Origin of the sequence: Novosphingobium sp. KCTC 2891, assembly GCF_025938155.1 — a bacterium.
GTDB lineage: Bacteria > Pseudomonadota > Alphaproteobacteria > Sphingomonadales > Sphingomonadaceae > Novosphingobium.
Map to the genome: position 1 here is coordinate 1 of NZ_JAPCZG010000003.1, position 56,383 is coordinate 56,383.

Here is a 56,383-nt window from a genome sequence, read left to right on the forward strand (position 1 = left end):
CCCGGTAGCTCGTCAGGCTCATAACCTGAAGGTCGCAGGTTCAAATCCTGCCCCCGCAACCATTCCAGTCAAACGACTTCGCTACACAAGAGCACAGCTCCACGCTCCAGCGTGTCCACAGCAAGTCCACAACGCGGCCAACATGTAGGCCGCGTAAACCTCTCCCCAAATCCCATACCCCACCTGCACCACGCGAAACGTCACCACGTGTCTATCCACGGCTGACGCTTCCCTTCCCGAACCACACGCGCAGGCAGCGCCTCCAACCCCATCTCCAACCAACCGCGCTTCCCCGCAACCTTCGGCGCGGCGGAGGCCCGGTTGCCGTTGACAAAAATGACATCGCTGTCATCGGTGTAGTCGTTATCGGGGAGAGGCAGGATGAAGCGCAAGGGCGGGGCGTTGATCAGGAAGAGAACGGGGGCGAGCGCGTGTGCCTTCCTGCTGGCGGCATCAACGGTCGTCGGGACGGCGGCATTTTCCGCCTCTGTGGCACAGGCCGCTGCCGAGCAGCGGCGAGAGAAGGCGCGGCTGTTCGTGCTGTCGGACATCGGCAATGAGCCCGATGACCAGATGTCGCTCGTGCGCCTGCTGGTCTATTCCAACGAAATCGACATCGAGGGCTTCGGCGCGACGACGTCCGTGTGGCAGAAGGACAAGGTCCGGCCGGACATCGCGCGCGAGGTGATCGCCGCCTATGGCGCGGTGCGGCCGAACCTTCAGCGCCATGCTGCCGGTTGGCCCACCGCCGAAGCGCTGTCTGCGCGGGTGAGCGAAGGCCTGACCGGCTATGGGCTGGGGGCGTTCGAGCGCGCTTCTCCCGCCGCACCTTCGGCTGCCGCGCGCGCGCTGGTGGCAGCGGCCGATCGCTCCGATCCGCGGCCGCTGTGGATCGCATTGTGGGGCGGTGCGAACACGCTTGCCGAAGCGCTACGCCTGGCAGAGACAACTAAGTCGGCAGGGCAATTTGCGGCGTTCGTCGGGAAGTTGCGGGTCTATTCAATTTCCGATCAGGATGACGCCGGGCCATGGATCCGGCGGCGCTATCCGGCGCTGTTCATGATCGTCACCCCCAGCACGCCCGATGGATCGGATTATGCGCGGGCGACGTGGACCGGGATTTCGGGCGACCGCTTTTACCGCAATGGCGCGGGAGCGGACTTCAGCACCGTGTCGAACGAATGGCTGGACGCCAACATCCGCTCGAAGGGGCCGCTCGGTGCGCACTATCCGCGCTACATGTTCATCATGGAGGGGGACACGCCGAGCTTCCTCGGACTGATCCCCAATGGGCTCCAACCGGGCGAGCATCCCGAATGGGGCGGGTGGGGCGGCCGGTACCTGCTGCGTCAGCCCTATGGCGAGGCGCGGCCGGTGTGGACGCAGGGGGGCGACAGCTTCCCGCGCGTGACCAGCGCTGACACGGTGGGCGGAACCACGAGCGACCAGGCGACCATCTGGCGCTGGCGCGAGGCGTTCCAGAACGATTTCGCGGCGCGTATGGACTGGACGATCAAGCCCGCAGCCGAGGCGAACCATGCGCCGGTTGTGGTCGTCGACGGAACAGGCGGTACCGCACCGCTGCGGATTGCCGCCCGCGTGGGCGAGCCCGTGCAGATCGATGCGTCGCGCTCCCGCGATCCCGACGGCAACGCCTTGTCGTTCCGGTGGATCGCTTATCCCGAGGCGGGCTTCACCGGCGGTTACTTCGCGCCGCCGAGCCTGACGGTGGAGGGGGATGGCACGCCCCGTGTCCGGGTGAGCGCGGCTGCGACCTGCACGCCCAACTGGCTTGCCATGGGGGACTGTCCCGCGAGCGCGGAGGCGCACCTTGTGCTTGCGGTGACCGACAACGGGAAGCCCGCCCTGACCCGCTACCGACGGATCATCGTGACGGTATCGGGGCCGGCGAAACGCTGAGCCGGCCCCGCTGTTTCATCAGGCCAGAGCGCCGGCCGGGATGACCACGGTGTTGAGCGAATCCGGTTCGAGCGTGAGCGTGAGGACCTTGCCGGCCACGCCGTAGCGAACCGTGGAAGGCTGGGCGATCGGGTTGCTGGCGACCAGCACCAGCGACCCGTCCGGATTGCGGAACGCGAGTTGGTCGGTGAAGCCGAGGAAGCTGTCGGCGGGAATCATGCGCGCACCGGGGCGGACGAACTGCGCGACATGGCGGACCAGCCAGTAATCCTCGGTCAGGCGGAAGGTGCCCGCCTTGGTATCGACCGAGACGAGGCAGTTCTGCGGCCAGCCCCATCCACTCATCCCGCCTTCGGGCATGACCATGTTCCAATAGGTCCACGCGCAGGCGCCGTGCTCGAAATAGCGCTTGAGCGTGCTCCAGCCATATCGTGCATAGCGCCAGTCGTTGGTGCCGATGCCGCATTCCTGCTCCGACCCCCACAGGGTGAGGTCGGGGAAACGCTCGCGCAGCGCGGGAAGGGCACCCTTGCCCGCCCACTGCACGCCGATGCCCTTGACCACCGCGGCTGCGGCGGGATCGGCCATGACTTTCGAGAAGAGATCCGCGTTACCGCGTTCGAGCGTGCCGAAGAACACGGGCACGCCGAGCTTGTCCATCTCGCGGCCGAGATAGGGCAGGAACTGCGCCAGACCTTCGGGCGTCCAGGTGCAACTGGGGAAGGGCTGCGCGGAATTGAACTCGTTCTGCGGCATCACGGTGGAAATGGAGATGCCGACCTTGCGATATTCTTCGACATAGCGGCCGAAGTACCGGGCGTAGGCCGCCAGGTAACGATCTTCGAGGATGAACGAATCGGTGCCTTCCTTGCCGAGCTGGTCGGGGCGGATGCCGTTGGATGGCTGGCCGGGCCATGCCGGCGCCTGCGCATAGTGGCCGCCCTTCTTCATCCAGCTGGGCGGCGACCACGGCGAGGCCCAGACCTTCAGGTCGGGGCGGAACGTCTGTGCGGCCTTGATGAAGGGAATGAGCGTCTCGCGGTCGTTGGCGACGGAGAAATGCTTGAGGTCGAAGTCGCCGGGCGTTTCATCGTAGCTGTACCAGCCGCGCGCGATGTCGTTGGCGCCGATCGGGGTGCGGCACTGGCTGAATGCGCAGCCGTCGTCACCGAACAGTGCGCCGATCGCCGCGGCGCGGGTGGCTGCAGGCAGGTGCTGGAGCGCTTCCCAACCCTTTTCTCCGAAGGCGCCGCCAAAGCCGGCCATCGTCTGTCGGGGCTGGTCGAGCTGGATCTGGACATCCTCTGCAAAGATGTCGGTACCGCGGGGCCCGAGGGAGGGAAGCGCGCGGGGCTGCCAGGGGCGGCCGGCAGACGTGGCGACCCATGTCGGGGTGACGGCGCTGCGGCCCGCTGTGGCGGGAACCGGGGATGCCGTCCCCTGCGCGAGGGCGGGGCGCACGCTGGTCGCAGCGACGCCTGCGCCGATCAGGCCAAGCGCATGGCGCCGGTTGACGCCCGTGCGACCGGGGGCGGAGTTCTCCATGGTTCTCTCCCTTGAATACTGGAATCAGGCTTTGGATATTTCAGGCGGCGGGCGGGGCGACCGAATCGCGCTCGACGAGCCGGAAATCGAGCGTGCGCAGCTGGGGCCGGGCATTGTCCGGCCGGATCAGCATGGTCGCGGCGGCGTGCGCCATTTCCTCGATCGGTTGGTAGATCGTGGTGAGATAGGGCCAGACCGACTTTGCCACCCAGCTATCGTCGAAGCCGCAGATCGAAACGTCGCGGGGCACCGCCAAGCCGGCGCGTGAAATCGCGACGATGGCGCCCGCTGCCGAATCGTCGTTGCAGGCGAAGATCGCGGTCGGCCGCTCGTCCGCGGTGACAAGCGCCGTGCCAGCCGCGATACCACCCTCGAAGCTGAACCCGCCGGTGGCTTCGCCGACAAGCTGGCCGCCCAGTTCCTGGATCCGTTCGACGAACCCTTCGCGGCGCAAGTGCGCGGCGCCGTGCGCGGCGGGGCCGGTGATGACGCCGAAGCGGCGGTGGCCGAGCGACCAGAAATGATCTGCGACCAGCGCCGCCGCGGCCTTGTCGTCGATGCGTACGCCGGGCGCGCGATCCTGCACGATGTCGGGCGCGATCCGGCTATAGGGCACGCCGTTCGCTTCGAGCAGGTCGAGCACCAGCAGGTTGTCGGTGATGGGCGGGGTGAGCACGAAGCCGTCGCATCGTCCGTCGCGCAGGATCGCGCCAAGCTGCGCCTCGAGGTCCGAATCGCTGGCTGTGGTGACGATGTTGTCGATGCGCAGGTGGTACTGATTTTCGACGCAGGCGCGATAGACGCCTGACTGGACCTTGATCGTGTAGTTCGGGCTGGGGTTGTCGAACAGCACGCCGATCATGAAGGCGCGCGATCCGGCAAGCGTGCGCGCGGCCATGTCGGGCACGTAGTCGAGCTCCGCGATCGCGGCCTCGACCTTGGCGCGCAGCTTGGCGGAGACATGCGGCTCGCGGTTGACCACGCGAGACACGCTTTTCAGCGAGACTCCAGCGTGATGCGCGACATCCTGCATGGTGGCGTTCCCACTCGAACGCGGGCGCGAAATCGTATTCATGATCGAACCAGACGACCTTTCCCGTAACGGTTGCACCGGCTGAAACTGCGGCAGCAACCCCCTTTTTTCCATGACCCGGCGCAACGTGGCCCGCAACCCCCGGGGCTATTCATCCTGTTAGTATGACAGCGCAGTCTTGACAGCGCTGACATATCAAGTCAATTGCAAGTCAGGAAGCGGGCGCAAAGCTCGCCGAGCGGAGAGGACGAGGTCTTTCCCGGCATCGCGCCGGCAAGACCATCAAGGCGACCGCGGGCCCAGCGCCCACCGGCCCTTCGGGTAACGCACCCTTTCCCTTGGCATGTTTCGTGTTCCGTTTTTGGCCGCGGCGATCCGTGGTCGTCGTGTCGCACAGGGGGGTTCCGGTGCGGCTGCCGCCGGTCCGAAAGGGGCGGCACGTTCGAGGGAGGAACAACACATGAAGCTTATCCGGACCGCCTGCCTGGTCTCCGCTTTCGCGCTTGCCGCGCCTGCTTATGCGCAGGAAACCGCCGACCAGTCTGCTGAAGCGGCACCCGCCGGCGATATCGTCGTCACCGCGACCCGCCAGTCGACTCTGCTGTCGAAGACGCCGATCACTCTGTCCGCCATCAGCGGCGACGGCCTGAAGAGCGCCGGCATCACCGATGCGCGCGCGCTGACCACGGCTGTGCCGAACCTCTCGCTCACCGACAGCGGCGACGCCCCGCGCATCTCGATCCGCGGCGTGACCAGCACCGACACCACCGAAAAGGGCGATCCCTCGGCGGCGTTCCTGCTCGACGGCATCTACATTGCGCGTCCCGCCGATGCGCTGGGCAGCTTCTATGACGTCGAGCGCGTCGAAGTGCTGCGCGGTCCGCAGGGCACGCTTTATGGCCGCAACACCACGGCCGGCGTGATCAACGTTCTGGCCAACCGTCCGGTCGATGCCTTCCACGCGCAGGTCGATGCCACCTATGGCAACCTCGACACGGTCGATGTCTCTGGCATGGTCAACGTTGGTCTCGGCAATGGCCTGGGCATCCGCGCCGCCGCCAACTACCAGCGCCAGGACCCGTACTACACCGTTTCGGGCACCTCTTCGCGCGTTAACCCCTATCGCGATGCGATCTCGGGCCGCCTGTCGTTCGGTGGTGACATCGGCGATCTGAAGTTCGTGATCCGCGGCGACTATTCGCAGACGCGCGGCACCGGCGTGAACGGCAACCTCGTCACGCTCGACCGCTTCTTCGATCCGGCCTCGGTCACGCCGACGCACAATCCGGTTTACGTCAACCGCGACAGCGACGCCCAGCGCGAGCTGACCGTGGCGCCGACCTTCCGCAACTGGCGCGACAACAAGTCCTACGGGATCATGGGCGATTTCACCTATGATTTCGGCCCGGTCCAGCTGACCTACCTCGGTTCGTACCGCAAGACCGACCGCGACGACACGCGCAACCTGCTGCTGTTCGGCGGTCTCAACAACTCGGCGTTCTTCTTCGGCACCTTCAAGCAGGACAGCCACGAACTGCGCCTTGCCTTTGGCCAGGGTTCGCGCCTCCACGGCCAGGTCGGCGGCTATTACTTCCACGAGAATTCGTCGCTGGAATACAACCTCGGCAACCCGCTGTCGGGCCTCGTTTCGCCGGGCGCCATCGGCTTTGCCTTCCCGCAGGGGCCGACCGTGTCGCGCTCGAAGGCGGCATTCGGCCAGGTGACGTTCGACGTGACCCCCGACTTCCACCTGACCGGTGGCATCCGCTACACCCACGACTTCAAGTCGCGTAACGGTGCCACCGTGCTCGACTTCGCCGACGTCGCTTCGTCGTTCTGCGGCGCGCTGCGCTGCACGGTGAACGAAAACATCGCGCAGAAGACCTGGAACAAGACCATCTGGAAGGTCGGCTTCGACTATGACGCGCCGGGCCTCGGCCTGATCTATGCCAACGTCTCGACCGGCTACAAGGCAGGCGGCTTCAACGATGGCTGCGTCAGCGGTGCGGGTCTGGGCTGTGCGCTCACGCCGGAAGCGCTCTATTACAATCCGGAAAACCTGACTTCGTACGAAGCCGGCGTGAAGTTCCGCTTCTCGCCTGCCTTCCGCCTCAACGCGTCGGTGTTCCACTATAACTACGACAAGCTGCAGGTCAGCCAGGCCGTGAGCAAGCCGATCCCGGCAACGCTCATCAGCAACGCCGCCAAGGCCAAGGTCGATGGCGTCGAGCTGGAAGCCACGTTGCAGCCGAGCGACAACGACAAGTTCGAGCTGGGCTACACCTTCACCAATGCGCGCTATGCCGACTTCACGCCCAACCCGGTTGATTATCCGACCTTCAACTTCAACGGCGCGCTGCTCGACCACGCTCCCAAGCATGTCGCCACGGCGGCGTGGACCCACACCTTCCCGCTCGGCGATGCCGGCAAGGTCGATGTGGGCGTGCGCAGCCGCCTGAGCTCGGAATACTTCATTCTCGACCTCAACAACCTGTCGCAGTTCCGTCAGCCGGCCTTCACCAAGACCGACGCGACGATCACCTACACCGCCCCGAACGACCGCTACTACGTCCAGGGCTTCGTCAAGAACATCGAGGACAACATCACGATCGCCCACGCGGCATCGGGTATTGGCGCCGGTGTCTTCATCGAAGCACCGCGGACCTACGGCGTCCGCGCCGGGGTGAAGTTCTAAACCGCATCCTCCCTGAACTGGGCCGCGATCTCACCGATCGCGGCCCATTTTTCAGGGCATTTCCCAGTTTGTGAAGTTCCCGTCGGACCAAGGAGCCTGCATGACTCTCTCCCGGATTCTCGCCCTCGGCGTTGCTGTCGGCGCTCTCGCCCAGAGCGGTGCCGCTCTCGCCCAGCAAGCTCCCGCGATCGACATGGCCGCCGCCGAAGCGCGCGCCGCCGCGACCGTGAAGCAGATGACCGCCGATGAGAAGGTCGTGCTGACCCACGGGATCATGCCGCTGCCGGGCTTCCCCGGTGCCACCCCGCCGGCCGACGCCATTCCGGGGGCCGGCTATGTGCCCGGTATCGCCCGCCTCGGCGTTCCGGCGCTCAAGGAAACAGACGCCAGCCTCGGCGTCTCGTGGGTCATGGGCCTGCGCAAGGACGGCGCGACGGCGTTGCCTTCGGGCCTTGCCCAGGCAGCGACCTGGAACCCCGACGTGCTGTATCGCGGCGGCGCCACGATCGGTTCCGAAGCCCGCGCCAAGGGCTTCAACGTCCTGCTTGCGGGCGGCGTCAACCTGATGCGCGATCCGCGCAACGGCCGCACGTTTGAATATCTCGCCGAAGACCCGCTGCTGTCGGGCGTTCTGGTCGGCGCGGCGATCCGCGGCGTGCAGTCCAACCACATCATTTCCACGATCAAGCACTTCGCGCTGAACGGCCAGGAAACCGGCCGCAAGTATGTCGACGTCAAGATCGGCGAACCCGCCGCACGCGAAAGCGATCTGCTGGCGTTCCAGATCGGCATTGAGCAGGGCCAGCCCGCTTCGGTGATGTGCGCCTACAACCGCGTCCACGGCAAGCAGGCGTGCGACAGCGACTGGCTGCTGAACAAGGTGCTCAAGCAGTCGTGGGGCTGGAAGGGCTTCGTCATGTCCGACTGGGGTGCGGTGCCTTCGGTCGAAGCCGCGCTCAACGGGCTGGACCAGCAGTCGGGCGAGCAGCTCGATCCGGCCGTGTTCTTCGGCGACAAGCTGAAGGACAAGGCCGCGTCGGACCCGGCCTATGCCGCGCGTCTCGACGACATGAACAAGCGCATCCTGACTGCCATCTATGCCGCCGGGATCGACAAGAACCCGGCCACGCCGGGCGGCGCAATCGACGTGCAGAAGGGCGCGCTCGTGGCCGAGGAAGCGGCGAAGCAGGGCATCGTCCTGCTTCGCAACAAGGGCAATGCCCTGCCGATGGCCAAGACCGCAAAGTCCATCGCCGTGATCGGCGGCTTTGCCGATACCGGCGTGCTGTCGGGCGCCGGCTCCAGCCAGGTCCACGGCGAGGGCGGCCCTGCCGCCACGCGCTCGCTCGGCGGTGACGGTCCGTTCGCCGCGCTCATGTCGCAGCAGTATCACCGCTCGGTTCCGCTCAAGGCAATCAAGGCGCTGGCGCCGAACGCCACCGTCACGTTCCGTGATGGCCGCTACATCACGGATGCGGTGGAAAAGGCCAGGCAGGCCGACGTGGCGATCGTGTTCGCCAATGAATGGCGCATGGAAGGGGCCGACCAGCCCGATCTTTCGCTGCCCGACGGGCAGGACGCGCTGATCGCGGCGGTGGCTGCGGCCAATCCCAACACCATCGTCGTGCTCCAGACGGGCGGCCCGGTGATGATGCCCTGGCTCGACAAGACCGCGGCTGTGATCGAAGCGTGGTATCCGGGCGCGCGGGGCGGCGAAGCCATCGCTTCGGTGCTGTTCGGCGATACCAACCCCGGCGGCCGCCTGCCGGTGACGTTCCCCGCAAGCCTCGACCAGCTGCCGCGTCCCAAGCTGGATGGCAGCGACTGGGTGGAGCCGAACTTCGCCGGCGATGCCGCGCCGGGCAAGGACCAGCTCCATGCCGATTATGACATCGAGGGATCGGACGTCGGCTACCGCTGGTTCGCGCGCAAGGGCCAGAAGGCGCTGTTCCCGTTCGGCTATGGCCTCAGCTACACCAGCTTCGCCAGCAGCGGGCTGAAGGTTGCCGGCCTGAAGGCGAGCTTCTCGGTCAGCAACACCGGCAAGGTTGCCGGCGACGATGTGGCGCAGGTCTACCTCGTCAGCCGCAATGGCGAGACGCGCCAGCGCCTCGTCGGCTTCCAGCGTGTCAGCCTTGCGGCCGGCGCTTCGCAGAAGGTGTCGGTCACGATCGACCCGCGCCTGCTCGCAGACTGGAAGGATGGCAGCTGGACCATGCCCGCCGGCGACTACGCCTTCGCGCTGGGCCGCAACGCCGAGGACCTGGGCCCGCAGGTCAAGGTGCGCATGGCGGCGAAGACCTGGAAGTAACCCGGGCGATCAGCTTGAAACAAGGCCGGCGGGGCAACCTGCCGGCCTTTTTCGTTTCCAGCGATGGTGGTCAAGGCCACGGATTTCCTGGCATCTCCGGGGCATACCCCGCGACCGGCGACTGAATGTGGACCGGACGACCACAATTGGCCGGATGACCGCCAAACACCTGGGATTTTGGGGGGTCTGGCCAGCCACTGGCGAACATCGGCGGGCCGGAAAATGGAGCGGGTGAAGGGAATCGAACCCTCGTATTCAGCTTGGGAAGCTGCTGCTCTACCATTGAGCTACACCCGCGAACCGGCTGGGAAAGGCGTACTTTCCTCAAAGGGCCGCGTAGGCGGTTGGCAGTCCAGCAAGGACCGCTCCGCAGACGCGCGGCGATTGCCATATCCGCGGCCCCTTGGTCAACATATGTTCGTCGCATTCCCTGTATTTGACCGGGCGTGGCTTGTGGCGCTCAGCGATGGCCTGCCGCGCGGCGCTCGGTGAAGTCCAGTTCCGCGCGGCGCGGGTCTTCGACGTGGCGGGTGCCGTCCGATGCGATCAGCTGCACGGTGGTGTCTTGGGCGGTCGCGGCCGGCCACGGCGTGTCTGCCGTATCGGGACGGCCCGTCCTGGCGAAATTCACCCAGGCGCGGTGCGCGGCGTCTGCCACGCGGGCATCGGCGGGCGAGGGCAGGGCATCGCGGCGCTCGTCCTCGGTATCGAACACATAGGGAATTTCGCTGGCATGGGGCGCGCCGCCCATTGCTGCGCCCGCCTGCGATCCGTTGTGCGCGAAGCGATAGAGCCATGCCGCTTGCCCGCGCCGTGCCAGGCCGCGCGCCACGGCGCGCGCGGGTTCGATGAACAGGACATCGGCGGTGGTCATGGTGCCCACCTGCATCCCGCTGGCGCTGCCGCCGGCATCGTAAAGCCGCCGCGCTTCGTCGGCATCCGGGCCGAAAGCGGCGAAGATGGCGGCCTTGTCGGTCACCATCGGGAAGCCATCGGCGGAATTGGCGCCGACCATGACCGGTACGCGCGCGTAAAGTCCCGCGGCGACGGCATCCACCGACTGGCCGAGGATCGTCCGGCCGTCGGTCATGGGACCGGAGTATCCGGGCTTGCTCATGGTCGACATCGAAAGGTCGCCGGTGATCTTGTCTGCCGGCAGCGCGCGCAGTTGCGCGGCATCAAGGCCGGGGGCGAAAGTCTCGCCTGCCTGCGCCGCGCGGGCGAGGTCGGGCATGGGCAGGATACGATCTCGGCCGCCCCCGGATTCGATGATCGCGCCTGAAAACAGGCCGCGCGCGAGCGGCGATTGCAGCAGCATATGCACCGAGACGCCGCCCGCGCTTTCCCCGAACACGGTCACGCGTGCCGGATCACCGCCAAACGCGGCGATGTTGGCCTTCACCCACTTCAGCGCGGCGATCTGGTCGAGGAAGCCGAAGTTCCCGCCCACGCCTTCGGCCGCGAGCGCGGGGTGCGCGAAGAAGCCGAAGCGGCCGAGCCGGTAGTTGAGGCTCACCAGCACCACGCCGTCGCGCGCGAAGTTGCGGCCATCATAGACGGCGGGCGAGGAGCCGCCATTGACGAAGCCGCCGCCGTGGATCCACACCATTACGGGCAAACCGGCCCCAGCCTTCGCATTCGCCGGCTTCCACACGTTGAGATAGAGGCAATCCTCCGAAGGGGTGGTGCGGATCGGCGCCGAATCCGGCGGGAAGGGCGCCTGCGCGCAATCTTGACCATATGCGGCGGCATCGCGCGGCGCGGTCCAGGGCGCGACCGGCTGCGGCGCGCGCCAGCGATTGTCCGCCACCGGCGGCGCGGCATAGGGAATGCCCTTGAAGGCGGCCACGCCGTTTGCAGTGATGCCGCGCACCGGGCCGGAGGCGGTCGGCACCGTTTGCGCCGCTGCCGGCATGGCCATGACGGCCAGTGTTGCGGCCATTCCCGCCAGAAGCCCGCTCCGCATCCCTCTTGCCATGCCTTGCTCTCCCAATTTTGTCAGCGCTGTCACGCTAATGCGGCTGGGCGCGCGCGGCTAGGCTGTAAAAGCCCATCCTGCTGAAATCGGGATGGAAACGCGGCGCGGCGACACTAGGCCGGTGCAAGGCCCAGCCACCGCGCGAGCGGGGCGATGCGTGACAGCACCAGCCGTTCGAGCAAGGCCACCACGACCAGCGAAATCGCCAGCATCGGCAGGAACACCGCCAGGGCCACCACAATCACCACCACGCCGCCGATCCGAGCGGGAACGGCGGGGATTGCGGGCGCGCCCAGCACGTCGTCGGGTTTGCGGCGGCGCCACATCACGAAGCCGCTGACCGCCAGAACGATCAGCATGATCGCGGTGGCGAGGCCGATCAGCTGGTTCGCAAGCCCGAACAGCGCGCCTTCATGCCAGGCGACGCCGTAGCCGACCAGCCGGTCGATCGGGTGCTTGTCGGCAAAGGTCTCTCGCGCGGTTTCGCGGCCCGTGCGCGCATCGAAGCGCAGCGTCACCGCGCGTGGGCGGTCCTGCGTGTCCGAGCGAACGGTCCAGTCCGTGCGGGGCGGCGCGCCGAAGGCCTGCGGTGCGCCGGGCGGCACCACGGCAACGGGGAAGGGTAGGTGGCGCGCCTTGGCCTCGGCCACGATTTCGCTGAACGAAGGACCGGCAGGGCCATGGTGCGCGTGCGGAGTGTGCGCCATCATCGCGGTCGATGCGCTGATGTCCGCGGCCATCATCGCCGCGTGGTCGTGTCCGGCGTGCTCGGCGTGCTCGTCCGGCGTGGCAGCGGGCGCCTTGCCGCCGATGGTCCATTCCTGCCGGCCTTTCACCAGCCCCAGTTCGCCGCGCACCGTCTTGAACGCCGACCCCCAGACATCGGCCCAGGGCAGCCCGGTCAGCAGCAGCACCAGCGCCAGTCCAGAGACCCAGAACCCGGTCACCGCGTGGAGATCACGCCAGAACACACGGTTCCCGCGTGACAGGCGCGGCCAGACGACCCCCGCCATCCCGGTGCCGCGCGGCCACCACAGGTATAGCCCGCTGGCGATCAGCACGATCGCCCAGCTTGCGGCCAGTTCGACCAGCCAGCTGCCCTTGCGGCCCAGCAGCAACTGGCCGTGAACATCGTGCGCGATCTGCGCGATGCGCGTCTCGCTGCCCAGCGAATCCAGCACGCGCCCTTGCGGCGAGACGAACACATCGCGCATCCCCATGCCGCTGGGCAGGCCCAGATGGACCAGTGCCGCATCGCCCTCGCGCGCGGGCAGGCGATAGGAATGGAGCCGCGCGCCGGGGAATGCGGCCAGCGCGGCGGCCACCTGCACTTCGGGAGAAACGCTGCCCCGGTCGGGCATTCCGGTGAAGGCGCGCTCCTCGAACGCGTCGATCTGCGGCTTGAACAGGTAGACCGCGCCCGTGGCCGCCAGAACCACGATCAGCGGGATCACGAGCAGGCCGGCATAGAAATGCCAGCGCCAGATCGTGCGGTAGAGCGAGGCTCTCTGCGTGCTTACGGTCACGGTCTGCACTCCTGCCGTCAGAACCGGGCGCGCACGCCGGCGTAAACCGCCTGCCGCTCGACCGGGTAGTAGATCGCCGATGCGGCGCTGGCCTGGATCACGGCGGCGATGTCGCCGATCGCTTTCTTGCCCGTCAGGTTGCGCACATCGAGGAACAGGTCCAGCCCATCGCGGACGCTCGCGCCCGCGCTCACCCCCAGCAGTGCGTAGCCAGGCGTGCGAACGGTGTTGCGATAATCGGCAAAGCCGCCCTGCGGCACCCATTCAAGGCTGGGCGCGACGTGCAGCGCCTCGCTGCCGAAGCGCACTTCGCTGCGCAGCACGTGGCGCGGCACCACCGGCAGGCGGTTGTCGCCATAGTGCGCGTCTGCGCGGAAGCGGAAGTCCGAATATTGCCACACCTGCCGCAGGCGCAGCCAGTCTACCGGCTCCCACGTCAGCCCGGCCTCGATCCCCTGGTGCAGGGTGCGACCGGCGTTGAACGTGCTCGCCGGGATAGACGCATCGATGGTGTATTGCAGCATCTCGCCCTTCAGCGTGGCGCGATAGGCGGTCACGTCCCACTGCACCCGGCCAAGGTGGCCGCGCGTGCCGATCTCCGCCGTCCACGCACGCTGTTCGCGCACAGGCACGAACGCGGCCTGCTGAGCCAGTTCGACGAAGGTCGGGAATTCCACCGAGCGGTTGAAACTGGCGTAGACCTCGACTCCGGTCGCCGGCTGCCACAGCACGCCGATCTTGGGCGAGAACGCGTCGAACGATGCCCGTCCCTTGACCACGCTGGGCTGCACCCGGTCCTGCTCGCGCCAGCCATCGGCATAGATGCCGCCTGCGATCAGGCTGAGCCCGGCCAGCGGTGTCACGCGCACTTCGCCATAGGCATTGGCGGTGCGCGCCCGCTGCGTGGCGGAAAAGATCTGCGCGCCGCGATGGCCATCCTTGTTGACGAACTGCCGCGCCTTGATCGTGCCCCAGCGCACTTCGCCGCCGAGCGTGGCGGAGAGGATGCCATGGCTCCATTCGGCGCGCGCAAAGGCGCCCTTGTCCTCGCTCTTCTGGTCCACCACGACATAGATCGGGTGGAACAACTGCTTGCTGTTGTAGAACGCGCCCACGTCCAGCTTGGTGTCGCCAAGGTCGATCGAGGTGCGGTTCTGGAGCCGCAGCGAGGTGATGTCGCGCGCCTGATCGCCAAAGGTGTTGCCGGTCTCGGGCTTGGTCAGCGCCGTGGCCAGGTTCAGCGCGCCTGGCAGCTTCTGGTGGATGTCGTTGAAGCTGGCGTAGAACCGGGTGGAGACGGCGCCGGACAGCTTGAGGCCCACATTGCCGTGGAAGCGCACCGAATGGCGGCTGGCATGATCGCGGTCGCCGTCATGGCTATCGGCGGAAAGCGCGGCCCAGGCATTGGCGCGTTCGTCGCCGAAACCGCCGGAAACCAGCCCGCGCACCATGTTGAACGAGCCGCCGTCGATCCGCGCATAGACGCCCTTCGCGTGATCGCCGCTTGGCGTCACGCCGTTGATCGCGCCGCCCAGCGTGCCCGATCCGAAGCGCAGGGCATTGCCGCCGCGATAGACTTCGAGATGGTCGAAGAAGATCGGCTCCAGTTCCTGGAAATCGCCGTTGTCGTCCGACAGGTTGATCGGCACCCCGTCCTGAAGCAGCGTCAGCCCGCGCATATGGAAGCTGCGTGACAGGCCCGAGCCGCGGATGGAAATGCGCACTTCCTGCCCGAAGCGCGGCTGGGTGTAGACGCCGGGCGAGAAGGCCAGCGTGTCGCGCAGCGAAACGACCGTTCGGTCGGCGTAGTCCTCGTAGGAAACCACATCGGCGCCGCCGGGGGTCTTTGCGACCTGCTCCTCTGCGGCGGAGGTTGCGGCCGTGCCGACGACGATGATCGTCGCGCGGCCTTCGGCGTCATCGCCGGGCGCGGTCTGGGCAAGGGCGGCGATGGGATTTGCGGCGGCGGGCAGGGCGCAGGCGAGCGCCAGCGCGATACGGGAAATCTGCATGAAATTCGTGTCCTGTGCATCGATGGACCGGGCCGCGCGAAGCGCCCGGAAACGTCACGATCGGTGCGGCACCCGGCACGCGCGGACGGCGCGCGGGGTGTCGCTCAGGACAGGGCTGGCGGGCCGCAGGGCGGCGGCAGGACGCGGGATGCCCGCGCAAGGCGCGGCAGGACGATCGGGCCGAAGCCCAGCGCGACGATGAAGGCGAGCGCCAGCGCCAGCAGCACCGGATCCGCACCGGCAAGCGCAGCGAAGCCCAGACCGGCGAAGGCGCAGTTCTCATGCGCCTTGGTCGCGGTTTCCTTGGCACCGCCCTGCGGTACGGTCACCTGGCGGGGGCCGTGATCGCCGGTCGCGTCGGCGCAGATCAGGATGGTGAAGCTCTTGGTTGCGGTTTGGCCGGGCATGTAGCCCGCCGGGACCAGCGCCTTGATGGCAAGCGACAGCGCGACCAGCAGCATGGCCAGCGTGCGGTGACGCATCAGGATGTCGCGAACAGCCCCCATCGGAGCCGGCCCATAAGTCCGCGCGCGGCCCCTGTCACCCCCGCTTCTTGAGCAGGGCCATGCGCAGGCACGAACAGACCACCTCGCCGCGCTGGTTGGTCAGTTCGTGCCGGAAGGTGACGATGCCCGCATCGGGGCGCGATTTCGATGCGCGCAGTTCCACCACTTCGCTCGACGCGCGCATGGTGTCGCCGATGAACACGGGCGCGGGCATCACCAGCTTGTCATAGCCGAGGTTCGCCACCAGCGTGCCCAGCGTGGTGTCTCCCACCGAAAGCCCGACCATCAGCGCGAACGTGAAAGTGCCGTTGACGAGGATCTGGCCGAATTCGCTCGCCTTCGCCGCCTCGGCGTCGATGTGCAGCGGCTGGGGGTTGTGAGTCATGGTCGAGAACAGCAGGTTGTCGGTCTCGGTCACCGTGCGCCGGATTTCGTGTTCCAGCCGGTCGCCGACCTGCCACTCGTCGAAGAAACGCCCCGCCATCAGTCTTTCTCCACCCGCGCCAGCAGCGCCTCGACCTGCACTTGCGCCCCAGCCGCTACGGTCAGTTCGGCCACGGTGCCATCGAACGGCGCGGTCAGCGCGTGTTCCATCTTCATGGCTTCCAGCACCATGAGCTTCTGCCCCTTGGTGACGGCTTGCCCCGCCGCGACATCGACCGAAATGACGCGCCCCGGCATCGGCGCGCGGATGGCCCCGTCCGAAGCGATGCCGCCCGCGCCGCCTTCGGTGCGCTCCAGCCGGACCAGGAACCGTTCCCCGTTCTCGTCCAATGCCACCGCATCCTCGATGGGCCAGGCATCGGCCAGGGGCGTCGCGAGTTCGGCGGTGAAGGCGCGGCCGAACTGGTCGACCATGCGCACCTCGCGCCGGGGCGGTGCGCCCAGCCGCAGGCCGGACCGGCTGGTCCACGGCGTATCGCCAGGCGTTCCCGCCAGCCGCGCCGCAGCAAAGGACAGCGCCTCGGGCGAAGGTTCGGGCCGCGCGGTCAGGCTTTCGAGATTGCGCTCGATCAGCCCGGTATCGACCACGCCCGCCTCGAACGCGGCGTGACCCAGCAGCCGCCAGAGGAAGCCGCTGTTCGTGACCAGTGGCCCGACCACACCGTCCGCCAGCGTATCGCGCAGGCCCGCGATGGCGTGCGAGCGGGTATCGCGATAGACGATCAGCTTGGCGATCATCGGGTCATAGAACGGCGAGATCTGCGCGCCTTCGTCCACGCCGGTGTCGATCCGCGCCTGCTTGGGCGAGAAGCGGAACGTGTCGATGCGGCCGATGCTGGGCAGGAACCCACGCGTGGGATCCTCGGCATAGAGCCGCGCCTCGATCGCGTGGCCCGAGAGGTGGATGTCCTTCTGTCGCAGGGGCAGCGGCTCGCCGCTGGCGACACGGATCTGCCATTCGACGAGATCGACGCCGGTGACCATCTCGGTCACCGGGTGCTCCACCTGAAGCCGCGTGTTCATTTCCATGAACCAGACCCGGTCGGCGCGCAGCCCATCGGAGCCATCGGCGATGAACTCGATCGTGCCTGCGCCCTCGTAGTGCACGGCCTTGGCCGCGCGGACGGCGGCGGCGCACACGGCCTCGCGGGTGGCCTTGTCCATGCCCGGCGCGGGGGCTTCCTCGATCACCTTCTGGTGGCGGCGCTGGAGCGAGCAGTCGCGCTCGAACAGGTGGACCACCTCGCCGTGGGCGTCGCCAAAGACCTGCACTTCGATGTGACGGGGCGAGAGGATGTACTTCTCGATCAGTACGCGGTCGTCGCCGAAGCTGGACGCCGCCTCGCGCCGGCACGAGGCCAGCCCTTCGGCAAAGTCCTCGCTGCGGTCAACGCGGCGCATTCCCTTGCCGCCGCCGCCGGCCACGGCCTTGATCAGTACGGGATAGCCGATGGCGTCTGCCTCTGTTTGCAGTCGTTCGGGCGACTGGTCCTCGCCCAGATAGCCCGGCGTGACCGGCACGCCCGCCGCGATCATTCGCGCCTTGGCGGCGTCCTTCAGCCCCATGGCCCTGATCGAGGCCGGCTTGGGCCCTACCCACACGAGGCCGGCATCCAGCACGGACTGCGCGAAATCGGCGTTTTCGGAGAGGAAGCCATAGCCCGGGTGAATGGCCTGCGCGCCGGTCGCCAGCGCGGCGGCGATGATCCGCTCTCCCACGAGATAGCTTTCCCGTGCGGGCGCGGGGCCGATGTGGACGGCTTCGTCCGCCTGCCGCACGTGCATCGCGTGGGCGTCGGCGTCGGAATAGACCGCCACCGTGCGGATGCCGAGCCGGCGCGCGGTGCGGATGACGCGGCAGGCGATTTCGCCGCGATTGGCGATGAGCAGGGACTGGATCATTGTCACATCCGGAACACCCCGAAGCGGGGCGCCTCCTCGATCGGGGCTTCCAGGCAGGCCTCGAGCGCCAGCCCCACCACGTCGCGGGTCTGGACGGGATCGATCACCCCGTCGTCCCAGCCGCGCGCGGTGGCGTGGTAGGGATTGCCTTCGTCCTCGTATTTCTGGCGGATCGGCGCCTTGAACGCCTCGGCTTCTTCCGGCGTCCATCTGGCCGCGTCGCGGTGGACGGTGGCGAGCACGCTGGCCGCCTGTTCGCCGCCCATTACCGAAATGCGCGCGTTGGGCCAGGTGAACAGGAAGCGCGGGGAATAGGCGCGGCCGCACATTCCGTAATTGCCCGCGCCGAAGCTGCCGCCGATCAGCACGGTGATCTTGGGCACTTGCGCTGTGGCGACGGCGGTGACCAGCTTGGCGCCGTGCTTGGCGATGCCTTCCGCTTCATATTTGCCGCCGACCATGAAGCCGGAGATGTTCTGGAGGAACAGCAGCGGGATGCGGCGCTGGCACGCCAGTTCGATGAAATGCGCGCCCTTCTGCGCGCTTTCGGAAAAGAGCACGCCGTTGTTGGCGAGGATGGCCACCGGCATTCCCCAGATATGCGCGAAGCCGCAGACGAGGGTGGCGCCGTAGAGCGCCTTGAATTCGTGGAATTCGCTGCCGTCGACGATCCGCGCGATCACTTCGTGCACGTCATAGGGCGCGCGCACGTCGTCGGGGATGATACCGTAGAGGTCCTCGGCATCGTATTTCGGCGGCACCGGGGTTTTGCGCGCCACGCCTGCATTGCCCGCCGGGCCGATATGGCTGACGATGTCGCGCACCAGCGTCAGCGCGTGCTCATCGTTGTCGGCCAGATGATCGACCACGCCCGACTTGCGCGCGTGAAGATCGCCGCCGCCAAGGTCCTCGGCGCTGATTTCCTCGCCCGTCGCCGCTTTCACCAGCGGCGGACCGGCGAGGAAGATCGTGCCCTGTCCGCGCACGATCACGGTCTCGTCGCTCATCGCGGGAACATAGGCGCCGCCGGCGGTGCAACTGCCCATCACGCTGGCGATCTGCGGGATGCCGCGCGCGCTCATCTGCGCCTGGTTGAAGAAGAACCGGCCGAAGTGATCGCGGTCGGGGAATACCTCGGCCTGGTTGGGCAGGTTCGCGCCGCCGCTGTCGACCAGGTAGATGCACGGCAGCCGGTTTTCCTGCGCCACTTCCTGCGCGCGCAGGTGCTTCTTCACCGTCATCGGGAAATAGGTGCCGCCCTTCACCGTGGCGTCGTTGGCGAAGATCATGCACTGCCGGCCCGATACGCGGCCGATGCCGGTGATGATCCCGGCGCCGGGCACTTCATCGCCGTACATCCCGTTCGCGGCGAGTTGCCCCAATTCGAGGAAGGGCGAGCCGGGATCGAGCAGGCGCTCCACCCGATCGCGCGGCAGCAGCTTGCCGCGGGCAACATGGCGTTCGCGGCTGCGCGCATCGCCGCCCAGCGCGGCCTCTTCCACGCGGGCGCGCAAGTCCTGCGCCAGCGCGCGGTTGTGGCGGTTGCGCGCCTCCGCTTCCGGGCTGGACAGGTCGAGAGTGGTGGGCAGGACCGGCGCGCTCATCAATTGGCCCCGATCAGTTCGCGCCCGATCAGCATTCGGCGGATCTCGTTCGTTCCCGCGCCGATGTCGAGCAGCTTGGCATCGCGCAGAAAGCGTTCGACCGGCCAGTCCTTCGTATAGCCCGCGCCGCCCAGCGCCTGCACGGCTTCGCCCGCCACGCGGAAGGCGCTTTCGCTGGCAAGCAGGATCGCGCCTGCTGCGTCGAAACGCGTGGTCTGGCCCGCGTCGCACGCCCGCGCCACGGTGTAGACATAGGCCCGCGCCGATTGCAGCGCGACATACATGTCTGCCACCTTGGCCTGCATCAGTTGGAAGGTGCCGATCGGCTTGCCGAACTGGCGCCGCTCGCGCACGTAGGGGATCACGGTGTCGAGGCAGGCCTGCATGATGCCGATCTGCATTCCGGCCAGCACCACGCGTTCGTAATCCAGCCCGCTCATCAGCACGCCAACCCCGCCGTTGACCGGGCCCATCACGTTCTCGTCGGGCACGAAGCAGTCATCGAACACCAGTTCGGCGGTGGGCGAGCCGCGCAGGCCCATCTTGTCGATCTTCTGGCCGATGGAGAAGCCGGCGAAGCCCTTTTCGATCAGGAAGGCGGTGATGCCCCGGCTGCCCGCGTCGGGCACGGTGCGGGCATAGACCACCAGCGTATCGGCTTCCGACCCGTTGGTGATCCAGAACTTGGTGCCGTTGAGCCGCCAGCCGCCGTCCACCTTGTCGGCGCGCAGCTTCATCGAGACCACGTCCGATCCGGCGCCGGCTTCCGACATGGCCAGGCTGCCGACGTGTTCGCCGGAGATCAGCCCCGGCAGATACTTCGCCTTCTGCTCGTCATTGCCCCAGCGGCGGATCTGGTTGACGCACAAGTTGGAGTGCGCGCCATAGGACAGGCCGATCGAGCCGGATGCGCGGCTGACTTCCTCCACCGCGATCACATGGTCGAGATAGCCGAGGCCGAGACCGCCCCATTCCTCCTCCACGGTGATGCCGTGCAGGCCAAGCTCGCCCATCATCGGCCACAGTTCGCGCGCGAACCAGTCCTCGGCATCGATCTTCACCGCCAGCGGGGCGATCTTCTCGTCGGCGAAGCGGCCGGCAGCCGCGCGGATCATCAGGGCGCTTTCGGTCAGGCCGAAAGCGAGGTCGGGCGTCGCGCGCAAGGCATCCTCCATCTTGCCCGCAAGGGGCATCGTTTCCGGTCATGCTATCACAACGCCCAGCGATGGGAACTTGGCTGCAGTCCATGCAGTGTATAGAGAAACTCTATCATGGATCGCTTGTTGCTGCGCTATTTCCTCGCCGTGGTCGATACCGGCTCCTTCTCGCGGGCGGGCGACCTGACGCGCGTGTCGCAGCCGACCGTCTCCGCGGGGATTGCCCGGCTGGAGCGCGAGGTGGGCGCGCCGCTGTTCGTGCGCAGCAATCGCCGCGTGGAACTGACCGAGGCGGGCGCTCGGCTGGTCGAACCCGCGCGCCGGATCGAGGCGGCCTTTCTGGAAGCGCAGGCGGCGCTGGGCGAAAGCGATGCGGTGACGACGATCCGCATCGGCATCGCGGCCACGCTGGCGAGTGCGCTGGTCGAAGCCATCGTAACCGCGTGCCGCGCGCTGCCGGGGCTGCGCATCGAACTGGTCGAGCGCCGCGCCGGGGAACTTGCCGCCCTGCTCGATCGCGGGCGCGTGGATTGCACGCTGGGACCGGTGGAGCACGCCGGCGCGCGCCGCATGGTGCCGCTGTTCACCGAGCCTTACCTGCTGGCGATGGCGCAGGGGCACCGCCTCGCCGGGGAGGCGACGATTGCGGCCGAAGCGCTGGTCGATGAGCCGATGCTGGTGCGCCGCCAGTGCGAGGCGCTGCCGCTGGTCAGCCAGTTCTTCACCGCGCGCGGCGTGCGCCCGTTCATGGCCGCGCGTTCGATGAGCGAGGAGCGCGTCGCGGCTTATGTCCGCAGTGGGCTGGGCATTACCGTCCTGCCCGAAAGCCTTGGCGCGCCGGGCATCGCGCTGCGGCCACTGGCAGGGTTCGGCCTGGCGCGCACGGTCGGGTTGGTGGTGGAACCGGGCGACCACGGGCGGCTCGCGCGCACCGGCGTGGTCGAGGCGATCCGCGCGGTGGCGTCACCCTCCGGCTGACGCGGCGGCCTCGTCCAGAATCCACTGCCGGAACCGCGCGAAATCGGGATGGCGGCCTGCGCGCGGGGGATGGACCAGGCTGTAAGTGCGGGTCTGCGCCAGCGGCCGGTCCACCGGCACGACCAGCGTGCCCGCAGCCAGTTCCGGCTCGATCAGGAAGCGCGGCAGCAGCGCGGCGCCCGCGCCTGCCGCCGCCGCCTGGGCCAGCATCAGGAAGTGCGAGACGCGCGGCAGCGCCGGCCCTTCGGGCATCGCCAGCCCTTGCTGCGCGAACCAGCGCGGCCAGGCGTCTGTCATGGCCTCCTGCGCCAGCAGCGGCACGCGCGCGAAATCGGCGGCTTCGCGCACGGCCAGCCGCTGCGCCAGCGACGGGGCGATCACCGGGATGACCACTTCGGGGAACAGCGCATCATGCACCACATCGCCCGGCCAATCCGGCGGGCCGACGTGGATCGCCGCGTCGAAACGCTCGGCGGCGAAATCGAACAGGTCGGTGCGCGCGACGAGGTTGACCACCAGTTCGGGATGGCGCGCGGACAGCGCGGGCAGCCGCGGGGCGAGCCAGCGCATCCCGAAGCCGGGCAGGGTGGCGATGGTCACCGTGTGGTCCTGCGGCGCCATCAGGCGGCGCGTCGCCCCGCGGATCGCAGCAAGCGCGGGGGCGATTTCCGCGCGGTAGTCGCGCCCTTCGCGGTTGAGCGCCACCCGCCGGCCGTGCCGCTCGAACAGCGGCGTGCCGAGCCAGTCTTCCAGATGCGCGATCTGGCGGCTCACCCCGCTCTGGGTCAGCCCGAGCGCAGCGGCGGCGCGGCTGAACGTGCCTTCGCGCGCGGCCGCCTCGAAGCAGCGCAGCATCGACAGCGGCGGCAGCAGGCGCGGGTCGTCATCGTTCATGATCATTGGTCATGTATAGCGGCCAAGATTACGCTTAGGAACAGCGGTTCATCATTGTAGACTCTCGGCAGGATTTCCTTCCGACAGGTGCGCCATATGACCATTCTTTCCTCCACCTGCCCCGCCACCGGCACCGTCCTCTGGCAGGGAGAAGCCGCCGATGCTGCCGCTGTCGCTGCAACGGTGGCGCGTGCGCGCGCGGCGCTGGCCGGCTGGTCGCGCACCCCGCTGGAGGACCGCATTGCGGTGGCGCGTGCCTATGCCGAGCGGCTCAAGGCGGCGGGCGAGGACATGGCGCGCACGATCGCGCAGGAAACCGGCAAGCCGCTGTGGGAAACGCGGCAGGAAGTGGGATCGATGGTCGGCAAGGTCGAGCTTTCGATCCGCGCGCAGGCCGAGCGCGCCGGCACCCGCACCGATCCCTCGCCTTTCGGCAGCGCGGTGCTGCGTCACAAGCCGCACGGGGTGATGGCGGTGCTGGGGCCTTACAATTTCCCCGGCCACCTGCCCAACGGCCATATCGTGCCGGCGCTGCTCGCGGGCAACACCGTGGTGTTCAAGCCTTCCGAAGAAACCCCGATGACGGGCGAGGCGATGGTCCGCCTGTGGCACGAGGCCGGCCTTCCGGCGCACGTGCTGCAAGTGGTGCAGGGCGCGCGCGAGACGGGGGCGGCGCTGGTCGATGCGGACATCGACGGGCTGCTGTTTACCGGCAGCGCCACAACCGGCGCGTTCCTGCGCCGCGCGCTGGTGGACCGGCCGCACGTGATCCTTGCGCTCGAACTGGGCGGCAACAACCCGCTGATCGCGTGGGACGGCGAGCCAGAAGCGGTCGCCGGGATTATCGCCGCATCGGCCTATGCCACCACCGGGCAGCGCTGTTCCTGTGCGCGTCGGCTGATCGTTCCCGCTGGACCCGACGGCGACCGGATGATCGAGGCTGTCGCTGCGCTGGCGGACCGGATGACCATCGGCGCGTGGGATGCAGATCCGCAGCCCACGCTCGGCTCGCTGATCTCCGCGCGGGCCGCCGCCAATGCCCATGCGGCATATCAGGCGCTCGTTGCCGGAGGGGGCAGGGTGATCCGCCCGCTGACCGGCGTCGAGGGGCGCAGCGAGGCGTTCGTCACCCCGGCGGTGGTCGATGTGACCGGGCTGACCGTGTCCGACACAGAGATCTTCGCACCCGTGCTGCAGGTCCGCCGCGCGGGAAGCTGGGACGAGGCGATGGCGCTCGCCAATGCCACCGCGTTCGGCCTGTCCGCCGGGTTGTTGTCCGAAGATCCTGCCCGGTGGGAGGATTTCGTGCTGCGGTCGCGCGCGGGCGTGGTCAACTGGAACCGCCCGACCACCGGCGCGAGCGGTGCGATGCCGTTCGGCGGGCTGGGGTCTTCGGGCAACCACCGCCCCAGCGCCTATTACGCGGCGGATTACTGCGCCTATCCGGTCGCTTCGTTCGAAAGCCCCGCGTTGGCCGACCTGACCGGCGATCTGGTGGGACTGGAGCCGGCGCGATGAGCATGGTCGAAGTCAATTTCGACGGGCTGATCGGACCCTCGCACAATTACGCCGGCCTTTCCTTCGGCAACATCGCGTCGGCGCGCAATGCGGGCGCGGTCTCCGCTCCGCGCGCTGCTGCCTTGCAGGGGCTGGCCAAGATGCGCCGGATGATGGCGCTGGGCCTGCCGCAAGGGTTCCTGCTGCCGCACGACCGCCCCAACGCGGACTGGCTGCGCACGCTGGGTTTTTCGGGCAGCGACGACGCAGTGTGCGAAGCTGCGTGGCGCGAGGACCCGGCGCTGCTGCGCAACGCCATGTCGGCCTCGGCGATGTGGACGGCCAATGCCGGCACCGTCAGCCCTGCGCCGGATTGCGCGGACGGGCGCTGCCATGTCTCGGTCGCCAACCTGTCCACCATGCTGCACCGCTCCATCGAGGCGCCGCAGACGCTGAGGCAGCTGCAACTGGCCTTTGGGGATCCGCGCCACTTCGCAGTGCACGGCGCGGTGCCTTCGGGGCTGGGCGACGAAGGCGCCGCGAACTTCATGCGCCTCGCGCCCCAGCACGGCGCGCCGGGCCTTGAAGTGCTGGTCTATGGCGAGCAGGGCCGCGCCGATTTTCCCGCGCGCCAGCATAAGGCCGCCAGCGCCGCCGTCGCGCGCCGCCATGGTCTCGATCCCGCGCGCACGCTGCTGGTTCGCCAGAGCGATGCCGCGATTGCTGCGGGCGCGTTCCACAACGACGTGGTCGCAGTCGCCAACGAAAACGTGCTGTTCGCCCATGAACAGGCGTTCGAGGACCGCGAGGGCACTTACGCGGCGATCCGCGCCGCGCTGCCGCAGGCGGTGATCGTGGAGGCGCCGAAGGCGCGCATCAGCCTTGATGCGGCGGTGCGGTCCTACCTGTTCAATTCGCAGCTCGTCACCTTGCCCGAAGGCGGCATGGCGCTGGTCGTGCCGTCCGAAGTGCGCGATGTGCCGGAGGTCTGGGGCTGGCTGGAGGAACTGGCGGCAGGCAACGGCCCGATCCGCCGGCTGGAAGTGGTCGAAGTGCGCGAATCGATGCGCAACGGCGGCGGTCCGGCGTGCCTGCGGCTGCGTGTGGCGGTGAGCGCGGAGGCGCTGGCCGCGATCGACCCGCGCTTCCTGCTGGACGAGGACAAGGCGAACCGCATCGCTGCCGTGATCGTGCGCGAATGGCCCGAAGCCATCGCTCCCGAGGATCTGGGCAACCCTGCGCTGTGGCGCCAATGCCGTGCCGCGCGCGCTTCGTTGCTCGCGGAGCTGGGCTTCGCGGAGGGCGAACTCTAGGCGCCGCATCCCCTTGCGCTGCCTGCGCTTGTGCTATGACTGCGGCCAAGCAACGACGAGCGGAGGATGCCGGTGCAGCACATTCTGGCGATCGACCAGGGGACCACGTCCACGCGCAGCATCGTATTTGACGCAGAGGCGCGCGCCGTGGCGACCGCGCAGCGCGAGTTCGCCCAGCACTATCCGCAGGCCGGCTGGGTGGAGCACGATCCCGAGGACATCTGGCGCGATTGCCTGGCCACCGCGCGCGAAGCCATCGCGCAGAGCGGCGTTGCATTGTCGTCCATCGCGGGCATCGGCATCGCCAACCAGCGCGAGACGGTGGTGATCTGGGATCGTGCCAGCGGCGAGGCGATCCACCGCGCCATCGTCTGGCAGGACCGCCGCACCGCCGATGTTTGCGCCGCGCTCAAGGCCGAGGGCGCCGAGGCCGAAGTGACGGCGAAGACCGGGCTGCTGCTCGATCCCTATTTCAGCGCCACGAAAGCGGCGTGGATGCTCGACGCGGTGCCGGGTGCGCGGGCGCGGGCCGAGCGCGGCGAACTGGCCTTCGGCACGATCGACACGTTCCTGCTGTGGCGGCTGACCGGAGGCGCGGTCCACGCCACCGACGTCACCAACGCGGGGCGCACCTTGCTGTATGACATTCGCGCGCAGGCGTGGGACGAGGATCTTTGCCGCCTGCTGCGCGTGCCCATGGCGATCCTGCCCGAAGTGCGGGACAATGCCTGCCTGTTCGGCACCACCGTGCCCGACCTGCTGGGCGCGGCGCTGCCGGTGGCGGGCATGGCGGGCGACCAGCAGGCGGCGCTGTTCGGGCAGGCCTGTTTCGAGCGCGGCATGGCCAAGTCGACCTATGGCACGGGCTGTTTCATGCTGCTCAACACCGGCACGGAAGCGCCCCGCTCGGCCAATCGGCTGCTGACGACGCCCGCCTACCGGCTCGATGGACAGATGACCTATGCGCTCGAAGGCTCGATCTTCGTTGCCGGTGCGGCGGTGAAATGGCTGCGCGACGGGCTGGGCATCATCGCCCACGCCAGCGAGACGCACGGCCTGGCAACGCAAGTGGAGGACAGCCACGGCGTGGTGATGGTTCCGGCCTTCGTCGGCCTTGGCGCGCCCTATTGGGATCCGGACGCCAAGGGCGCGATCTACGGTCTCACGCTCGGCGCGACGGGCGCGCATCTTGCGCGTGCGGCGCTGGAATCGGTGGGCTTCCAGACCATGGACCTGCTCGATGCCATGGCGCGCGACAGCGGCGCGGTGCCGGCAGCGATCCGCATCGATGGCGGGATGGCGGCGAACGACTGGCTCTGCCAGTTCCTTGCCGACATGCTGCGTGTGCCGGTGGACAAGCCCACCAATCTCGAAACCACCGCACTGGGCGCTGCTTTCCACGCCGGGTTGGCCACCGGCGTATGGTCCGGGCTGCCCGCGCTCGAGCGCACATGGGCCGGTGCCGCGCGCTTCACGCCCGCGATGCCGCAGGACCGCCGCGATGCGCTGGCGGCCCTGTGGCGCGATGCCATCGTGCGAACGCTCAGCCATAAGCGATAATCGGTTGCAAAGGGCTACTTGGGGTTGACCGCATGTACGGGCGGCGGGCACACCCTCGACACCTTGCTCAACAGGGAGAGGATTTCTCGATGTTCAGTCACGTCATGGTGGGCAGCAATGACATTGCCCGCTCGAAGCAGTTTTATGACGCCACCTTCGCCGCGTTCGGCGGCAAGCCGGCGATCCAGGACGACAAGGGTCGCCTGATTTATCAGCACAACGGCGGCATGTTCCTCGTCACTCCGCCGATCAACGGCGAGCCGGCCTGCGGTGCCAATGGCGGCACGATCGGTTTCTCCATGACCCCGGAACAGGCCGACGCCTGGCACGCCGCCGGTGTCGCCAATGGCGGCGTCGCTTGCGAAGATCCGCCGGGACCGCGTGCGGGCAGCCCGTTCTACCTCGCCTATCTGCGCGATCCGGACGGCAACAAGCTCTGCGCGCTGCACGTCATCGGTTCGTGAATTGAAAAGGGCGCGCCGGTCATCCCGGCGCGCCCTTTTTTCAGGTCGCTAGCGAGCTGGGCCGCCAGAGGTCAGCGAACTTCCTTCGCCACCGCGTCAAGGATGCCGTTGACGAACTTGGCCTCGCGCGCATCGAAGAAGGCGTGCGCCACGTCGAGATATTCGCTGATCACCGTGCCAACGCCAATATCCTTGCGCGCCAGCAATTCGTAGGTGCCCGCGCGCAGGATCTGCAGCATCGTCTTGTCCAGCCGGGCAAGGCTCCAGCCTTCGGCAAGGCGGTTGGTCAGCAGCGTATCGATTTCCTCGCCGCGGGAATGCGTGCCCTTCACCACATCGTCGAAGAACGCGACGTCGGCCTCGGCATATTCGACATCCTCGATCTCGGCGCCGAGCCGGTGCATGTGGAACTCATCGAGCAGCAGGTGCAGCTCGGTTGCTTCCATTTCCAGCTGGTAGAGCGCCTGTACGGCAGCGAGGCGGGCGGCGGAGCGGGCGCGGCCCTGTGCGCGGTTGCTGGTCACAGCCCCAGCCTCAGTTCGATGGAGCGGGCGTGCGCGGCAAGGCCTTCGGCCTCCGCAAGGGCGACGGCAGCGGGGCCGACGGCCAGGATCGAGGCATCGCTCACGGCGATGAAGCTGGTGCGTTTCATGAAATCCAGAACGGAAAGGCCCGAGGAAAAGCGCGCGCGGCGCCCCGTGGGCAGGACATGGTTGGGGCCGGCGACGTAATCGCCGATCGCCTCGGGCGTCATCCGGCCGAGGAAGACCGAGCCGGCATGGCGGATCTGGGCGAACAGCCGCTCGGGATCGTCGGTCGCGATCTCGACGTGTTCGGCGGCAAGCGCATTGGCGAGAGCGGGGGCTTCGTCGAGCGAATCGACCACGATGATCGTGCCGTGCGCTTCCCAGCTGGCCTTGGCGACCTTGGCCGTGGGCAGCAACGCGATCTCGACGCCCACCGTGTCGGCCACCTGGTCGGCAAAACCGGCGTCGTCGGTGATGAGGATCGACTGTGCCGCCGGATCGTGTTCCGCCTGGCTGAGCAGGTCCGCGGCGATCCACTGGGGATCGTTCTTCGCGTCGGCGATGACGAGGATTTCGGACGGGCCGGCCACCATGTCGATCCCGACCACGCCGTAAAGCTGGCGCTTGGCCTCGGCCACCCAGGCGTTGCCGGGGCCGGTGATCACATCGACCGGCGCGATGCGATCGGTGCCATGGGCAAGCGCGGCGATGGCCTGCGCCCCGCCGACGCGCCAGATCTCGTCCACCCCGGCAAGGTGTGCGGCGGCGAGCACCAGCGGATTGACCACGCCCTTCGGCGTGGGGGTGACGACGACCAGCCGCCCGACGCCCGCCACCTTGGCGGGAATCGCGTTCATCAGCAGCGACGAGGGATAGGCCGCGCGGCCGCCCGGCACGTACAGCCCGGCACCGTCGACCGCGGTCCACTTCGCGCCCAGCCGGATGCCGGCGGCATCGGTGTAGTCGCGGTCCTCGGGCAATTGCGCCTGATGGTAATCACGGATCCGCTGCGCGGCGAGTTCGAGCGCTGCACGCAGCTCCGGCGGAAGGTCGTCGAACGCCTGCCGGCAGGCCTCTGCCGAAATGCGCCATTCGTCGTCCGCAGGCAGGTGGTGATCGAAGCGCTCGGTATATTCCGCCAGCGCTTCGTCGCCGCGCAGGCGCACGTCCTCGATGATCGTCTGCACGTCGCGGGCGACGTTGTCGTCGCTCTCGCGGCGGTCCTTGACCAACCGGGCAAAGGCGGCGGCGAAGCCGGGATCGCGTGACGCCAGCCGCAGCATCAGGCGGCGGCCTTCCGCTTGGCGACCAGTTCGCGGAACGCGTCGATCAGGGCGCCCAGCCGCGCGCTGTCGGTCTTCAGCGCGGCGCGGTTGACGATCAGGCGTGCCGAGACCGGCATGATCCGGCTCGTTTCGACCAGCCCGTTGTCCTTCAGCGTCTTGCCGGTGGAGACAAGGTCGACGATGCGGCTTGCGAGGCCGAGCGAAGGCGCCAGTTCCATTGCGCCGTTCAGCTTCACCACTTCGGCCTGCACGCCCAGCTTCTCGAAGTGGCGGCGGGTGAGGTTGGGATACTTGGTGGCGACGCGCGCATGGCTTTCGCGGGCGTTGGCGCCGCTTTCGACCGCGCCCACCGGCTCTGCCACCGACAGGCGGCAGTGCCCGATGTCGAGATCGACCGGGGCGTAGAGGTCCGCATAATCGAACTCGTCGATCACGTCGGACCCGACGATCCCGACCTGCGCCGCTCCGTGGGCGACGAACGTCGCCACGTCGAAGGCGCGGACGCGAATGATCTTCACGTCGGGCCGGCTGGTCGCGAACGACAGCGCGCGCGAAGCCTTGTTGAAGAAGTCTGCATCGGGCACCACACCTGCCTGTTCAAGCAGGGGCAGCGCCTCGTCGAGGATGCGGCCCTTGGGCAGGGCGAAGACGATCTGGGAAGCGGCGGACATAACCGTGCGCCCCTATGGCAAAGGGCCGGAAAGGGCAACCTCATGCAACCGATCATGGAGATTGGCTCGGTCGCACAGGCCATCGCGTGGCAGGCCGATCATGCTGCCAACAATGGCGCGCCGTGCACTGGCCGCATTGTGCGCGCCCAGCTTGGCTTGCTGGACGGTGCGACCGAAGTCGGGCGGCGGCTGGCCGCGTGGCCCGGCCGCGCGCTGGAGGATGCCCTGCCGCTGCGGCTGGCCGGGGGGCACCACTTCCTGGTCCTGAACGGCACCGAACCGCGCCTTGGCGCGGTCTACCGGGGCGAAGTAACCGATCAGGCCGAGGTCGATGCGCTTGTTCTGGCCATCACGCGCGATCACGATGCCGCGCTGCTGCCCTGGCTGGACGGCCCGCCGCAGACAAACGAGGCGGGGCGCTCTGCCTCGATCATGGCGGCGCTGTTGTGGCTGTCCGAACGGTTCGGTCCGCGCTTCGAAATGAACGAGCTTGGCGCCAGCGCCGGGGTCAACACGATGATGGACCGGTTCCATTTCGACCTTGGCGGCACCACTGCCGGCCCCGCCGATTCGCCCATGCAGATCCGGCCCGAATGGAAAGGCCCGCCCCCGCCGCAGGTGCCGGTCCAGATCGTTGCCACCGAAGGTTGCGACAAGGCGCCGGTCGATCTTTCCGACCCCGATCAGGCATTGCGGCTGAAGGCCTATGTGTGGGCCGAAGTGACCGAGCGCATCGGCCGGATCGATGCCGCCATCGCGCTCGCCGCGCGCCAGCCGCCGCGCGTGACGAAGATGGATGCCGCCGACTGGGTGGAGCGCCGGCTGGCCGCGCCGCAGCCGGACGATACCACCCGCGTGCTCTACCATTCGATCGTCTGGCAATACCTGCCCCCCGAAACCCGCGCCCGGATCGAGGCGGCCATGGCACGGGCCGGCGCGCGCGCCGATGCGCGCCGCCGGCTGGCGTGGATCACGCTGGAAACCAACCGCCAGACCTTCCGCCACGAACTGCGTGTTCGCCACTGGCCGGGCGGCGAAGAAGGCGAACTTCTCGGCACCGCCCATGCCCACGGCGCGTGGGTGGAATGGTTCGGCGGCTAGCCTCTCAGCCGCCGGTTCGCGCCAGGAACGCGTCCATCGCGGCGTTGAAGCGGTCCGCCGCTTCCCACGTGACGAAGTGCCCGCAATCGTGGACGCGCTCGATGGTCAGGTCGGGGATGTTTTCGGCCAGCCCGTCGAGATTGGCGGGCGAGAGCGCGGCATCGTCCATTGCCCAGATCACCAGCGTAGGGATGTCCAGCACGGGCACGTTCAGCGGCTTGTAATCCGCCGGCAGCGCCAGCGGGGCGTCCATCGGCGGCACGAACACCGGGCTGGCGCGGTACCAGTTGACCATGGCGATGGCGGTTTCGGGATCGGCCCAGTCGGCTTCGAGCGCGGCGCGCTCCTCCGGCTCCATGGTATCGGCGAAGATCGACTTCATCGACTGGCCCAGCAGGGGAGCAAGCCCGCCCTTGCGCAGCAGGTCATCGTTGAGCGAGGCGCGGAAATCGCGGAAATACTGGCTTGCCTCGCGCTGGGCGCGGTCGGTCCAGACCAGTTTGGGGAACACGCCCGGATGCGGCGCATTGGCCACGACGGCGCGGGTGACGCGCGTTTTCTGGCCCGTCAGCGCCACGCCCCAGGCGATCGCGCCGCCCCAATCGTGGCCGACCACGGTGAACGTCTCCACCCCCAGCGCATCGGCCAGCCGGAACACGTCGCCGATCATGTTGTTCGCGGCGTAGCTTTCCACCCCGGCGGGCTTGGCCGAACGGCCATAACCGCGCTGATCGGGCGCGATGCAGCGATAACGGTCCGAAAAATGCGCGATCTGGTGCCGCCAGGTGCGGTGCGATTCGGGAAAACCGTGGAGGAAGATCAGCACCGGCGCATCGCGCGGGCCGGTGTCCACCACCGCCAGTTCGATGCCGTTGGCCAGCGTGACCATGCGCTGTTCCATGGTCATGCGCCTTCCTTCATCTTCTGGGCATACCCCGCCTCGAACAGCTCCGCCATGCGGTCCATCAGCGCTTCGGGCGTGCGGCGCAGTTCGCCGATTTCCTTCTCGAAGCCCACGGCCGCGATGATCTCGCGCTCGTCGCGGGCAATGGCATCCAGGATCTCGCGCGCGATGGCCTCGGGTTCCAGCCCGTTGTCGATCGCCTTGTCGCTGATGCCGCGCGCGGACCCGTCGGAAGTCAACGCATTGCGCGAGACGTTGGTGCGGACGGAGCCGGGGCAGATGGTGTGGACGTGCAGGCCCAGCCCGGTCACTTCCACGCGCAGCGCGTCGGCATAGCCGATCAGGCCGAACTTGGCCGCGCTGTAGCCGGTGCGCATGGGCGAGCCGACCTTGCCCGCGATGCTGGAAACGAAACCGAGCCGTCCTTGTCCGCGTGCCGCCATGTGCGGCAGCACCGCCTGAGTCAGCGCGATGGGCGCGAGCAGGTCCACCGCCACGATCCGCTCATAGACCGGAAAGGCGGTTTCCAGCGCGACCGAACGCTGCGAGATGCCGGCGTTGTTGACGAGCAGGTCGATCCCGCCCGAGCGCTCGGCCGCCCAGGCCCAGGCCGTTTCCGCCGCCTGTGCGGCGGCGGCGTAGTCGGTCGCCTCGAACGGCAGCACCAGCGCGCCGGGGCAATCCGCCGCCACTTCGGCAAGCGCTGCCGCATTGCGGCCCGAGACGATCACGTGCGCCCCGTCTTTCGCCAGCACGCGCGCCATGGCGGCGCCCAGTCCGGAGGATGCCCCGGTGATCCAGGCGGTCTGTCCCGCGAATGTCATGTCGTTTCCTCTCCCGTATGTTGTTTTTATTTGGGCCGTCAGGGGTAACTGACTGTTGTCGCGATGCGCGGCAGCGGGATGAATTCCTCGCTGTCTCCCGGCACTTTCGGAAAGCGGCCCTGTTCCCAGTCGGCCTTGGCCTGATTGATCCGCTCGCGGCTGGAACTGACGAAGTTCCACCAGACGTGGCGCGGCGTTGTGAAAGCCTCGCCGCCCAGCAGCATGACCCGGCCGCCCGTTGCCGAGGTCAGTCGCATCGCCGCGCCCGGCGCCAGCACGGTCAGCGTGAACAGCTCCAGCGGCGTGCCATCCACGCTCGCCTCGCCGCCCACCAGCATCACCGCGCGCTCGTCCGCTTCGGCGTCGATGGGGATCGCGCCGCCGGGGGCGAGCAGGATCTCGGCATAGATCGTTTCGGCGTGCTGCGTGGTGGGCGCGGTTGCGCCCCACAGCGTGCCCATGATCACGCGGGCGCTGGCGCAACCGTCCTCCACCAGCGGCAGGTCGCTGCGGCTCTCGAACGCGGGATCGATCTCCTCGCGCCCATCGGGCAGCGCGAGCCAGGTCTGCATTCCGTAGAGGGTCTGCGTGGTCAGCCGCGCTTCGCCGGGGCTGCGCTCGGAATGGACGATGCCGCGCCCGGCGGTCATCAGGTTGACCTGCCCGGGCCGGATCGTGGCGAACGAGCCGAGGCTGTCGCGGTGATCTATCGCGCCTTCGAACAGCCAGGTCACCGTGGCCAGGTTGATGTGCGGATGGGGCCGCACGTCCATCGCGCTGCCGGGCGGCAGGTGCGCGGGGCCGAACTGGTCGACGAAGATGAAGGGGCCGACCATCGTCCGTGTCCGCGCGGGGATCGCGCGGCGGACCTGGAATGCGCCGATGTCGTGCGTGACCGGGCGGACGAGCTGGAGGAAGGGATCACTCACCGGGGGCACTCGCGCGGATCGCCAGCGCGTGGACGCGCTGGCCCGGAAGATCGCCCAGCGCGGCGTTGACGAGGCGCTGGCGCTGGAGGCGCGAAACCCCCGCAAAGGCCGGGCTTTCGATCTCCACGGTGAAGTGCGATTCGCCGGAGCCATCGTGTCCGGCATGGCCGTGATGGCTTTCGCTGTCGTTGATCACGGCCAGCCGCGAAGGGGCGAAGGCCGCTTCCAGCTTCCGTTCGATTTCAAGGGCGATCGGTCCCTTCATGGGCTTTCCTTCCTGCTGAAGAGGCACCATGTGCAATCGGGTGAAGCAACACAAGTTCCATGGCCGCGTCCAAGATACCGGGCGCCTCTGCAACGCGCCCGGCTGCGACCTGCCGGGCGAATTCCGCGCACCCGGCGTCCGCGCCTCCGGCTTTGACGGGCCGGGCGACTACCGCTGGTTCTGCCTTGAGCACGTGCGCCAGTTCAATTCGGGATACGATTTCTTCGCTGGCATGACGCCCGAAGAAATCATGGCCGCGCAGTCTCCCATCGCCGGGTGGGACACGCAGACGCGTGCGTTCCGGCCCGATGCCGGGGTGGATCAGGCGCCGCGCTGGAACGATTTCGCCGATCCGCTGGAAGCCCTGGCCAACCGCGCCCGTGCCCGCCGCGAGGACGCGATGCACCGTCAGGAAGCAGCGCGGCGCGGGCTGGGGCCGATCGACCGCCGCTCGTACGAAGTGCTGGGGCTGGGCTTCGATGCCGACCGCAAGGCGCTGCGCAGCCGCTATTCGGAACTCGTGCGACGTTATCACCCCGATCGCAACGGCGGCGACCGCACCCATGAGGCACAACTGCAGGAGGTGGTCGAAGCCTATAATCACCTGCGCGCCCTTTCCGCCTTTGCCTGAACTTGCTTGCCCTGATTAATCGATCGGTTAACAAGAGCGCAAGTCAGGGAGAAAAAAGGCGATGAACGAAAGCGCGACTTATGCCGAGATCGTGACCGGCCGGCGCAGCATCCGGGGCTTCAAGCCGGACCCGGTCCCGCGTGCGGTCATCGAGGAGGTGCTCGCGCTCGCGATCCGCGCGCCGTCCTCGCACAACACGCAGCCGTGGAACTTCACGGTGGTGGCGGGCGAGCCGCTCGACCGCATCCGCGCCGAGAACACGCGCCGCAATCTGGAAGGCGTGCCGGATTCGCGCGAGTTCCGCACAGGCGGCGCGATCGGTCCGCAGCACCGCGAGCGCCAGATCGACGTGGCCAAGCAGCTGTTCGGCGTGATGGGCATCGCCCGCGAGGACAAGGACGGGCGGCTCGACTGGGTGCTGCGCGGCTTTCGCCAGTTCGATGCGCCGGTCTCGGTGGTGGTGACTTTCGACAAGGTGCTCGAAGGCAGCGACATCGCCCCGTTCGATTGCGGCGCGGTGACCAACGCGCTGGTCAATGCGGCGTGGTCGAAGGGGCTGGGCTGCGTCATCAACAGCCAGGGCATCATGCAATCCCCGGCGGTGCGCGAGCACGCGGGCATTCCCGACGATCAGGTGATCATGATCTGCATCGCGATGGGCTGGCCGGACGAAAGCTTCCCCGCCAACACGGTCGTCTCGCACCGCAAGACGGTGGCTGAGGCAGCGCGATTCGTCGGCTTCGACTGAGCGCCGGCGGCTCCCGGTCCCCAGCTCTGGGCCGTCAGCTCTCGGCCGTCACCCCTCCGCCATCCACGCGGCGAAGGCATCCTTCCAGTCGGGGTGCCAGCGTGACAGGGCGGGGCGGCCCTCGGTGATGTCGTGCGCGTTCCACAGCACGCGGCGGCGGTCGGTTTCCCAGGTCGTCTCATTGTCGAGGCACCAGAGGTAGAATGCCTGCCGTCCGATGCCGTCCAGCATCGTCTCCACCACCTGCTCGGGCGTCCATGCCGATGCAGGCTTTTCCGCGACATGACGGCGGGTCATGCCGGTGAACGTGAAGCCGGGGACCAGCAGGTGCGCGGTGACGCGGGTGCCGGTCTTTTCGCGCAGGGTGTGCGCCAGCCCTTCGGTCAGCGATTTCACCGCCGACTTGGACACGTTGTAGGCGGTGTTGCCGGGCGGCTGGGTGATGCCCTGCTTCGACCCGGTGTTGACGACAAGGCCCGGTGCATCGCCCTCGGCTATCGCCGGGACGAAGGCCTGCACGCCGTGGACCACGCCCATCAGGTTGATGTCCAGCAGGCGGTCCCACGCATCGAAGTTGGACAGCGCATCGCCGCCATTGCCGATCGCGGCATTGTTCATCACCACGGCCGCCGGGCCGCTGCGCGCCATCAGGCTTTCGGCCAGCGCGGACATCGCGGCGCGGTCTGCGACGTCGACATCGTGGACGGCCTGCGCCCCGAATTCGGCGCGGGCGCTATCCAGCGCGGCGGGATCACGGTCGATGATGGCAAGCTCCATGCCGAAGCCCGCGAAAGCGCGCGCGGCGGCCAGGCCGATGCCGTTTCCGCCGCCCGTGACGACGGCCAGCCGGCCGGGGGTGATCGCGGGGTGGGGGGCGTTCATGGTGCTGCCTTTCTCACGAAGCGATCCGCCGGACCGTCTGGCTAGAGGAATACCTCGCCTCAGCCGATGGCCGCAAGGTCCGGTTCCACCCAGCCGCGCCGGGCTTCGATGCTGAACAGACGTTCGCGAGTGTAGAAGCACAGCGGCCAGTCGCGTGGGGCAATCGGGCTGGCGAGCAGCGCGTTGACCGCATCGACCAGCGGCAGGTCGGCGGGCAGCGTTTCGGCAAAGGCGCGCACACCGCGCGCGTAAAGCTGGGTCAGCGTCTCGTGGTAGCCCGCGCTGTCGGTATTTTCGCCGCCCACGGCCAGGTTGTAGCCGCTGATGATCGCGGGGAGATCGCGCTCGGGCACGATTTCGGGATGTTCGCGCAGCAGCGTCAGGCAGGCGGCGAGGTGGGCCTCGTGGGTCCATTCCTCCTTGGGCAGCGAGCGGTCGAGCAGGCCGTGGGTGACGCGGCGCGCGGCCGCATCGGAAGCGAAGGGGCGAATCGGGTGGTCGGTCATCGTGCAGCCTTCGCGAGAATGTGGGAGCGCTAAAAAGGAAAAGGCCCCGCCCGGTGGGCGGAGCCTCTTTCCTGCATCAGTCGGGCGTCCCTGGCGGGACGCTGCCGTTTGCTCAGGCGGCGACGGGCGCAGCCTGGCGGACCGATTCGTCGACGTGATCGGCAAACTGCTCGAAGTTGTCGATGAACTTGCGGACCAGGTCCTGCGCGGTCTTGTCGTATTCAGCAGCGTCGGCCCAGGCGCCGCGCGGATCGAGCAGCTTGCTGTCCACGCCCTGCACTTCGACCGGCACTTCGAAGCCGAAGTTCGGATCTTCGCGGAACTCGGCGCCGTTCAGGCTGCCGTCGAGCGCCGCGTTGAGCAGCGCGCGGGTCGCCTTGATCGGCATGCGCTTGATGCCTTCCATGGTGGCCTTGCCGCCCGACCAGCCGGTGTTGACCAGCCAGCACTTCACGCCGCCCTTGGCGATGCGCTCCTTCAGCAGGTTGCCATAGACCGACGGGTGGCGCGGCATGAACGGCGCGCCGAAGCAGGTCGAGAACGTGGCTTCCGGCTCGGTCACGCCGATCTCGGTGCCCGCGACGCGCGCGGTGTAGCCCGAGAGGAAGTGGTACATCGCCTGATCGGGCGTGAGACGCGCGATCGGAGGCAGCACGCCATAGGCGTCGGCGGTGAGGAAGATCAGGTTCGCGGGCACCGGGCCCAGGTTCTTTTCCGACGCGTTCGGGATGAAGTCGATCGGGTAGGAACCGCGGCTGTTTTCGGCGAGGCTGTTGTCGTCGAGGTCGATCTGGCGAGTCGCCGGGTCGATCACGACGTTTTCCAGCACGGTGCCGAAACGCTTGGTCGTGGCGAAGATTTCCGGTTCGGCTTCGGCCGAGAGGCGGATCATCTTGGCGTAGCAACCGCCTTCGAAGTTGAACACGGCGGTGTCGGACCAGCCATGCTCGTCGTCACCGATCAGGGTGCGGCTGGCGTCTGCCGAAAGCGTGGTCTTGCCGGTGCCCGAAAGGCCGAAGAACACGGCGGTCTTGCCGTCGGGGCCGATGTTGGCCGAGCAGTGCATGGGCATGACGCCCTTCACCGGCAGCAGGTAGTTGAGGATGCCGAACACCGACTTCTTCATCTCGCCGGCATAGGCGGTGCCGCCGATCAGGATCAGCTTCTCGGTGAAGTTGACCGCAACCACGGTCTCGCTGCGCGAACCATGGCGTTCCGGATCTGCGCGGAAGCTGGGCAGGTCGATGATGGTGTATTCGGGCACGAACGCGGCGAGTTCATCGGCCGTGGGGCGCACCAGCAGGGTGCGGATGAACTGGTTGTGCCACGCGAATTCGTTGATCACGCGCACCTTGACGCGGTGTTCCGGCTGCGAGCCGCCGAACAGGTCGGCGACGTAGAGCTTGTCCTTCTCGCCCAGCGCCTTGACGAAGTCTGCCTTCAGCGCGGCGAAGTGCTCGGGCGTCATCGGGACGTTGGTCTTGCCCCACCAGACGGTGTTTTCCGTCTCGGCGTCGCGGACGATGAACTTGTCCTTCGCGGAGCGACCGGTGTGCTTGCCGGTGGTGACGACCAGCGGGCCGTCAGCCGCGAGCAGTCCCTCGCCATTGCGGACGGCGTGTTCCACCAGCTGCGGGGTGCCGAGGTTGGCAAACAGCTGTGCCGGCTCGGGGTAACCCTGCTGCGAAAGCGAAACGTTCAGGCTGGTATCGGACACTTCGAGCCTCCCGTTGGCGATCCGGGCCGCAACAGGACGAGTTCCTGCCGCACACACCGATGATCGTCGAATACGAATGCGTGATGAATGCCACCGCGCATAGTGGCTGGCCCTTGCTGCGTCAAATGGCGCGAGACAACACAGTTTTTTGCGCGAATGGTTGCACGGAATTCAATTGCTCCCTGCCGGGGCCGAGTCGCGCACCCGGTGCCCGGTCGCAACCGGGAATGAGCGGATTGCCAGCACCCGGCGCAGGCAGTAATCCTCGCGCCCCAGCACTGGACCCCGGTATCGACAGAAGCATGGCCAACAGCCCCTCCGCCAGCCCGGATGCGCCGCCCGCCAGCGCTGCCCCCCATGTCATCGCGCTGGTCGACGATGACCGCAACATCCTCACCACGCTTTCGATCGCGTTGCAGGCGGAGGGATTCGCCACCCGCGTCTACAGCGATGGATCGACCGCGTTGCGCGCCCTGCTGGACAATCCGCCCGATCTTGTGGTCTGCGACATCAAGATGCCGCGCATGGACGGGCTGGAACTGCTCAGCCGCCTGCGCGAAAAAAGCCCGCTGCCGCTCATCTTCCTGACCAGCAAGGACGACGAGGCGGACGAGGCGCAGGGCCTGTCCATGGGCGCGGACGACTATATCGCCAAGCCCTTCAGCCAGCGGCTGCTGATCGCCCGGATCCGCGCGATCCTGCGGCGAAGCGAGATCGTGCGCGCCGGCAAGCTGGAGGGCGACGGCGCCGGGATCGACGGGCCGCCGTTGCCCGAACCCATTCGCCGCGGCCTGCTGACGATGGACCCGGCGCGGCACCTGGTGGAATGGAACGGCGAACCGGTGTCGCTGACCGTCACCGAGTTCCTGATCCTGGAAGCGCTGGCGATGCGGCCGGGCGTGGTCAAGACGCGCAACCAGCTGATGGATGCGGCGTACCATGATGACGTGTTCGTCGACGACCGCACCATCGACAGCCACATCAAGCGCCTGCGCCGCAAGTTCCGCAGCGTGGACCCGCAGTTCGCCGGAATCGAGACGCTCTACGGCGCGGGCTACAGTTTTGCCGAAGCCTGACCGCTCGTGGCCGTCGGGCCTGCGCCATCTGCGCACGCGCGGCGTTTCGCTGACCACCCGCATTCTTGCGGTCAACGTGATCGCGCTGGCGCTGCTGGCAGGCAGTTTTTTCTACCTCGACAGCTACCGCAAGCAGCTGCTGTCGGAACGCTTCAAGCTGGCCCGCGCCGAAGCGGAGATCGCCGCCGACGCGTTGGACGGTGCCGATTCGCGCCAGCGCCGCGCGCTGCTGGCGCGAATCGGCACCGAGCAGAAGCTGCGCCTGACGCTTTACGATGCGCGCGGGCACCTGCTGGAGGACAGCTTCCAGCTGGCCGCGCCCTCGTTCGCTTTCGTCGATCCCGCCAGCGAGCCGTGGTACCAGCAGGCCGCGCGCGGGCTGGACCGGGGTGTCGATTTCGTCGTGGGCGCGCCGATGATCGAGCGTTACCGTGAGCCGCCCCAGCCGGGCGCTGCCAACTGGCCGGAAATCGCCCGTGCCCGCGCCGCCCGGCGCACCGAAGTCTACTTGCGCTATGCGCCCGACCGCACACCCGTGATCACAGCCGCCGCTCCGGTCGGGGGCGAGGGGGAGATGCTGCTGTCGATGCGCAACGCGCTCGATATCACCCAGGCCGTGCGCGATGCGCGGCAGACGCTGGTCATCATCATCGGCCTCGCGCTGCTGGCGTCGATCCAGCTGTCGCTGTTCCTGGCGCGCACCATCGTCCAGCCGCTGCGCGCGCTGGTGCGCGCGGCGGTGCGGGTGAGGCTGGGGCGCGAGCGCGAGGTGGTGGTGCCGCGCCTGCCCGACCGGCGTGACGAGATCGGCCTGCTGGCGCGCGCGATTTCCGACATGACCAATGCGCTGCGGCAGAAGATCGACGCGGTCGAAAGCTTCGCGGCCGATGTGGCGCACGAGCTCAAGAACCCGCTCGCCTCGCTCGCCAGCGCGCTCGAAGCGATGGACAAGGTGGAAGACCCGGCACTGCGCCGCCAACTGGCCGACATCGCCACGCACGATGTCCAGCGGATCGATCGTCTCATCACCGAGATCGCCGATGCCAGCCGGATCGACGCCGAGCTTTCGCGTGCCACCTTTGCCGATCTCGATCTTGCGGTGCTGGCGGGGCAGGTCGTGGGCGCGCGCGGGGCGCGGCCCGACCAGCGCGGGGATTGCCCGATCCGGTTCTTCCGCGGCGATGGTCCCGCCATGGTGCGCGGCGATGCGCTGCGGCTGGAGCGCGTGCTCGACAACCTGCTCGACAACGCTGCCTCGTTTGCGCCGGCCGGCAGCGTGGTGGATGTCGCGGTGGAAAGCGCCGGAGGCCGCGTGCGCCTGACCGTGGCCGACCACGGCCCCGGCATTCCTGCCGCCGAGCGGGAAAAGGTTTTCGAGCGATTTCATTCGGTTCGCCCAGCCGATGAGGCCTTCGGCGCGCACAGCGGCCTTGGCCTCGCCATTGCGCGCACGATCGCCGAGGCGCATGACGGCACACTGGTTATCGCCGACAGGCCGGACGGTGCGGCGGGAGCCTGTCTGGTGCTCGAACTGCCGCTGGCCGGCGAGGAGGAAGAATGACGCTGGGCCTTGGGGGGCAACCGCACCACGCGACCTGCGTCATGCTTGGCCGCCGCGCCGTGCTGATCGAGGGCGCGCCGGGCGCGGGCAAGTCCAGCCTGGCGCTCGCCCTGATCGACCGTGGCGGGATTCTCGTCGGAGACGACGGGGTGCTGCTCGATGTAGAGGGCGCGCAACTGCTGGCCAGCCCGCATCCCAACATCGCGGGCAAGCTGGAGGTGCGCAATCTCGGCATCATCGAGGTGCCGTCCGTGGTGGCCGCGCCGGTCGCACTGGTGATCGCGCTCGACATGGGCGCGCCGCGCTTCATCTCGGCGGCGGAAACGGCAATACGCGCGGGCTGTCCGCTGCCGCTGGTCCGGCTCTATCCCGATACTCCGGTGCTTGCCCTGCGCGCCGAACTGGCGCTGCGCCAGTATGGCCTGCCAGAGGACTGAGCCGGAAGGCTGGGGCGGGGAACTGAGGTAGGGCAGCCACACCCGGCAGACTACCGGAACGTTACCCTGCGCCTCGTTCGCAACCGGGCTTCCCTTCGCCGGGGCGAAAGCGCAAACGTTCCACATGGTCGCCGAATCGCAAGAATCCCCCCAGCGCATCCTGCTGGTTACCGGTGTGCTGGGCGCTGGAAAAACCACGGCCTTGCGCACGTTCGAGGACATGGGCTGGGAAGCGATCGACAATTTCCCGATCCGCCTGCTCGACCGACTGCTGGAAACCGAACCGGGGTCCGCCCGGCTCGAAGCGGGCGCACCGCTCGCCATCGGCTTCGACACGCGCACCCGCGGATTCGATCCGCTGACCACGATCGAGCGCGTCAACAAGCTGGCGGGGCGGCCCGACCTTGCGATCAGCACGCTGTTCCTGGATTGCGGCGGCGCCGAACTGGAGCGTCGCTTCAACGAGACCCGCCGCCGCCATCCGATGAGCGCGGACAAGCCCGCTGTCGCCGGGATTTCCGCCGAACGCGAATTGCTCGATCCGCTGCGCCGCTGGGCGGACGTGGTCATTTCCACCACGCACTTCACCACCAACGATCTGCAACAGGCGATCCGTGCCCAGTTCGGCGACGAAGCGCCCGGCCGCGCGACGCTGACCGTCTCCAGCTTCGGCTTTTCGCGCGGGATGCCGCCGCTGGCAGACCTTGTGTTCGACATGCGCTTTCTGGCGAACCCGCACTGGGTCGATGAGTTGCGCCCGCTGACCGGCCGGGATGCACCGGTGGGCGAATATATCCGCCAGGATCCGGCATTTGAGGAAGCGTTTGTGCGGATTCGCGACCTGCTGCTGCTGGTGCTTCCGCGCTTCGAGGCGCAGGGCAAGGCATACGTCAACGTGGCGTTCGGTTGTACCGGAGGGAAACACCGCTCGGTCTACATGGCGGAACAGATCGCTTCCGCCTTGCGCGGCGCGGGATTTTCACCCACATTATTGCATCGCAACCTGGCTTCGCGCACCGCCGACCACGTCGAAGGCGCGCAAGTGTGATGCCGGGGATGATAAAAAAAGGAACCCTCGGGAGGGGGACGGCTCTGGAAGTTATGCAATCGGATTGCCAGCGTTCAAGCGTGCCCGGTGATTTTGCCAAGCCTGCGTTCAGCCAGGCAGGATCAGGATGCCCGGCCGCACTTCGGAGCCACTTCCTTCCATGATCGGTCTCATTCTCGTTACCCACGGCGCGTTGGCCGATGAATTCATCCACGCGATGGAACACGTCGTCGGTCGGCAATCCGATGTCATCGGCGTCTGCATCGGCCCGAACGACGACATGGAGAAACGCCGCAAGGAAATCGCCGACGCGATCCGCCGCGTCGATAGCGGCCACGGCGTCATCATCCTGACCGACCTGTTCGGCGGCACGCCTTCCAATCTTGCCATTTCGCTGATGCAGGCGGGCAAGATCGAAGTGATCGCCGGCATCAACCTGCCCATGCTGATCCGCCTCGCCAAGGCGCGGACGTGCATGGGCGTGCGAGAAGCGACGGCCGCCGCGCGCGATGCGGGGCGGAACTATATCACGATCGCTTCCGAATTCCTGGGACAGGACGCGTAACGAATGGGGGAAAGCGCCTACGTCGCCCGTGAAACGGTGACCATTGTCAACCAGCGGGGCCTGCACGCGCGCGCCAGTGCCAAGTTCGTCAACGCCGTGGCCAAGCTGCCCGACGGCTTCGACGTGATCGTGGCGAAGGACGGCACCGAGGCCAACGGCGCTTCGATCCTGGGCCTGATGATGCTGGGCGCCGCCAAGGGCGACAGCGTGGACATCACCGTCGCGGGCGCCGAGGGCGAAGCCGACGCGGTACTGATGAAGCTGGCAGGCCTGGTCAAGGACGGCTTCGGCGAAGACTGACCGCACGCGGCGGCTTGCGATTGGCGCACCGCTGCCGCAAGGCAGGTCCATGCCTCGCAAGATCATCACCGGCTATTCCAATGCCACGGTCAAGGCCGTCCGCGCCCTGCGCGACAAGAAGCACCGGCGGCGCGAGGGCAAGTTCCTCGCCGAAGGACTGCGCCTGCTGACGGATGCGCGCGAAAGCGGCCGCTTGCCCGAAATCCTGCTGATGGCGCAAGGGCGCGAGGAGCACCCGCTGCTGGCCGAACTGGAAGCGGCGGTGGAAGATGCGGGCGGCGAAGTCATCGAACTGCCGCTCGACCTGCTCGCCAAGGTCACGGGCAAGGACAACCCCCAGGCGGTGGCCGGCGTCTTCGCCGAATGGGATACCTCGCTGGCACGGATCGACCGCCATGCCGCGCCGATCTGGCTGGTGGCGCAGGCGATGCGCGATCCCGGCAACCTGGGCACCATGTTGCGCACGGCGGATGCGGTGGGCGCGGGCGGGCTGATCCTGCTCGACGATTGCGTCGATCCCTTCTCCGTTGAGGCGGTGCGCGCCAGCATGGGCGGCATCTTCACCACAGCGCTGGTGCAGGCGCGCTGGGACGAATTCCTCGGCTGGTTGCGGCAGGGGGAAGGGCAGCTCGTGGCCGCCAGCTTGCGCGATGCCCAGCCCTATCGCGGTGCGCCCTATGCCGCGCCATGCTTCGTCATGGTCGGCAACGAATCGCGCGGGCTGCCCGAAGAATACGAGATGGCCTGCGACTTGCGCGTGACGATGCCGATGAAGGGTCGCGCCGACAGCCTCAATGCCGCAGTGGCGGCGGCGGTGCTGGCCTATGAGGTGCTTGCCGCAGTCGACCGTTAATTCGGGGATCAGGCTAAGTGGTATAACCTGCCTTCCATGAGCCGATTTCTTCCTCTCGTCGTTCTGACCGCCGCACTGGCGGGGTGCACCACCGCGCCCGGCGGTGCTGCGCCAAGCCTGTCGCTGGCCGGCACGCACTGGACCGTGACCGCGATAGACGGCCAGCCGGCGGCCGCGCCCGACCGCGCGCGGTTGGGGTTCGAGGATGCGCGCCTCTCGGCCAACGTGGGCTGCAACGGCATGGGCGGCGGATATCGCATCGAGGGCGGGCGGATCGTCGCCGGCCCGCTCATGGCCACGCGGATGTTCTGCGAAGGCCCGGTGTGGCAGCAGGAACAGGCGGTCAACGCGCTGCTCGCCGGCGCACCGGAAGTGGAGCAGCACGGAGACGTTCTGCGCCTGCGCTCGGGCGGGCATTCGCTTGAAGCCAGGCGGTTGCCCTGAGCCTCGGCTGACAGGTCAATCGCCCGCGACCACTGCGGTCACGCGCCATTCGCCGTCCTTGCGTTCGGCGATGATCCGGCGGGCCAGCACGCTGCGCAGCGACGCAGTTTCGACGTAGCCCTTCCGTCCGTCCGCCGTCTCCACCTGTGTGAAGCGCGCCGCCGGATCGAAGCCCGGCGCCAGCGTGACCATTTCCCAGCTGAGCGCGGCCACGTCCGGCGCATCGGGTGCGGGCCGCTGGCGCAACGGCACGGACGGCCCGGTGGCGAGCATCGCGGTGCCGGGATCTAGATCCTCGGGCACGTTCCAGAAATACCAGGGCATCACCGCCAACTCATCGCGCGCGGCGCACCCCAGCGGCAGGATGCGGGCAAGATCCGCCCATAGCGCTGCGCCGGTGGCCGGATCGACCAGGCGGGACGCCAGTTCGTCGCGCCCATGCCCGCCGCCATAATCGAGCGTGACGTCCTGGGCGGCGAGCGCGGCCAGCGCCGCGCCGTCGCGCGCCTTCACGGCATCGCCCAGCCGCGCGCGGAATGCGGGCCAGCCGGGCTGCGCGGCGCATTCGTCGCGCGGGGCATAGCGGGCGGGGGCGGGTGCCTCGCTAGGGACGGAGGCAGGGGCGACGGACGGCGCAGGCACCGGCTCGGCAGGGGCGGGCGACGGTGCGGGAACCGCGCGCGCAGTGGGCGAGGGGGCCGCGCGGCGCGTGGGCGCGGCATCGGGGCGGTCGCAGGCGGTGAGCGCGAGCAGCGCTGCCAATGCCGCCACTGCCCGTTCCCGATGGTCCCGCCTGTGCATTCCCTACCCCGCGACAGGCTCCGCATGGGCGGCGCCGTCTTCCGCTTCAATCGCGGGCAGGGCGGCCGGTTCCACCACCGCATCGGCATAGCGCGGCGCCGTTTCGATCAGCGGCACGTCCTCGATCTCGCGCTTGCCGATCTCGATGTGCTTGTCGCGCAGGCGCTTGCCGGACGACAGCACGTTGCGCTCGAAGCTGCCGACGAACTTGTTGTAGTTGGTGACCGCGCTTTCCAGGCCCGATCCGACGCGCTTGAGGTGCTCGGCGGCGGTGGCCAGCCGGTCGTAAAGCTCGCCGCCCATGCGGCCGATCTCGCGCGCCTCGCGTGCCAGCCCGTCCTGCCGCCAGACCTGCGCGACCGTGCGCGCGATGGCGACGAGGTTGGTGGGGCTGGCCAGCAGCACGCGGCGTTCGAAGGCGAAGTCCCACAGCGTGGGATCGCGCTCCAGCGCGGCAGCGATGAAATGCTCGCCCGGCACGAACATCAGCACGTAGTCCGGCGCTTCCTCGAACTGGCTTTGGTAGGACTTGGCGCCAAGCTGCTGGATGTGGTTGCGCATCGACTGGACGTGCGCGGTCAGCGCCACCTTGCGCGTCTCGTCGTCCTCGGCCTCGAACGCGTCCTGATAGGCGTTGAGCGAGACCTTGGCGTCGATCACCAGCAGCTTGTTGCCGGGCACGCGCACGATGGCGTCAGGGCGCAGGCGGCCGTCCTCGGTGTTGACCGAATGCTCGGTGACGAAGTCGGTGTGTTCGGCAAGGCCGCACTGTTCCAGCACGTTGCGCAGCTGCAATTCGCCCCAGCGGCCGCGCGTCTTGGGGCCGTTGCGCAGGCTGTTGCCGAGCTGCGCGGCGGCGGCGCGCACCGCTTCCTGCCCGTCGCGCATCGACTGGATCAGGCCGGTCAGGTTGCCGAAGGCATCGACGCGGTCCTTCTCCAGCTTGCCGACCTGCTCTTCGTAGCTTTTCAGCCGCTGGTCGACCGGGGCGAGCAGCGTCTTCAGGCGTTCGGCGCTGTTCTTCTCGCTTTCCTCGAAGCGGGCGTGGGCGCGGTTGAGGAAAGTTTCCTGCGCCTTTTCCAGCACCTTGTTGCCGGCGTTCTCGAACTCCTTGCGCAGCGCTTCCTGCGCCTCGACCAGCAGCCGCTTCTGCTCGGCGAAGTTTTCGGCATCGGCCTTGAGCCGCTCCAGCTCGGCGCGAACCGCATCGCGGTCGGCGCGGATCTTGGCCAGTTCGGCGCGGGCGACTTCGCCTTCGGCGGCGCGGGTCTGCGCGGCGGAAAGCGCGGGGGCCAGCGTGTCGCGCTCCTGCCGGATCGCGTCGCGTTCCAGGCCCAGCTTTTCCAGCTCGCCGCGCAGCCCTTCAAGCTCGGCAATGCGTGCTTCCGCACTGGCGAGCGCGGGGGCGAGCACCTCGCGTTCGCGTCGCAGCGCGGCCAGTTCCCCGGCGATCTGGTCGGTCTGGCGTGCGCGCTCGGCCATCGTGGCGAGATCGACGGCCATCGCCTTGACCGTGGCTTCGTGGGCCTTGGCCTCGGCCTCGCGCTCGGCGTGGCGGGCCTTCCAGTCGGCGACGGGGCGACCGCCGAGAACCCAGCCGATGGCGAGCCCGAGAACGGTCGCGCCGAGCAGGAACGCGGCGAAGAAGGGCATCGAATCCAAGATCATGCTCCGTGCAGAACGAAGCGTGAACCTAGCAGTGACCGGCCCGCCGTGGCAAGCGCGCCGGCACGACCCGAACGATACCTGAAGCTACCCGAGGCGAACCTCAGGCAACCTTGCGCAGCTTATCCAGCTTCTTGAGCGCCATCTGGCGCTTGAGGCGCGAGAGGTGGTCGATGAACAGGATGCCCTCGAGGTGATCCATCTCGTGCTGGAGGCAGGTGGCCATCAGGCCGTCCATGTCCTCTTCGTGACGGTTGCCGTCGAGATCCTGCCAGCGGGCGCGGATACGCGACGGACGTTCGACGTCGGCATAGATCTCGGGCACCGAGAGGCAGCCTTCGCTGTAGAGCGTGTGCTCTTCCGACGGATCGAGGATTTCCGGGTTGATGAACACCCGGGGTTCCTTCTTCACCGGCTGGTGCGTGTGGTGGTGGCCGCCGTGCGAGTGGCACACTTCAGGCTCCGCGTCCGGATCGTCGGGCTGGAGATCGATCACCAGCACGCGCAGCGGGACGTCCACCTGGATGGCGGCGAGGCCGATGCCGGGGGCGTCGTACATCGTCTCGAACATGTCGGCGACGAGCGTGCGGAGTTCATCGTCGAACTTGTCGACGGGAGCCGAGATCTGCTTGAGGCGCGGATCGGGGACTTCGAGGATTTCGCGGATGGCCATGGGCCGCAGATAAGCGCGATGCGTCGGAGTCGCAAGAAGGGCGATTTCGATCCGTGTGATCGGTCCCGTCAGCCGATCGGGCGGCGCGCGCGCAGCGCCTGCGCCAGTGTGCCTTCATCCAGGTAGTCGAGTTCGCCGCCCACCGGCAACCCGTGGGCAAGCTGGGTGACGCGCACCGGATACTGTTCCAGCCGTTCGGCGATGTAGTGCGCGGTGGTCTGGCCTTCGAGCGTGGCGTTCATCGCCAGCACGACCTCGTCGATCCCGCCCTGCGCCACGCGGCCGAGCAGGCCGGCGATGGTGAGGTCTTCGGGGCGCACGCCTTCGAGCGCGGACAAGCGGCCGCCCAGCACGTGGTAGGTGCCGGTGAACAGCCGCGCGCGGTCGAGCGCCCAGAGGTCGGCGACTTCCTCCACCACGCAGATCGCGCGGGCATCGCGGCGCGGGTCGGCGCAGATGCCGCAGGGGTTGGTGGTATCGACATTGCCGCAGGTGTCGCATTCGACCAGCCGGTCGCGCACGGTGGCCAGCGCCTCGACCAGCTGGGCGAGCGCGGTCTCGCGCCGCTTGATCAGCCACAGCACCGCGCGGCGAGCCGAACGCGGGCCAAGGCCGGGAAGGCGGGCGAGGGCGCCGGCCAGCGCCTCGATCTCTTGCGATGCCATGGCGGCACAGATAGGGCCGGCGGCGATAAACGAAAGGCTTTTTGGACCCGCCATGCGCATCGTCTTCATGGGAACCCCGGATTTCGCGGTGCCGACGCTTCAGGCGCTGGTCGCCGCCGGGCACGAGGTCGTCGCGGCCTATAGCCAGCCGCCGCGTCCGGCGGGGCGCGGCAAGAAGCTGCAACCCTCACCCGTGCATCTGGCGGCGGAAGCGCACGGGATCGAAGTGCGCACCCCGGTTTCGCTGAAAGGCGCGGAGGAACAGGCGGCCTTCGCGGCGCTGGAGGCGGACGTGGCGGTGGTCGCCGCCTATGGCCTGATCCTGCCGCAAGCGGTGCTGGATGCGCCCCGGTTGGGCTGCCTCAACGTCCATGGCTCGATCCTGCCGCGCTGGCGCGGGGCGGCGCCGGTGCAGCGTGCGATCCTGGCGGGGGACGCGGCGACCGGTGTGGCGATCATGCAGATGGAGCGCGGGCTGGATACCGGGCCGATGCTGGCCAAGGTGGAAACCCCGGTGGACGGCAAGACCGCCGGCGACCTGACCGCCGAACTGGCGGCCAAGGGCGCGGCGCTGATGGTGGAGGTGCTGGCGAACCTTCCCGCGCATCCGCCGGTGGTGCAGCCGGAGGAGGGCGTGACTTACGCCCACAAGATCGACAAGGTGGAAAGCCGGCTGGACTTCACCCGGAGCGCGGTGGACGCGGAGCGGCAGGTGCGCGCTTTCGCGCCGGCACCGGGCGCGTTCTTCGAGCTGGAAGGCGAGCGTTACCGCGTACTGGCAGCGGTGGTGGTGGATGGAGCGGGCACGCCGGGCGCCGTGCTGGATGATGCGCTGACCATCGCTTGCAGCGAGGGCGCCTTGCGGCCGACGATCGTGCAGCGCGCCGGGCGTCCGGCGATGGACACGGCGGCGCTGCTGCGGGGACGGGCGATACCGGCCGGCACGGTGCTGGGCTGATGGCGGGACGTGCACGATGACCCGGTTCGCGCTTACGCTCGAATGGGACGGCACGCCGTTCATGGGCTTCCAGCGGCAGTCGCATGGACCCAGCGTGCAGCAGGCGGTGGAAGAGGCGGCCGAAACGGTCGTGGGTCACCCGGTGACGGTGTTCGCCTCCGGCCGCACCGACACCGGCGTCCATGCGCTGGCGATGCGCGTGCATTTCGACAGCACGAAGGACATCGATCCCTTCCGCCTGTCCGAGGCGCTCAACGCCCGGCTGCGGCTGGCGCGGGCGCCGATCGCGGTGCTGGATGCCTGCGTGGTCGCGGCAGACTGGCACGCGCGGTTTTCCTGCGTGGGCCGCGCCTATGAATACCGCATCGCCAACCGCCGCGCACCGCTGACGCTGGAAGCGGGGCGGGCTTGGCGGATCGGGCGACCCCTGGACGAGGGCGCGATGCACGAGGCGGCGCAGGCGCTGGTCGGGCACCACGATTTCACGACGTTTCGTTCGGCGCATTGCCAGTCGGCCAGCCCGGTCAAGACGCTCGACCGGCTGGACGTGCGGCGCGAGGGCGACCACGTGATCGTCGAGGCGGCGGCGCGCAGTTTCCTGCACCACCAGGTGCGCTCGATGGTGGGGTGCCTCGCGCTGGTGGGGCAGGGATTGTGGGCGGTGGCGGACATGGGCGCGGCGCTGGCTGCGCGGAACCGTTGCAAACTGGGACTGAATGCGCCACCCGAAGGGCTATACTTCGTAAAAGCGATCTATCCGGGAGAATCATGATGTCACAGGTGCGCGGGCTGCAACTGTTGTCGACGCTGGAAGAGACCGGCAAGCTGACTGTCGAACTCGTCGAGCAGACCTTGCCCGATCCGACCGGGCACGAAGTGCTGATCCGCGTGGAAGCGGCGCCGATCAATCCTTCGGACCTTGGCCTGCTGTTCGGCCCGGCCGACGTCGAGAACGCCGAATATTCGGACGGCAAGATCGTGGCGCAGATGCCCGAGCCGGGCCTGCGGGCGATGAAGGCGCGCTGGGGCATGGCGATGCCGGTGGGCAACGAAGGCGCAGGCACGGTGATCGCGGCGGGCGATGCGCCCGAAGCGCAAGCGCTGCTGGGCAAGGTCGTGACCTGCATTCCCGGCGGGATGTATGCGCAATACCGTGTGGTCGATGCGCGCGAATGCATGGTGCTGAACGACGGCACGAGTGCGGAGGAAGGGGCCTCGGCCTTCGTCAACCCGCTGACGGCGCTCAGCTTTGTCGAATGCATGAAGCGCGAGGGGCATACCGGCCTGGTCCACACCGCCGCCGCGTCGAACCTTGGTCAGATGCTTGTGCGCATCTGCCAGGAAGACAACGTGCCGCTGGTGAACATCGTGCGCAGCCCGGCGCAGGTGGCGATCCTGAAGGAAATCGGTGCGGAACACATCGTCGATTCGTCGGCGCCCACTTTCCTCGACGATCTGGCCGCTGCGCTGACCGCGACGGGGGCGACGATGGCGTTCGACGCGATCGGTGGCGGCAAGCTGGTCAGCCAGATCCTGACCGCGATGGAACAGGTGGCGAATCAGGGCGCAGCCTTCAGCCGCTATGGCTCGAACAGCCCGAAGCAGGCCTATATCTACGGCGCGCTCGATCTTTCGCCGACGGTGCTGACGCGCAATTTCGGGTTCTCGTGGGGGGTCAACGGCTTCCTCCTGATGCCTTTCCTGCAGAAGATCGGCGAGCAGAACGTCGAACGTCTGCGCCAGCGCGTGCGCGACGGGCTCAAGACGACGTTCGCCAGCAAGTACAAGGCGCGGGTTTCGTTGCAGCAGGCGCTGACGCGCGAGGCGGCGCTGGACTACAACGCGCGGCGCACGGGCGAGAAGTACCTGATCCTGCCCAACTGAAGGGGCGCGGCCTAAGGGATTCCACAGAGCCGCATACAAGGACCTCCTAATCATCCGGACCTAGACCGGGTCATGGGGCCGACCCGCTGCGGTGGGCCCCATCGCTCGAGACGGGGAAGGGGGTCAGGTGTTGGGCAAGTTGCGCCAGGCGGTGCTGGGCCATCCGCTCACGATGAGGCGGTTGATCGCGCACGAAGTTGGCGAGCAGGATCGCGACTGGTTCGACGGGTGCCGGCTGGACCAGCTCCATGCCGCGCCCGCGGGTCGGTTCGAAGCCGGACGCTGCGCGCTGCTGTTCCTGATCGCCGCGCCGTCCTATCCGGTTCTTGCCCTTGCGATTCCGCTTTGCGCCTTGCTGTTGATCGGCGGCCTGAGCGGGCTGCACCGGGCGCGGGCCAACGGCGTTTCGCCGCAGCAGATGCTGCGGCTGTGGGGCGGCTATCTGGTCCTGCGCGCGCTGTTGATGGGCAGCCTTGGCGCGGTGCTGGTCACGAGCGTGGCGCCGGACCGGCTGATCCCGCTGATCATGCTGATCGCGCTGTCCAATTCCATGGATTCTTTCGCGCAGTACACTGTGCCGGTGGTCGGCACGGCCTCTGGCTGGATCTCCTGCATTGCGTTGGCGGTGCCGCTGTCGCTGCGGCCGGAAACGGGCATGACGCTGGTTCTGCTCGTCTCGCTGCTGCAGCTGATGACCGTGCATATGCGCATGTTCAATCTCAACTATCTGTTTTCCACGCGGCGGCTGCGCACGCGCAAGCTGCAGGACGCCAACGAGACGATTCAGCTCCTGCTCAACCAGTATGACGAGCACGGCAGCGACTGGCTGGTCGAGACCGACGCGCAAGGGTTCATTCTCAAGCCTTCGGAGCGGCTCTGTCGTTCGACCGGCAAGAGTGCGGCCGAGCTGGAGGGGCTGAAGCTGACCGCGCTGTTCGAGGCCGGGCCGCAGCTCGATGCGCTGCGCCGCGCGGCGCGCCGGATGAAGCCGTTCCGCGACATGCCGGTGGGCATCGCGGTGGCGGGCGAGATGCGCTGGTGGTCGATTTCCGGGTGCCCGGTCTTCGCGCGCGATGGACAGCACCGGGGCTTTCGCGGGTTCGTGCGCGACGTGACCGACCGCTATCTGGCGGAGAACAAGGTCCTTTATCTGGCGCATCACGATCCCTTGACCCGCCTTGCCAATCGCGCCGAGTTCCAGGCGCGGCTGGACCAGCACCTTGCCGCCGCACCCCGCGGCGGGCAGGCGGCGCTGCTGTTCGTCGATCTCGACAATTTCAAGCTCATCAACGACAGCATGGGCCATGCCACGGGCGACCGCGTGCTGGCCGAGGCCGCATCGCGCCTGTCGCAGCGGGTTTCGGCGCGCGATCTGGTGGCGCGGCTGGGCGGAGACGAGTTCGCGGTGCTGCTGCGGCGGCCGCGTTCGCCCGCGGCGGTGATGGAACTGGCACAGGCCATCGTGCGCGACATCGGGCTGCCGATGGAGGCCGACGGCCGCATCCTGCAAGTGGGCGCGAGCATCGGCGTGGCCATGGCGCCGGACCATGCAGGCGAAGGCGAAGGCCTGCTGCGCGCGGCCGACATGGCGCTCTATGATGCCAAGGCGCAGGGCCGGGGCCAGGCCTCGCTCTACAACGCGGGCATGAAGGAGGAGCTGTTCGAGCGGCGCGCGCTGGAGATTGACATGCGCGGCGCGCTGGCGGCGGGGCAGTTCACGCTCCACTATCAGCCGCTGCACCGGCTCGATACCGACGAGATCGCGGGGTTCGAGGCGTTGCTGCGCTGGAACCACCCGACGCGCGGAATGATCGAGCCGGGCCGGTTCATTCCCGTCGCCGAGGAAAGCGGGCTGATCCTCCAGATCGGCGAATGGGTGCTGCGCGAGGCGCTGGCCGAGGCTTCGACCTGGCCGGAGCACCTGACCGTGGCGGTCAACGTCTCGGCAGCGCAGATGCGCGGCGGCGAACTGCTGCGGCAGGTGGTGGCGCTTTCGTCCACCGGCTTCGATCCGTGCCGGCTGGAACTCGAAATCACCGAAACGATGCTGATGGAGGATTCACAGGTCCACCTGCGGCTTCTTCACCGCCTGCGCGCGCTGGGGGTGCGGATCGCGCTCGACGATTTCGGGACGGGCTATTCCTCGCTGAACTATCTGCGCAGCTTCCCGTTCGACAAAATCAAGATCGATCGCTGCTTCGTGACGGACATTGCGAGCAGCGATGACAGCGGTGCCATTGTCGAAGCGGTGCTGGGGCTGGCGGCGCGGCTGAACATGCAGACCATTGCCGAAGGGGTAGAGGACGAGGAGCAGCTTGCGCGGCTGCGGGCGCGGGGCTGCGAGCAGGTGCAGGGATATCTGTTCAGCAAGGCGCTGCCGCCCGAGCAACTGCCGATCACGCGTCTGGGGGTGAAAGACCCCGTCGCCTTGCCGCCAGCGCCGACGCCCGAACTGCACCGGCGCGGACTGCGTCCATGCCCCACCGGCGCACTGCTGGCACAGGGCGGGTCTGCCGCAATGCGGCTGGACTGCGGCGATTGTGTGGCGTGCTGAAAAGGGCGCCGATGCGCGGGGGCTGCTGAACGGGGGCGCTGGCCCCCGTCCGCTCAGTTCTTGCCGACGACGCTTTCGGGAAGGTCCTTGCCGAACACGCGCTGGAAATATTCGGCCACCAGCACGCGTTCCGTCTCGTCGCACTTGTTCAGGAACGAGAGGCGGAAGGCGAAGCCGACATCGTTGAAGATGCCGGTGTTCTGCGCCCAGCTGATCACCGTGCGAGGGCTCATCACCGTGGAGATGTCGCCGCCCATGAAGCCCTTGCGGGTCAGGTCGGCCACGCGGACCATGTTGGCGATGATCTGCGGATCGAGGCCCGGCACCTTCTTGGTGACGACGTCGATCTCGGTCTCGGCGGGCAGGTAGTTGAGCGCGACGACGATGTTCCAGCGGTCCATCTGGCCCTGGTTGATCGCCTGCGTGCCGTGATAGAGACCCGAGGTATCGCCAAGGCCCACGGTGTTGGCCGTGGCGAACAGGCGGAACCAGGGGTTCGGGCGGATCACGCGGTTCTGGTCGAGCAGCGTCAGCTTGCCTTCGGTTTCCAGCACGCGCTGGATCACGAACATCACGTCCGGGCGGCCCGCGTCATATTCGTCGAACACCAGGGCCGTCGGCGTCTGGAGCGCCCACGGCAGCAGGCCTTCGCGGAATTCGGTCACCTGAAGCCCGTCGCGCAGCACGATCGCGTCGCGGCCGATCAGGTCGATGCGGCTGATGTGCGCGTCGAGGTTGATGCGGATGCACGGCCAGTTGAGGCGGGCGGCGACCTGCTCGATGTGCGTGGACTTGCCCGTGCCGTGATAGCCCTGGACCATCACGCGGCGGTTGTAGGCGAAGCCGGCCAGGATCGCGAGCGTGGTGTCCGGATCGAACACGTAGCTGCCGTCGCGGTCGGGCACGCGCTCGTCCGCGACCGAGAAGGCCGGAACCTTCATGTCGATATCGATCCCGAACGTCTCGCGGACGTCGATCTCGGTGTCGGGGGCGGCGAGCAGGGTCGTCGCGTGGCTGTTCGGAATCTCGCTCATCGCCTGTCCGCCTATACGCGCGCGCAAGAGGCTGCAATAATCTTTGGGAGAGGTTTTTGTTCTGGGGAGGAGATTTTGATGAAGATTTATGGCGCCCTGATTTCGCCGTTCGTGCGCAAAGTCGCAGTTGTCGCTACGGAAAAGGGCATCGCGTTCGAGATGGCGCGCGGCGGACCGGGTAGCGCCGATCCCGGTTTTCTCGCCGCCAGCCCGCTCGCCAAGATCCCGGCGATCGACGACGACGGCTTCACTCTGGCCGATTCGACCGCGATCGCGCTCTACCTCGATGCCAAGTATCCCGAGCCGCAGCTGCTGCCTGCCGATCCGCAGGCGCGCGGCAAGGCGGTGTTCTATGACGAGTTCGCCGACACCGTTCTGGGTGGCGCGGGGCTGAAAGTGCTGTTCAACCGGCTGGTCGGGCCGAAGCTGCTGAAAGTGGGCGGCGACGAAGCGGTGGCGAAGCAGGGCGAGGCGGAACTGCCGCGCTGGACCGACTGGCTCGAGAGCGCGGTGCCGGAAAGCGGGTGGCTGCTGGGCGAGACGTTCAGCCTGGCCGACATCGCCGTGGCCTCGACCTTCCGCACGCTGGCCTACGTGAACCTTGGCGTCGATGCCGCGGCGCGGCCGAAAACGGCGGCATGGTATGACCGCGTGGCGGCGCGCCCGGCGTGGCAGGCGATTGCCGCGCAGGAAGACGTGTTCGCGGCGAAGATCATGGCGCTGGCGTAACACAAGGGCGGGGCGGCCATCCGTCGCCCCGCCTGCCCGTCTTTCCGCCTGCCCGCCCTGCCGCACGCGCGCTTGTCGCATACCGACCGGTTGGTATGATAATGACGTGATCCCGAATCGCGCCTTTCGCCCCGCACCGGTGACGGCCCGTGACAAGCTGCTGGAAGCGGCAGTGAAGCTGGTGCGCCGGCAGGGCTTCGCCGGCACATCGGTCGAACAGCTGTGCGGCGAGGCGGGGGTGACCAAAGGCGCCTTCTTCCATCATTTCGCCTCGAAGGAGGCGCTGGGCGTGGCGGCGGCGGAATACTGGTCCGCCAGCACAGGGGCCTTCTTTGCCGAAGCGCCGTTCCACCACCTGCCCGATCCCGTGGACCGGGTGCTGGGCTATATCGACCTGCGCATCGCGCTGATCGGCGGGCCGGCGGAAAGCTTCAGCTGCGTGGCGGGAACGCTGGTGCAGGAAGCGTTCCGCTCCAGCGCCGCGATTCGCGTGGCGGCCGAGAGCAGCATCATGGGCAATGCCCGCGCGCTGGAGGCCGATCTCGATGCCGCGGTCCGGCAATGCGGAATTGAGGGCACCACCGGCGCCAGCCTTGCCCGTCATGTGCAGGCGGTGATCCAGGGAGCCTTCGTGCTGGCCAAGACCCAGCCGGAAAGCGGCGCGGCCGATCTGGCGCGCGAGCAACTCGCGCACCTGCGCCGCTACTTCGTCCTGTTGTTCGGGAGGGATGCGCAAGAGGAGTAAGCGCCATGACCTACATCGACGGATTCGTCCTGGCGGTGCCCACCGCCAATCGCGAGAAATA

General features: G+C 68.0%; 53 protein-coding genes and 1 tRNA gene (1 of these 54 cut by a window edge). 26 read left to right on the forward strand and 28 right to left on the reverse strand.

Annotated features, from left to right (window positions below):
* Positions 1-200 precede the first annotated feature (200 nt).
* Positions 201-551: a hypothetical protein gene (locus OLX02_RS06240; protein ID WP_264421209.1), complete on the reverse strand. Its 351-nt coding sequence runs from the start codon at positions 549-551 to the stop codon at positions 201-203.
* On the opposite strand from OLX02_RS06240, the gene OLX02_RS06245 reads away from it, so the two are divergent.
* Positions 538-1,920: a nucleoside hydrolase-like domain-containing protein gene (locus OLX02_RS06245; protein ID WP_264421211.1), complete on the forward strand. Its 1,383-nt coding sequence runs from the start codon at positions 538-540 to the stop codon at positions 1,918-1,920. The genes OLX02_RS06240 and OLX02_RS06245 overlap by 14 nt on opposite strands.
* 18 nt (positions 1,921-1,938) lie before the next feature.
* Here the strand turns inward: OLX02_RS06245 and OLX02_RS06250 are convergent, their stop codons facing one another.
* A complete protein-coding gene (locus OLX02_RS06250; protein ID WP_264421212.1) occupies positions 1,939-3,465 on the reverse strand; it encodes a glycoside hydrolase family 30 protein in 1,527 nt (508 codons plus the stop codon).
* A gap of 40 nt (positions 3,466-3,505) precedes the next feature.
* Positions 3,506-4,498: a LacI family DNA-binding transcriptional regulator gene (locus tag OLX02_RS06255; protein WP_264421214.1), complete on the reverse strand. Its 993-nt coding sequence runs from the start codon at positions 4,496-4,498 to the stop codon at positions 3,506-3,508.
* 460 nt (positions 4,499-4,958) lie between these two features.
* Here OLX02_RS06255 and OLX02_RS06260 point away from each other — a divergent pair, with 460 nt between their 5' ends.
* Complete coding sequence (locus OLX02_RS06260; RefSeq protein ID WP_264421216.1) at positions 4,959-7,193, forward strand: TonB-dependent receptor; 2,235 nt, start codon at positions 4,959-4,961, stop codon at positions 7,191-7,193.
* 100 nt (positions 7,194-7,293) lie between these two features.
* Complete coding sequence (locus OLX02_RS06265) at positions 7,294-9,504, forward strand: beta-glucosidase family protein (RefSeq protein WP_264421218.1); 2,211 nt, start codon at positions 7,294-7,296, stop codon at positions 9,502-9,504.
* Between the two features lie 223 nt (positions 9,505-9,727).
* On the opposite strand, the gene OLX02_RS06270 is transcribed toward OLX02_RS06265, so the two are convergent.
* The 9 genes from OLX02_RS06270 to OLX02_RS06310 form a co-directional block, all read right to left on the reverse strand.
* Positions 9,728-9,801: transfer RNA gene (locus tag OLX02_RS06270), tRNA-Gly, on the reverse strand.
* A gap of 163 nt (positions 9,802-9,964) precedes the next feature.
* On the reverse strand, positions 9,965-11,482 hold the full coding sequence (locus tag OLX02_RS06275) for a carboxylesterase/lipase family protein (RefSeq protein ID WP_264421219.1): 1,518 nt from the start codon (positions 11,480-11,482) through the stop codon (positions 9,965-9,967).
* A 113-nt stretch (positions 11,483-11,595) separates the two neighbouring features.
* The gene (locus tag OLX02_RS06280; protein ID WP_264421220.1) at positions 11,596-13,008 is read right to left on the reverse strand and encodes a PepSY-associated TM helix domain-containing protein; all 1,413 of its coding nucleotides are present in this window, start codon (positions 13,006-13,008) and stop codon (positions 11,596-11,598) included.
* A gap of 17 nt (positions 13,009-13,025) precedes the next feature.
* Positions 13,026-15,020, reverse strand: a complete 1,995-nt coding sequence (locus tag OLX02_RS06285) for a TonB-dependent receptor family protein (RefSeq protein WP_264421222.1) — start codon at positions 15,018-15,020, stop codon at positions 13,026-13,028.
* A gap of 104 nt (positions 15,021-15,124) precedes the next feature.
* The gene (locus tag OLX02_RS06290) at positions 15,125-15,526 is read right to left on the reverse strand and encodes a hypothetical protein (protein ID WP_264421224.1); all 402 of its coding nucleotides are present in this window, start codon (positions 15,524-15,526) and stop codon (positions 15,125-15,127) included.
* A gap of 34 nt (positions 15,527-15,560) precedes the next feature.
* Positions 15,561-16,010: a MaoC family dehydratase gene (locus tag OLX02_RS06295; RefSeq protein WP_264421226.1), complete on the reverse strand. Its 450-nt coding sequence runs from the start codon at positions 16,008-16,010 to the stop codon at positions 15,561-15,563.
* Positions 16,010-17,872, reverse strand: coding sequence for an acetyl/propionyl/methylcrotonyl-CoA carboxylase subunit alpha (locus tag OLX02_RS06300; protein ID WP_264421228.1), 1,863 nt, complete (start codon positions 17,870-17,872; stop codon positions 16,010-16,012). The genes OLX02_RS06295 and OLX02_RS06300 overlap by 1 nt, the downstream gene beginning before the upstream one ends.
* A 2-nt stretch (positions 17,873-17,874) precedes the next feature.
* Positions 17,875-19,476, reverse strand: coding sequence for a carboxyl transferase domain-containing protein (locus tag OLX02_RS06305; protein ID WP_264421229.1), 1,602 nt, complete (start codon positions 19,474-19,476; stop codon positions 17,875-17,877).
* On the reverse strand, positions 19,476-20,639 hold the full coding sequence (locus tag OLX02_RS06310) for an isovaleryl-CoA dehydrogenase (RefSeq protein WP_319641235.1): 1,164 nt from the start codon (positions 20,637-20,639) through the stop codon (positions 19,476-19,478). The genes OLX02_RS06305 and OLX02_RS06310 overlap by 1 nt, the downstream gene beginning before the upstream one ends.
* 108 nt (positions 20,640-20,747) lie before the next feature.
* Here OLX02_RS06310 and OLX02_RS06315 point away from each other — a divergent pair, with 108 nt between their 5' ends.
* A complete protein-coding gene (locus tag OLX02_RS06315) occupies positions 20,748-21,611 on the forward strand; it encodes a LysR family transcriptional regulator (RefSeq protein ID WP_264421231.1) in 864 nt (287 codons plus the stop codon).
* Here OLX02_RS06315 and OLX02_RS06320 read toward each other — a convergent pair.
* Complete coding sequence (locus tag OLX02_RS06320; RefSeq protein ID WP_264421232.1) at positions 21,597-22,505, reverse strand: LysR substrate-binding domain-containing protein; 909 nt, start codon at positions 22,503-22,505, stop codon at positions 21,597-21,599. The two genes, OLX02_RS06315 and OLX02_RS06320, sit on opposite strands and share 15 nt — an antisense overlap.
* A 96-nt stretch (positions 22,506-22,601) precedes the next feature.
* Here OLX02_RS06320 and astD point away from each other — a divergent pair, with 96 nt between their 5' ends.
* The 4 genes from astD (at position 22,602) to OLX02_RS06340 (ending at position 27,339) form a co-directional block, all read left to right on the forward strand.
* A complete protein-coding gene (astD, locus tag OLX02_RS06325; RefSeq protein WP_264421233.1) occupies positions 22,602-24,023 on the forward strand; it encodes a succinylglutamate-semialdehyde dehydrogenase in 1,422 nt (473 codons plus the stop codon).
* Positions 24,020-25,315, forward strand: a complete 1,296-nt coding sequence (locus OLX02_RS06330) for an N-succinylarginine dihydrolase (RefSeq protein ID WP_264421234.1) — start codon at positions 24,020-24,022, stop codon at positions 25,313-25,315. The genes astD and OLX02_RS06330 overlap by 4 nt, the downstream gene beginning before the upstream one ends.
* A 66-nt stretch (positions 25,316-25,381) precedes the next feature.
* Positions 25,382-26,875 (forward strand): glycerol kinase GlpK, encoded by a 1,494-nt coding sequence (glpK, locus tag OLX02_RS06335; protein ID WP_264421236.1) that lies wholly within the window; start codon positions 25,382-25,384, stop codon positions 26,873-26,875.
* An 89-nt stretch (positions 26,876-26,964) separates the two neighbouring features.
* Positions 26,965-27,339 (forward strand): VOC family protein, encoded by a 375-nt coding sequence (locus OLX02_RS06340; protein ID WP_264421237.1) that lies wholly within the window; start codon positions 26,965-26,967, stop codon positions 27,337-27,339.
* A gap of 71 nt (positions 27,340-27,410) precedes the next feature.
* Here OLX02_RS06340 and nusB read toward each other — a convergent pair whose 3' ends face one another.
* The 3 genes from nusB to hisG are packed head-to-tail and all read right to left on the reverse strand — an operon-like array spanning position 27,411 to position 29,823.
* Entirely contained in the window at positions 27,411-27,863 is a 453-nt protein-coding gene (nusB, locus tag OLX02_RS06345; protein ID WP_264421239.1) for a transcription antitermination factor NusB, read from the reverse strand.
* A complete protein-coding gene (gene hisD, locus OLX02_RS06350) occupies positions 27,860-29,149 on the reverse strand; it encodes a histidinol dehydrogenase (RefSeq protein WP_264421241.1) in 1,290 nt (429 codons plus the stop codon). The genes nusB and hisD overlap by 4 nt, the downstream gene beginning before the upstream one ends.
* On the reverse strand, positions 29,149-29,823 hold the full coding sequence (gene hisG, locus OLX02_RS06355) for an ATP phosphoribosyltransferase (protein WP_264421243.1): 675 nt from the start codon (positions 29,821-29,823) through the stop codon (positions 29,149-29,151). The genes hisD and hisG overlap by 1 nt, the downstream gene beginning before the upstream one ends.
* Before the next feature lie 42 nt (positions 29,824-29,865).
* On the opposite strand from hisG, the gene OLX02_RS06360 reads away from it, so the two are divergent.
* Positions 29,866-30,924, forward strand: coding sequence for a DUF2332 domain-containing protein (locus OLX02_RS06360; protein ID WP_264421244.1), 1,059 nt, complete (start codon positions 29,866-29,868; stop codon positions 30,922-30,924).
* Positions 30,925-30,928: 4 nt separating this feature from the next.
* Here the strand turns inward: OLX02_RS06360 and OLX02_RS06365 are convergent, their stop codons facing one another.
* The 4 genes from OLX02_RS06365 to OLX02_RS06380 are packed head-to-tail and all read right to left on the reverse strand — an operon-like array spanning position 30,929 to position 33,846.
* Positions 30,929-31,831, reverse strand: a complete 903-nt coding sequence (locus OLX02_RS06365) for an alpha/beta fold hydrolase (protein ID WP_264421246.1) — start codon at positions 31,829-31,831, stop codon at positions 30,929-30,931.
* On the reverse strand, positions 31,828-32,652 hold the full coding sequence (locus tag OLX02_RS06370; RefSeq protein ID WP_264421248.1) for an SDR family NAD(P)-dependent oxidoreductase: 825 nt from the start codon (positions 32,650-32,652) through the stop codon (positions 31,828-31,830). The genes OLX02_RS06365 and OLX02_RS06370 overlap by 4 nt, the downstream gene beginning before the upstream one ends.
* Positions 32,653-32,690: 38 nt before the next feature.
* On the reverse strand, positions 32,691-33,581 hold the full coding sequence (locus OLX02_RS06375; RefSeq protein WP_264421250.1) for a pirin family protein: 891 nt from the start codon (positions 33,579-33,581) through the stop codon (positions 32,691-32,693).
* Positions 33,574-33,846: a BolA family protein gene (locus OLX02_RS06380; protein WP_264421251.1), complete on the reverse strand. Its 273-nt coding sequence runs from the start codon at positions 33,844-33,846 to the stop codon at positions 33,574-33,576. Before OLX02_RS06380 ends, OLX02_RS06375 begins: the two co-directional genes overlap by 8 nt.
* Positions 33,847-33,886: 40 nt before the next feature.
* Between OLX02_RS06380 and OLX02_RS06385 the strand changes: the two genes are divergently transcribed.
* Entirely contained in the window at positions 33,887-34,477 is a 591-nt protein-coding gene (locus tag OLX02_RS06385) for a J domain-containing protein (protein WP_264421252.1), read from the forward strand.
* A 61-nt stretch (positions 34,478-34,538) separates the two neighbouring features.
* Positions 34,539-35,225, forward strand: a complete 687-nt coding sequence (locus tag OLX02_RS06390) for a nitroreductase (RefSeq protein ID WP_264421253.1) — start codon at positions 34,539-34,541, stop codon at positions 35,223-35,225.
* A gap of 48 nt (positions 35,226-35,273) precedes the next feature.
* On the opposite strand, the gene OLX02_RS06395 is transcribed toward OLX02_RS06390, so the two are convergent.
* From OLX02_RS06395 to OLX02_RS06405, 3 genes are all read right to left on the reverse strand, one after another.
* Positions 35,274-36,107 carry an SDR family NAD(P)-dependent oxidoreductase gene (locus OLX02_RS06395; protein WP_264421254.1) on the reverse strand — a complete coding sequence of 278 codons (834 nt, stop codon included), beginning with the start codon at positions 36,105-36,107 and terminating at the stop codon, positions 35,274-35,276.
* A 59-nt stretch (positions 36,108-36,166) separates the two neighbouring features.
* A complete protein-coding gene (locus OLX02_RS06400) occupies positions 36,167-36,613 on the reverse strand; it encodes a hypothetical protein (RefSeq protein ID WP_264421256.1) in 447 nt (148 codons plus the stop codon).
* A 112-nt stretch (positions 36,614-36,725) separates the two neighbouring features.
* Entirely contained in the window at positions 36,726-38,330 is a 1,605-nt protein-coding gene (locus tag OLX02_RS06405) for a phosphoenolpyruvate carboxykinase (RefSeq protein ID WP_264421258.1), read from the reverse strand.
* Positions 38,331-38,632: 302 nt separating this feature from the next.
* Between OLX02_RS06405 and OLX02_RS06410 the strand changes: the two genes are divergently transcribed.
* From OLX02_RS06410 to OLX02_RS06445, 8 genes are all read left to right on the forward strand, one after another.
* Positions 38,633-39,406 carry a response regulator transcription factor gene (locus OLX02_RS06410; RefSeq protein ID WP_264421260.1) on the forward strand — a complete coding sequence of 258 codons (774 nt, stop codon included), beginning with the start codon at positions 38,633-38,635 and terminating at the stop codon, positions 39,404-39,406.
* On the forward strand, positions 39,393-40,967 hold the full coding sequence (locus tag OLX02_RS06415) for a sensor histidine kinase (protein ID WP_264421262.1): 1,575 nt from the start codon (positions 39,393-39,395) through the stop codon (positions 40,965-40,967). Before OLX02_RS06410 ends, OLX02_RS06415 begins: the two co-directional genes overlap by 14 nt.
* Positions 40,964-41,404: an HPr kinase/phosphorylase gene (locus OLX02_RS06420; RefSeq protein ID WP_264421263.1), complete on the forward strand. Its 441-nt coding sequence runs from the start codon at positions 40,964-40,966 to the stop codon at positions 41,402-41,404. Before OLX02_RS06415 ends, OLX02_RS06420 begins: the two co-directional genes overlap by 4 nt.
* Positions 41,405-41,528: 124 nt before the next feature.
* A complete protein-coding gene (gene rapZ / locus OLX02_RS06425; protein WP_264421266.1) occupies positions 41,529-42,452 on the forward strand; it encodes an RNase adapter RapZ in 924 nt (307 codons plus the stop codon).
* 160 nt (positions 42,453-42,612) lie between these two features.
* A complete protein-coding gene (locus OLX02_RS06430; RefSeq protein ID WP_264421268.1) occupies positions 42,613-43,017 on the forward strand; it encodes a PTS sugar transporter subunit IIA in 405 nt (134 codons plus the stop codon).
* Positions 43,018-43,020: 3 nt separating this feature from the next.
* Positions 43,021-43,317: an HPr family phosphocarrier protein gene (locus OLX02_RS06435; protein ID WP_264421270.1), complete on the forward strand. Its 297-nt coding sequence runs from the start codon at positions 43,021-43,023 to the stop codon at positions 43,315-43,317.
* 49 nt (positions 43,318-43,366) lie between these two features.
* Positions 43,367-44,170, forward strand: a complete 804-nt coding sequence (locus tag OLX02_RS06440) for a TrmH family RNA methyltransferase (protein ID WP_264421271.1) — start codon at positions 43,367-43,369, stop codon at positions 44,168-44,170.
* A gap of 36 nt (positions 44,171-44,206) precedes the next feature.
* Complete coding sequence (locus OLX02_RS06445) at positions 44,207-44,614, forward strand: META domain-containing protein (protein ID WP_264421273.1); 408 nt, start codon at positions 44,207-44,209, stop codon at positions 44,612-44,614.
* A 15-nt stretch (positions 44,615-44,629) separates the two neighbouring features.
* On the opposite strand, the gene OLX02_RS06450 is transcribed toward OLX02_RS06445, so the two are convergent.
* From OLX02_RS06450 to recR, 4 genes are all read right to left on the reverse strand, one after another.
* The gene (locus tag OLX02_RS06450) at positions 44,630-45,385 is read right to left on the reverse strand and encodes a hypothetical protein (protein WP_264421275.1); all 756 of its coding nucleotides are present in this window, start codon (positions 45,383-45,385) and stop codon (positions 44,630-44,632) included.
* Positions 45,386-45,418: 33 nt separating this feature from the next.
* Complete coding sequence (rmuC, locus tag OLX02_RS06455; RefSeq protein ID WP_264422046.1) at positions 45,419-47,068, reverse strand: DNA recombination protein RmuC; 1,650 nt, start codon at positions 47,066-47,068, stop codon at positions 45,419-45,421.
* 115 nt (positions 47,069-47,183) lie between these two features.
* Positions 47,184-47,753 (reverse strand): peptide deformylase, encoded by a 570-nt coding sequence (gene def / locus OLX02_RS06460; protein ID WP_264421277.1) that lies wholly within the window; start codon positions 47,751-47,753, stop codon positions 47,184-47,186.
* 68 nt (positions 47,754-47,821) lie between these two features.
* A complete protein-coding gene (gene recR, locus OLX02_RS06465) occupies positions 47,822-48,418 on the reverse strand; it encodes a recombination mediator RecR (RefSeq protein ID WP_264421279.1) in 597 nt (198 codons plus the stop codon).
* A gap of 52 nt (positions 48,419-48,470) precedes the next feature.
* Between recR and fmt the strand changes: the two genes are divergently transcribed.
* From fmt to OLX02_RS06485, 4 genes are all read left to right on the forward strand, one after another.
* Positions 48,471-49,376 carry a methionyl-tRNA formyltransferase gene (fmt, locus tag OLX02_RS06470; protein ID WP_264421281.1) on the forward strand — a complete coding sequence of 302 codons (906 nt, stop codon included), beginning with the start codon at positions 48,471-48,473 and terminating at the stop codon, positions 49,374-49,376.
* A 16-nt stretch (positions 49,377-49,392) separates the two neighbouring features.
* Positions 49,393-50,148 (forward strand): tRNA pseudouridine(38-40) synthase TruA, encoded by a 756-nt coding sequence (gene truA / locus OLX02_RS06475; protein WP_264421283.1) that lies wholly within the window; start codon positions 49,393-49,395, stop codon positions 50,146-50,148.
* Entirely contained in the window at positions 50,148-51,260 is a 1,113-nt protein-coding gene (locus OLX02_RS06480) for a zinc-binding dehydrogenase (RefSeq protein ID WP_264421285.1), read from the forward strand. The genes truA and OLX02_RS06480 overlap by 1 nt, the downstream gene beginning before the upstream one ends.
* Before the next feature lie 127 nt (positions 51,261-51,387).
* Complete coding sequence (locus OLX02_RS06485; protein WP_264421286.1) at positions 51,388-53,814, forward strand: putative bifunctional diguanylate cyclase/phosphodiesterase; 2,427 nt, start codon at positions 51,388-51,390, stop codon at positions 53,812-53,814.
* Between the two features lie 53 nt (positions 53,815-53,867).
* On the opposite strand, the gene cobS is transcribed toward OLX02_RS06485, so the two are convergent.
* Positions 53,868-54,848: a cobaltochelatase subunit CobS gene (cobS, locus tag OLX02_RS06490; RefSeq protein ID WP_264421288.1), complete on the reverse strand. Its 981-nt coding sequence runs from the start codon at positions 54,846-54,848 to the stop codon at positions 53,868-53,870.
* Between the two features lie 78 nt (positions 54,849-54,926).
* Here cobS and OLX02_RS06495 point away from each other — a divergent pair, with 78 nt between their 5' ends.
* From OLX02_RS06495 to OLX02_RS06505, 3 genes are all read left to right on the forward strand, one after another.
* Positions 54,927-55,577, forward strand: coding sequence for a glutathione S-transferase family protein (locus OLX02_RS06495; protein ID WP_264421290.1), 651 nt, complete (start codon positions 54,927-54,929; stop codon positions 55,575-55,577).
* A gap of 106 nt (positions 55,578-55,683) precedes the next feature.
* On the forward strand, positions 55,684-56,322 hold the full coding sequence (locus OLX02_RS06500) for a TetR/AcrR family transcriptional regulator (protein ID WP_264421292.1): 639 nt from the start codon (positions 55,684-55,686) through the stop codon (positions 56,320-56,322).
* Between the two features lie 5 nt (positions 56,323-56,327).
* Positions 56,328-56,383 carry the beginning of a DUF1428 domain-containing protein gene (locus OLX02_RS06505; RefSeq protein ID WP_264421294.1) on the forward strand. The gene runs 310 nt beyond the window's last position, so the window shows 56 of its 366 coding nt (coding positions 1-56); it begins with the start codon at positions 56,328-56,330; its stop codon lies beyond the right edge, outside the window.

Bases quoted from the DNA above. Each gene is read 5' to 3' on its own strand.
- OLX02_RS06240 (WP_264421209.1), bottom strand. From the start codon at position 551: ATGTCCGACAGCACGAACAGCCGCGCCTTCTCTCGCCGCTGCTCGGCA.
- OLX02_RS06250 (WP_264421212.1), bottom strand. From the start codon at position 3,465: ATGGAGAACTCCGCCCCCGGTCGCACGGGCGTCAACCGGCGCCATGCG.
- OLX02_RS06255 (WP_264421214.1), bottom strand. From the start codon at position 4,498: ATGCAGGATGTCGCGCATCACGCTGGAGTCTCGCTGAAAAGCGTGTCT.
- OLX02_RS06260 (WP_264421216.1), top strand. From the start codon at position 4,959: ATGAAGCTTATCCGGACCGCCTGCCTGGTCTCCGCTTTCGCGCTTGCC.
- OLX02_RS06265 (WP_264421218.1), top strand. From the start codon at position 7,294: ATGACTCTCTCCCGGATTCTCGCCCTCGGCGTTGCTGTCGGCGCTCTC.
- OLX02_RS06275 (WP_264421219.1), bottom strand. From the start codon at position 11,482: ATGGCAAGAGGGATGCGGAGCGGGCTTCTGGCGGGAATGGCCGCAACA.
- OLX02_RS06285 (WP_264421222.1), bottom strand. From the start codon at position 15,020: ATGCAGATTTCCCGTATCGCGCTGGCGCTCGCCTGCGCCCTGCCCGCC.
- OLX02_RS06290 (WP_264421224.1), bottom strand. From the start codon at position 15,526: ATGGGGGCTGTTCGCGACATCCTGATGCGTCACCGCACGCTGGCCATG.
- OLX02_RS06295 (WP_264421226.1), bottom strand. From the start codon at position 16,010: ATGGCGGGGCGTTTCTTCGACGAGTGGCAGGTCGGCGACCGGCTGGAA.
- OLX02_RS06300 (WP_264421228.1), bottom strand. From the start codon at position 17,872: ATGATCCAGTCCCTGCTCATCGCCAATCGCGGCGAAATCGCCTGCCGC.
- OLX02_RS06305 (WP_264421229.1), bottom strand. From the start codon at position 19,476: ATGAGCGCGCCGGTCCTGCCCACCACTCTCGACCTGTCCAGCCCGGAA.
- OLX02_RS06315 (WP_264421231.1), top strand. From the start codon at position 20,748: ATGGATCGCTTGTTGCTGCGCTATTTCCTCGCCGTGGTCGATACCGGC.
- OLX02_RS06320 (WP_264421232.1), bottom strand. From the start codon at position 22,505: ATGAACGATGACGACCCGCGCCTGCTGCCGCCGCTGTCGATGCTGCGC.
- astD (WP_264421233.1), top strand. From the start codon at position 22,602: ATGACCATTCTTTCCTCCACCTGCCCCGCCACCGGCACCGTCCTCTGG.
- OLX02_RS06330 (WP_264421234.1), top strand. From the start codon at position 24,020: ATGAGCATGGTCGAAGTCAATTTCGACGGGCTGATCGGACCCTCGCAC.
- glpK (WP_264421236.1), top strand. From the start codon at position 25,382: ATGCCGGTGCAGCACATTCTGGCGATCGACCAGGGGACCACGTCCACG.
- OLX02_RS06340 (WP_264421237.1), top strand. From the start codon at position 26,965: ATGTTCAGTCACGTCATGGTGGGCAGCAATGACATTGCCCGCTCGAAG.
- hisD (WP_264421241.1), bottom strand. From the start codon at position 29,149: ATGCTGCGGCTGGCGTCACGCGATCCCGGCTTCGCCGCCGCCTTTGCC.
- hisG (WP_264421243.1), bottom strand. From the start codon at position 29,823: ATGTCCGCCGCTTCCCAGATCGTCTTCGCCCTGCCCAAGGGCCGCATC.
- OLX02_RS06360 (WP_264421244.1), top strand. From the start codon at position 29,866: ATGCAACCGATCATGGAGATTGGCTCGGTCGCACAGGCCATCGCGTGG.
- OLX02_RS06365 (WP_264421246.1), bottom strand. From the start codon at position 31,831: ATGACCATGGAACAGCGCATGGTCACGCTGGCCAACGGCATCGAACTG.
- OLX02_RS06370 (WP_264421248.1), bottom strand. From the start codon at position 32,652: ATGACATTCGCGGGACAGACCGCCTGGATCACCGGGGCATCCTCCGGA.
- OLX02_RS06380 (WP_264421251.1), bottom strand. From the start codon at position 33,846: ATGAAGGGACCGATCGCCCTTGAAATCGAACGGAAGCTGGAAGCGGCC.
- OLX02_RS06390 (WP_264421253.1), top strand. From the start codon at position 34,539: ATGAACGAAAGCGCGACTTATGCCGAGATCGTGACCGGCCGGCGCAGC.
- OLX02_RS06395 (WP_264421254.1), bottom strand. From the start codon at position 36,107: ATGAACGCCCCCCACCCCGCGATCACCCCCGGCCGGCTGGCCGTCGTC.
- OLX02_RS06400 (WP_264421256.1), bottom strand. From the start codon at position 36,613: ATGACCGACCACCCGATTCGCCCCTTCGCTTCCGATGCGGCCGCGCGC.
- OLX02_RS06410 (WP_264421260.1), top strand. From the start codon at position 38,633: ATGGCCAACAGCCCCTCCGCCAGCCCGGATGCGCCGCCCGCCAGCGCT.
- OLX02_RS06420 (WP_264421263.1), top strand. From the start codon at position 40,964: ATGACGCTGGGCCTTGGGGGGCAACCGCACCACGCGACCTGCGTCATG.
- rapZ (WP_264421266.1), top strand. From the start codon at position 41,529: ATGGTCGCCGAATCGCAAGAATCCCCCCAGCGCATCCTGCTGGTTACC.
- OLX02_RS06430 (WP_264421268.1), top strand. From the start codon at position 42,613: ATGATCGGTCTCATTCTCGTTACCCACGGCGCGTTGGCCGATGAATTC.
- OLX02_RS06435 (WP_264421270.1), top strand. From the start codon at position 43,021: ATGGGGGAAAGCGCCTACGTCGCCCGTGAAACGGTGACCATTGTCAAC.
- OLX02_RS06440 (WP_264421271.1), top strand. From the start codon at position 43,367: ATGCCTCGCAAGATCATCACCGGCTATTCCAATGCCACGGTCAAGGCC.
- OLX02_RS06445 (WP_264421273.1), top strand. From the start codon at position 44,207: ATGAGCCGATTTCTTCCTCTCGTCGTTCTGACCGCCGCACTGGCGGGG.
- rmuC (WP_264422046.1), bottom strand. From the start codon at position 47,068: ATGCCCTTCTTCGCCGCGTTCCTGCTCGGCGCGACCGTTCTCGGGCTC.
- def (WP_264421277.1), bottom strand. From the start codon at position 47,753: ATGGCCATCCGCGAAATCCTCGAAGTCCCCGATCCGCGCCTCAAGCAG.
- recR (WP_264421279.1), bottom strand. From the start codon at position 48,418: ATGGCATCGCAAGAGATCGAGGCGCTGGCCGGCGCCCTCGCCCGCCTT.
- fmt (WP_264421281.1), top strand. From the start codon at position 48,471: ATGCGCATCGTCTTCATGGGAACCCCGGATTTCGCGGTGCCGACGCTT.
- truA (WP_264421283.1), top strand. From the start codon at position 49,393: ATGACCCGGTTCGCGCTTACGCTCGAATGGGACGGCACGCCGTTCATG.
- OLX02_RS06480 (WP_264421285.1), top strand. From the start codon at position 50,148: ATGTCACAGGTGCGCGGGCTGCAACTGTTGTCGACGCTGGAAGAGACC.
- cobS (WP_264421288.1), bottom strand. From the start codon at position 54,848: ATGAGCGAGATTCCGAACAGCCACGCGACGACCCTGCTCGCCGCCCCC.
- OLX02_RS06495 (WP_264421290.1), top strand. From the start codon at position 54,927: ATGAAGATTTATGGCGCCCTGATTTCGCCGTTCGTGCGCAAAGTCGCA.